Annotated in this window: 56 protein-coding genes (2 of these 56 cut by a window edge); 41 read left to right on the plus strand and 15 right to left on the minus strand. The window is 62.5% G+C overall.

Annotated features, from left to right (window positions below):
* From JNA92_RS12900 to JNA92_RS12980, 17 genes are all read left to right on the plus strand, one after another.
* Positions 1-383: the final stretch of an aspartate aminotransferase family protein gene (locus tag JNA92_RS12900; RefSeq protein WP_241805018.1), read on the plus strand. Its footprint begins 979 nt before the window's first position; the window shows 383 of its 1,362 coding nt (coding positions 980-1,362); its start codon lies beyond the left edge, outside the window; it ends in the stop codon at positions 381-383.
* A gap of 169 nt (positions 384-552) precedes the next feature.
* The gene (locus JNA92_RS12905; protein WP_241805019.1) at positions 553-1,650 is read left to right on the plus strand and encodes a polyamine ABC transporter substrate-binding protein; all 1,098 of its coding nucleotides are present in this window, start codon (positions 553-555) and stop codon (positions 1,648-1,650) included.
* A 161-nt stretch (positions 1,651-1,811) separates the two neighbouring features.
* Positions 1,812-2,906, plus strand: coding sequence for a polyamine ABC transporter substrate-binding protein (locus JNA92_RS12910; RefSeq protein ID WP_241805020.1), 1,095 nt, complete (start codon positions 1,812-1,814; stop codon positions 2,904-2,906).
* A gap of 60 nt (positions 2,907-2,966) precedes the next feature.
* Positions 2,967-4,109: a polyamine ABC transporter ATP-binding protein gene (gene potA / locus JNA92_RS12915; protein ID WP_241805021.1), complete on the plus strand. Its 1,143-nt coding sequence runs from the start codon at positions 2,967-2,969 to the stop codon at positions 4,107-4,109.
* A 35-nt stretch (positions 4,110-4,144) separates the two neighbouring features.
* The gene (locus tag JNA92_RS12920; protein ID WP_241805185.1) at positions 4,145-5,026 is read left to right on the plus strand and encodes an ABC transporter permease subunit; all 882 of its coding nucleotides are present in this window, start codon (positions 4,145-4,147) and stop codon (positions 5,024-5,026) included.
* Positions 5,023-5,916: an ABC transporter permease subunit gene (locus JNA92_RS12925; RefSeq protein ID WP_241805022.1), complete on the plus strand. Its 894-nt coding sequence runs from the start codon at positions 5,023-5,025 to the stop codon at positions 5,914-5,916. The genes JNA92_RS12920 and JNA92_RS12925 overlap by 4 nt, the downstream gene beginning before the upstream one ends.
* 202 nt (positions 5,917-6,118) lie before the next feature.
* A complete protein-coding gene (locus tag JNA92_RS12930; protein WP_241805023.1) occupies positions 6,119-7,207 on the plus strand; it encodes an efflux RND transporter periplasmic adaptor subunit in 1,089 nt (362 codons plus the stop codon).
* Positions 7,204-8,271, plus strand: coding sequence for an efflux RND transporter periplasmic adaptor subunit (locus JNA92_RS12935; RefSeq protein WP_241805024.1), 1,068 nt, complete (start codon positions 7,204-7,206; stop codon positions 8,269-8,271). Before JNA92_RS12930 ends, JNA92_RS12935 begins: the two co-directional genes overlap by 4 nt.
* On the plus strand, positions 8,268-11,333 hold the full coding sequence (locus tag JNA92_RS12940) for an efflux RND transporter permease subunit (protein ID WP_241805025.1): 3,066 nt from the start codon (positions 8,268-8,270) through the stop codon (positions 11,331-11,333). Before JNA92_RS12935 ends, JNA92_RS12940 begins: the two co-directional genes overlap by 4 nt.
* Before the next feature lie 184 nt (positions 11,334-11,517).
* Entirely contained in the window at positions 11,518-11,700 is a 183-nt protein-coding gene (oscA, locus tag JNA92_RS12945; RefSeq protein ID WP_119688096.1) for a sulfur starvation response protein OscA, read from the plus strand.
* Positions 11,701-11,748: 48 nt separating this feature from the next.
* Positions 11,749-12,756, plus strand: a complete 1,008-nt coding sequence (locus JNA92_RS12950) for a sulfate ABC transporter substrate-binding protein (protein WP_241805026.1) — start codon at positions 11,749-11,751, stop codon at positions 12,754-12,756.
* Between the two features lie 100 nt (positions 12,757-12,856).
* Entirely contained in the window at positions 12,857-13,675 is an 819-nt protein-coding gene (cysT, locus tag JNA92_RS12955; protein ID WP_161871732.1) for a sulfate ABC transporter permease subunit CysT, read from the plus strand.
* Between the two features lie 11 nt (positions 13,676-13,686).
* Positions 13,687-14,556 (plus strand): sulfate ABC transporter permease subunit CysW, encoded by an 870-nt coding sequence (gene cysW / locus JNA92_RS12960; RefSeq protein WP_241805027.1) that lies wholly within the window; start codon positions 13,687-13,689, stop codon positions 14,554-14,556.
* A 3-nt stretch (positions 14,557-14,559) separates the two neighbouring features.
* Positions 14,560-15,549 (plus strand): sulfate/molybdate ABC transporter ATP-binding protein, encoded by a 990-nt coding sequence (locus JNA92_RS12965; protein ID WP_012312241.1) that lies wholly within the window; start codon positions 14,560-14,562, stop codon positions 15,547-15,549.
* A 165-nt stretch (positions 15,550-15,714) separates the two neighbouring features.
* The gene (locus tag JNA92_RS12970) at positions 15,715-16,296 is read left to right on the plus strand and encodes an alpha/beta hydrolase (RefSeq protein WP_241805028.1); all 582 of its coding nucleotides are present in this window, start codon (positions 15,715-15,717) and stop codon (positions 16,294-16,296) included.
* 63 nt (positions 16,297-16,359) lie between these two features.
* A complete protein-coding gene (locus JNA92_RS12975; protein ID WP_241805029.1) occupies positions 16,360-17,190 on the plus strand; it encodes a sigma 54-interacting transcriptional regulator in 831 nt (276 codons plus the stop codon).
* Between the two features lie 176 nt (positions 17,191-17,366).
* Positions 17,367-18,152 carry a MetQ/NlpA family ABC transporter substrate-binding protein gene (locus tag JNA92_RS12980; protein ID WP_241805030.1) on the plus strand — a complete coding sequence of 262 codons (786 nt, stop codon included), beginning with the start codon at positions 17,367-17,369 and terminating at the stop codon, positions 18,150-18,152.
* Between the two features lie 240 nt (positions 18,153-18,392).
* On the opposite strand, the gene JNA92_RS12985 is transcribed toward JNA92_RS12980, so the two are convergent.
* Positions 18,393-20,756, minus strand: coding sequence for a penicillin acylase family protein (locus tag JNA92_RS12985; RefSeq protein WP_241805031.1), 2,364 nt, complete (start codon positions 20,754-20,756; stop codon positions 18,393-18,395).
* An 87-nt stretch (positions 20,757-20,843) separates the two neighbouring features.
* Between JNA92_RS12985 and JNA92_RS12990 the strand changes: the two genes are divergently transcribed.
* Positions 20,844-21,395, plus strand: coding sequence for a sugar O-acetyltransferase (locus JNA92_RS12990; RefSeq protein ID WP_241805032.1), 552 nt, complete (start codon positions 20,844-20,846; stop codon positions 21,393-21,395).
* A gap of 37 nt (positions 21,396-21,432) precedes the next feature.
* On the opposite strand, the gene JNA92_RS12995 is transcribed toward JNA92_RS12990, so the two are convergent.
* On the minus strand, positions 21,433-21,708 hold the full coding sequence (locus tag JNA92_RS12995) for a bacteriocin immunity protein (RefSeq protein ID WP_241805033.1): 276 nt from the start codon (positions 21,706-21,708) through the stop codon (positions 21,433-21,435).
* A gap of 357 nt (positions 21,709-22,065) precedes the next feature.
* Here JNA92_RS12995 and JNA92_RS25835 point away from each other — a divergent pair, with 357 nt between their 5' ends.
* The gene (locus tag JNA92_RS25835) at positions 22,066-22,272 is read left to right on the plus strand and encodes a DapH/DapD/GlmU-related protein (protein ID WP_277818151.1); all 207 of its coding nucleotides are present in this window, start codon (positions 22,066-22,068) and stop codon (positions 22,270-22,272) included.
* Between the two features lie 38 nt (positions 22,273-22,310).
* On the opposite strand, the gene JNA92_RS13005 is transcribed toward JNA92_RS25835, so the two are convergent.
* From JNA92_RS13005 to JNA92_RS13015, 3 genes are read right to left on the minus strand one after another with little or no spacing between them, the layout of a single operon-like run.
* Positions 22,311-22,586: a bacteriocin immunity protein gene (locus tag JNA92_RS13005; protein WP_241805034.1), complete on the minus strand. Its 276-nt coding sequence runs from the start codon at positions 22,584-22,586 to the stop codon at positions 22,311-22,313.
* The gene (locus JNA92_RS13010; RefSeq protein ID WP_347269620.1) at positions 22,583-22,756 is read right to left on the minus strand and encodes a hypothetical protein; all 174 of its coding nucleotides are present in this window, start codon (positions 22,754-22,756) and stop codon (positions 22,583-22,585) included. The genes JNA92_RS13005 and JNA92_RS13010 overlap by 4 nt, the downstream gene beginning before the upstream one ends.
* Positions 22,757-22,763: 7 nt before the next feature.
* Complete coding sequence (locus JNA92_RS13015) at positions 22,764-23,327, minus strand: DUF6436 domain-containing protein (protein ID WP_241805035.1); 564 nt, start codon at positions 23,325-23,327, stop codon at positions 22,764-22,766.
* 145 nt (positions 23,328-23,472) lie between these two features.
* Between JNA92_RS13015 and JNA92_RS13020 the strand changes: the two genes are divergently transcribed.
* Positions 23,473-24,399 (plus strand): alpha/beta hydrolase, encoded by a 927-nt coding sequence (locus tag JNA92_RS13020; RefSeq protein ID WP_241805036.1) that lies wholly within the window; start codon positions 23,473-23,475, stop codon positions 24,397-24,399.
* On the opposite strand, the gene JNA92_RS13025 is transcribed toward JNA92_RS13020, so the two are convergent.
* Positions 24,400-25,152 (minus strand): DUF2059 domain-containing protein, encoded by a 753-nt coding sequence (locus tag JNA92_RS13025; protein ID WP_241805037.1) that lies wholly within the window; start codon positions 25,150-25,152, stop codon positions 24,400-24,402.
* Between the two features lie 113 nt (positions 25,153-25,265).
* On the opposite strand from JNA92_RS13025, the gene JNA92_RS13030 reads away from it, so the two are divergent.
* Positions 25,266-25,898, plus strand: a complete 633-nt coding sequence (locus JNA92_RS13030) for a 2OG-Fe(II) oxygenase (RefSeq protein ID WP_241805186.1) — start codon at positions 25,266-25,268, stop codon at positions 25,896-25,898.
* A complete protein-coding gene (locus JNA92_RS13035) occupies positions 25,885-26,388 on the plus strand; it encodes a DUF523 domain-containing protein (protein ID WP_241805038.1) in 504 nt (167 codons plus the stop codon). The genes JNA92_RS13030 and JNA92_RS13035 overlap by 14 nt, the downstream gene beginning before the upstream one ends.
* A 59-nt stretch (positions 26,389-26,447) precedes the next feature.
* Here JNA92_RS13035 and JNA92_RS13040 read toward each other — a convergent pair whose 3' ends face one another.
* Complete coding sequence (locus tag JNA92_RS13040) at positions 26,448-26,936, minus strand: substrate-binding periplasmic protein (protein WP_241805039.1); 489 nt, start codon at positions 26,934-26,936, stop codon at positions 26,448-26,450.
* A gap of 197 nt (positions 26,937-27,133) precedes the next feature.
* Here JNA92_RS13040 and JNA92_RS13045 point away from each other — a divergent pair, with 197 nt between their 5' ends.
* Positions 27,134-27,610 carry a DUF4399 domain-containing protein gene (locus tag JNA92_RS13045; RefSeq protein WP_241805040.1) on the plus strand — a complete coding sequence of 159 codons (477 nt, stop codon included), beginning with the start codon at positions 27,134-27,136 and terminating at the stop codon, positions 27,608-27,610.
* 313 nt (positions 27,611-27,923) lie between these two features.
* Here the strand turns inward: JNA92_RS13045 and serA are convergent, their stop codons facing one another.
* Positions 27,924-29,153 carry a phosphoglycerate dehydrogenase gene (serA, locus tag JNA92_RS13050; RefSeq protein ID WP_039602651.1) on the minus strand — a complete coding sequence of 410 codons (1,230 nt, stop codon included), beginning with the start codon at positions 29,151-29,153 and terminating at the stop codon, positions 27,924-27,926.
* 171 nt (positions 29,154-29,324) lie between these two features.
* Here serA and JNA92_RS13055 point away from each other — a divergent pair, with 171 nt between their 5' ends.
* The 4 genes from JNA92_RS13055 to JNA92_RS13070 all read left to right on the plus strand — a co-directional run bounded on the left by JNA92_RS13055 (position 29,325) and on the right by JNA92_RS13070 (position 33,439).
* A complete protein-coding gene (locus JNA92_RS13055) occupies positions 29,325-30,722 on the plus strand; it encodes an FAD-binding oxidoreductase (RefSeq protein WP_241805041.1) in 1,398 nt (465 codons plus the stop codon).
* A 24-nt stretch (positions 30,723-30,746) separates the two neighbouring features.
* Entirely contained in the window at positions 30,747-31,412 is a 666-nt protein-coding gene (locus tag JNA92_RS13060) for a fumarylacetoacetate hydrolase family protein (RefSeq protein ID WP_241805042.1), read from the plus strand.
* 106 nt (positions 31,413-31,518) lie between these two features.
* On the plus strand, positions 31,519-32,442 hold the full coding sequence (locus JNA92_RS13065) for an SdiA-regulated domain-containing protein (RefSeq protein WP_241805043.1): 924 nt from the start codon (positions 31,519-31,521) through the stop codon (positions 32,440-32,442).
* A gap of 85 nt (positions 32,443-32,527) precedes the next feature.
* Complete coding sequence (locus JNA92_RS13070) at positions 32,528-33,439, plus strand: SdiA-regulated domain-containing protein (protein WP_241805044.1); 912 nt, start codon at positions 32,528-32,530, stop codon at positions 33,437-33,439.
* A 39-nt stretch (positions 33,440-33,478) separates the two neighbouring features.
* Here the strand turns inward: JNA92_RS13070 and rpiA are convergent, their stop codons facing one another.
* Entirely contained in the window at positions 33,479-34,153 is a 675-nt protein-coding gene (gene rpiA, locus JNA92_RS13075) for a ribose-5-phosphate isomerase RpiA (RefSeq protein WP_241805045.1), read from the minus strand.
* Between the two features lie 134 nt (positions 34,154-34,287).
* Here rpiA and ilvA point away from each other — a divergent pair, with 134 nt between their 5' ends.
* Positions 34,288-35,802 (plus strand): threonine ammonia-lyase, biosynthetic, encoded by a 1,515-nt coding sequence (ilvA, locus tag JNA92_RS13080; RefSeq protein ID WP_241805046.1) that lies wholly within the window; start codon positions 34,288-34,290, stop codon positions 35,800-35,802.
* Between the two features lie 38 nt (positions 35,803-35,840).
* Entirely contained in the window at positions 35,841-36,266 is a 426-nt protein-coding gene (locus JNA92_RS13085) for a DUF2269 family protein (RefSeq protein WP_241805047.1), read from the plus strand.
* A 32-nt stretch (positions 36,267-36,298) separates the two neighbouring features.
* On the opposite strand, the gene JNA92_RS13090 is transcribed toward JNA92_RS13085, so the two are convergent.
* Complete coding sequence (locus JNA92_RS13090; RefSeq protein ID WP_241805048.1) at positions 36,299-36,955, minus strand: HAD family hydrolase; 657 nt, start codon at positions 36,953-36,955, stop codon at positions 36,299-36,301.
* A gap of 141 nt (positions 36,956-37,096) precedes the next feature.
* On the opposite strand from JNA92_RS13090, the gene JNA92_RS13095 reads away from it, so the two are divergent.
* Positions 37,097-37,576, plus strand: a complete 480-nt coding sequence (locus tag JNA92_RS13095) for an RNA pyrophosphohydrolase (protein WP_003249017.1) — start codon at positions 37,097-37,099, stop codon at positions 37,574-37,576.
* Between the two features lie 22 nt (positions 37,577-37,598).
* Positions 37,599-39,878 carry a phosphoenolpyruvate--protein phosphotransferase gene (ptsP, locus tag JNA92_RS13100; RefSeq protein WP_241805049.1) on the plus strand — a complete coding sequence of 760 codons (2,280 nt, stop codon included), beginning with the start codon at positions 37,599-37,601 and terminating at the stop codon, positions 39,876-39,878.
* Between the two features lie 30 nt (positions 39,879-39,908).
* Here the strand turns inward: ptsP and JNA92_RS13105 are convergent, their stop codons facing one another.
* Positions 39,909-40,655, minus strand: coding sequence for an NRDE family protein (locus JNA92_RS13105; protein WP_241805050.1), 747 nt, complete (start codon positions 40,653-40,655; stop codon positions 39,909-39,911).
* 129 nt (positions 40,656-40,784) lie between these two features.
* Here JNA92_RS13105 and JNA92_RS13110 point away from each other — a divergent pair, with 129 nt between their 5' ends.
* The 3 genes from JNA92_RS13110 to JNA92_RS13120 are packed head-to-tail and all read left to right on the plus strand — an operon-like array spanning position 40,785 to position 43,414.
* Positions 40,785-41,567 (plus strand): sulfite exporter TauE/SafE family protein, encoded by a 783-nt coding sequence (locus tag JNA92_RS13110; RefSeq protein WP_241805051.1) that lies wholly within the window; start codon positions 40,785-40,787, stop codon positions 41,565-41,567.
* A gap of 16 nt (positions 41,568-41,583) precedes the next feature.
* Complete coding sequence (lgt, locus tag JNA92_RS13115; protein WP_241805052.1) at positions 41,584-42,393, plus strand: prolipoprotein diacylglyceryl transferase; 810 nt, start codon at positions 41,584-41,586, stop codon at positions 42,391-42,393.
* 49 nt (positions 42,394-42,442) lie between these two features.
* On the plus strand, positions 42,443-43,414 hold the full coding sequence (locus JNA92_RS13120; RefSeq protein ID WP_241805053.1) for a thymidylate synthase: 972 nt from the start codon (positions 42,443-42,445) through the stop codon (positions 43,412-43,414).
* Positions 43,415-43,454: 40 nt separating this feature from the next.
* Here the strand turns inward: JNA92_RS13120 and cadR are convergent, their stop codons facing one another.
* On the minus strand, positions 43,455-43,898 hold the full coding sequence (gene cadR, locus JNA92_RS13125) for a cadmium resistance transcriptional regulator CadR (protein ID WP_241805054.1): 444 nt from the start codon (positions 43,896-43,898) through the stop codon (positions 43,455-43,457).
* A gap of 82 nt (positions 43,899-43,980) precedes the next feature.
* On the opposite strand from cadR, the gene JNA92_RS13130 reads away from it, so the two are divergent.
* The 6 genes from JNA92_RS13130 to JNA92_RS13155 all read left to right on the plus strand — a co-directional run bounded on the left by JNA92_RS13130 (position 43,981) and on the right by JNA92_RS13155 (position 51,770).
* A complete protein-coding gene (locus JNA92_RS13130; RefSeq protein ID WP_241805055.1) occupies positions 43,981-46,233 on the plus strand; it encodes a heavy metal translocating P-type ATPase in 2,253 nt (750 codons plus the stop codon).
* Positions 46,234-46,371: 138 nt separating this feature from the next.
* Positions 46,372-47,241, plus strand: coding sequence for a LysR family transcriptional regulator (locus JNA92_RS13135; RefSeq protein WP_241805056.1), 870 nt, complete (start codon positions 46,372-46,374; stop codon positions 47,239-47,241).
* Positions 47,242-47,357: 116 nt separating this feature from the next.
* A complete protein-coding gene (locus JNA92_RS13140; protein ID WP_241805057.1) occupies positions 47,358-48,416 on the plus strand; it encodes a putative 2-aminoethylphosphonate ABC transporter ATP-binding protein in 1,059 nt (352 codons plus the stop codon).
* A 1-nt stretch (position 48,417) separates the two neighbouring features.
* On the plus strand, positions 48,418-50,133 hold the full coding sequence (locus JNA92_RS13145; RefSeq protein ID WP_241805058.1) for a putative 2-aminoethylphosphonate ABC transporter permease subunit: 1,716 nt from the start codon (positions 48,418-48,420) through the stop codon (positions 50,131-50,133).
* Between the two features lie 30 nt (positions 50,134-50,163).
* The gene (locus JNA92_RS13150) at positions 50,164-51,189 is read left to right on the plus strand and encodes a putative 2-aminoethylphosphonate ABC transporter substrate-binding protein (RefSeq protein WP_241805059.1); all 1,026 of its coding nucleotides are present in this window, start codon (positions 50,164-50,166) and stop codon (positions 51,187-51,189) included.
* Positions 51,190-51,206: 17 nt separating this feature from the next.
* Positions 51,207-51,770 carry a phosphonate degradation HD-domain oxygenase gene (locus tag JNA92_RS13155; protein ID WP_241805060.1) on the plus strand — a complete coding sequence of 188 codons (564 nt, stop codon included), beginning with the start codon at positions 51,207-51,209 and terminating at the stop codon, positions 51,768-51,770.
* A gap of 49 nt (positions 51,771-51,819) precedes the next feature.
* On the opposite strand, the gene JNA92_RS13160 is transcribed toward JNA92_RS13155, so the two are convergent.
* Both JNA92_RS13160 and JNA92_RS13165 read right to left on the minus strand, forming a co-directional pair.
* On the minus strand, positions 51,820-53,184 hold the full coding sequence (locus JNA92_RS13160; RefSeq protein ID WP_241805061.1) for a GTPase/DUF3482 domain-containing protein: 1,365 nt from the start codon (positions 53,182-53,184) through the stop codon (positions 51,820-51,822).
* Positions 53,177-54,568, minus strand: a complete 1,392-nt coding sequence (locus tag JNA92_RS13165; protein WP_241805062.1) for a DUF2868 domain-containing protein — start codon at positions 54,566-54,568, stop codon at positions 53,177-53,179. Before JNA92_RS13165 ends, JNA92_RS13160 begins: the two co-directional genes overlap by 8 nt.
* A 54-nt stretch (positions 54,569-54,622) precedes the next feature.
* Here JNA92_RS13165 and JNA92_RS13170 point away from each other — a divergent pair, with 54 nt between their 5' ends.
* Positions 54,623-55,141, plus strand: a complete 519-nt coding sequence (locus JNA92_RS13170) for a dihydrofolate reductase (RefSeq protein WP_241805063.1) — start codon at positions 54,623-54,625, stop codon at positions 55,139-55,141.
* A 32-nt stretch (positions 55,142-55,173) separates the two neighbouring features.
* On the opposite strand, the gene JNA92_RS13175 is transcribed toward JNA92_RS13170, so the two are convergent.
* Positions 55,174-55,677 carry the 3' end of an L-cystine transporter gene (locus tag JNA92_RS13175; protein WP_241805064.1) on the minus strand. The gene runs 888 nt beyond the window's last position, so only the last 504 of its 1,392 coding nucleotides appear in the window; the start codon falls outside the window, past its right edge; its stop codon occupies positions 55,174-55,176.

The following is a 55,677-nucleotide window of genomic DNA, read 5'->3' on the forward strand; positions in this document are numbered from 1 at the left end:
CGGTGGCCGCTGCGGTTGGCCTGGAAAACCTGCGCATCCTGCGCGACGAGAAGATCGTCGAGAAGGTCCGTACGGAAGTGGCACCCTACTTGCAAAAACGTCTGCGTGAGCTGCAGGACCACCCGCTGGTGGGCGAGGTACGCGGCCTGGGCCTGCTCGGCGCGATCGAGCTGGTCAAGGACAAGGCCTCCCGCAGCCGTTACGAAGGCAAGGGGGTGGGCATGATCTGCCGCAACTTCTGCTTCGACAACGGCCTGATCATGCGCGCGGTGGGTGACACCATGATCATCGCACCACCGCTGGTGATCAGCCATGCAGAGGTAGACGAGCTGGTGGAAAAGGCACGCAAGTGCCTGGACCTGACCCTCGAAGCGATCCGTTGAGCGCCTGCTAGGCTAGCGATGTGACATTAAGTCGTTACAAGGGGCTGGTTTCCTTGAAACAGCGCCTTGTAACTTGCCAGACTAGTGGCTGTTTCAGTCGCCCGGCGCTCTGCACGGTAGGTTCTGGCTGCTGAACAGATGGCTAAATAAAAATTCTGGAGCATGACGCATGAAGAAAATGGGCAAGACGTTGTTGGCCGCCGCCCTGATGGGAGCCATGGCCACCGCTGTACAGGCTGAAGACAAGGTGCTGAACGTCTACAACTGGTCGGACTACATTGCTCCGGACACCATCGCGAAGTTCGAGAAACAGACTGGCATCAAGGTCAAGTACGACGTTTTCGACAGCAACGAAACCCTGGAAGCCAAGCTGCTGGCGGGCAAGTCCGGCTATGACGTGGTCGTACCGTCCAACAACTTCCTGGCCAAGCAGATCAAGGCAGGGGTCTACGAAGAGCTCGACCGCTCGAAGCTGCCAAACTGGAAGAACCTCGACGAAGACCTGCTCAAGGCCGTGGGTGACGCCAGCGACAAAGGCAACAAGCACGCGTTCCCATACATGTGGGGCTCGATCGGTATCGGCTACAACCCGGAGAAGGTCAAGGCTGCTTTGGGCGTCGACAAGATCGATTCGTGGGACGCCGTATTCAAGCCGGAGAACATCGCCAAGCTCAAGAGCTGCGGCGTGAGCTTCCTCGACGCACCGACCGAGATGCTGCCGGCCGCGCTGCACTACCTGGGGCTGCCTAGCGACAGCACCAAGAAAGAAGACCTGAAGAAGGCCGAGGACCTGTTCCTGAAGATCCGTCCTTCGATCACCTACTTCCACTCGTCCAAATACATCGGCGACATGGCCAACGGCAACATCTGCGTGGCCGTCGGTTACTCGGGTGACCTGGAGCAATCCAAGGCGCGCGCCCATGAAGCCGGCGACAAGGTCAAGGTCGACTACATCATTCCGAAAGAAGGCGCCGGTACCTTCTACGACATGGTCGCCATGCCCAAGGATGCCGAGCACAAGGAAGCCGCCTACAAGTTCATGGACTTCCTGATGCAACCGGAAATCATGGCCGAGATCACCAACGCCGTACGCTTCCCGAACGGCAACGCTGCTGCGACCCCGTTGGTGGACAAGGACATCACCAGCGACCCGAGCATCTATCCGCCTGCCGACGTGAAAAAGCACCTGTACGCGATCGCCGCGCCAGAAGCTGCTGCCCAGCGCCTGATCACTCGCAGCTGGACCAAGATCAAGTCGGGCAAATAAGCCTGACTGCAACAGCTCTGGGCCGGGGTTTTCCGGCCCAGAGCCGGTGAATGGCAATTGATGATTGCGGCATCGTGGCTGCGAAGGTAAGTTGCGCGCCGGTTTTGCGTGCGTGGCAGCGCTGCGCCGTTACCAAGGCACTGATTGTGAGGACCATCCACTTGTCTATTTCTGTATTACGCAAAGCCTTGATGGCTGGAGCGGGCCTGACGCTGGCATGCAGCGTCCAAGCGGCGCCTACGGTGCACTTCTACAACTGGTCCGACTACATCGGCCCGACCACGCTCGAAGACTTCGAGAAAACCACGGGTATCAAACCTGTGCAGGACGTGTTCGACTCCAACGAAACCCTGGAAGGCAAGCTACTGGCCGGCAACACCGGTTATGACGTGGTAGTGCCGTCCAACCATTTCCTCGGCAAGCAGATCAAGGCGGGCGCGTTCCAGACGCTCGACAAGAAACTGCTGCCCAATTATTCCAACCTGGACCCGGCGTTGATGAAGCGCCTGGAAAAGAACGACCCAGGTAACCAGTACGCCGTGCCTTACCTGTGGGGTACCAATGGCATCGGCTACAACGTCGACAAGGTCAAGGCGGCTCTGGGCGTGGAGACTATCGATTCCTGGGCCGTGCTGTTCGAGCCCGAGAACATGAAGAAGCTGTCCAAGTGCGGCGTGGCGTTCCTCGACTCGGCGGATGAAATGCTGCCAGCGGTGCTCAACTACATGGGGCTGGACCCCAACAGCACCAACCCCAAGGACTACGCCAAGGCCGAGCAGAAGCTGCTGGCCGTACGCCCGTACGTGACCTACTTCCACTCCTCCAAGTACATCACGGACCTCGCCAACGGCAACATCTGCGTCGCAGCAGGTTTCTCCGGTGATGTGTTCCAGGCCAAGGCCCGCGCTGAAGAAGCGAAGAAGGGCGTGAACCTGGCCTACTCGATTCCCAAGGAAGGCGGCAACCTCTGGTTCGATGTGCTGGCGATCCCCAAGGACGCCAGGAACGTCAAAGAGGCCCACGCCTTCATCAACTATTTGCTGAAACCTGAGGTTATCGCCCAGGTCAGTGATTACGTCGGTTACGCCAACCCGAACCCCAAGGCTGGCGCCCTGATGGACCAGGCCGTGAGGACTGACGCCGCGGTTTACCCACCGCAGGAAGTGCTGGACAAGATGTTCGTCAACAGTGAGTTGCCACCCAAGGTGCAACGTTTGATGACCCGCAGCTGGACCAAGGTCAAGTCGGGCAAGTAAAAATCCAGGCCCGCCGCCAAAGCAGGGGCGGGCACACAAATCTTGTTGGGAGTTTCACTCATGGCAGTTGCCTCCGGTGCCTATAAGAAAGCCCTCGAGGGTGGCCAGCAACCCAAGCAGGTGTTGGTCAAGATCGACCGGGTCACAAAAAAATTCGACGAAACGGTAGCGGTGGACGATGTGTCGCTGGAGATCCGCAAAGGCGAAATCTTCGCCCTGCTCGGTGGCTCCGGTTCGGGCAAGTCGACCTTGCTGCGCATGCTGGCCGGTTTCGAGCGCCCGACTGACGGGCGCATTTTCCTCGATGGCGTAGACATCACCGACATGCCGCCCTACGAGCGGCCGATCAACATGATGTTCCAGTCCTACGCGCTGTTCCCGCACATGACCGTGGCGCAGAACATCGCCTTCGGCTTGCAGCAGGACCGGATGCCCAAGGCCGAGATCGACGCCCGCGTGGCCGAGATGCTCAAGCTGGTGCACATGACCCAGTACGCCAAGCGCAAGCCGCACCAGCTCTCCGGTGGTCAGCGTCAGCGTGTGGCCTTGGCCCGCTCGCTGGCCAAGCGCCCCAAGCTGTTGCTGCTCGATGAGCCCATGGGTGCGCTGGACAAGAAACTGCGCTCGCAGATGCAGCTGGAACTGGTCGAGATCATCGAGCGCGTGGGCGTGACCTGCGTGATGGTGACCCACGATCAGGAAGAGGCCATGACCATGGCCCAGCGCATCGCCATCATGCACCTGGGCTGGATTGCCCAGATCGGTTCGCCTGTGGATATCTATGAAACGCCCACCAGCCGCCTGGTGTGCGAGTTCATCGGTAACGTCAACCTGTTCGAGGCCGAAGTGATCGACGATGCCGAAGGCCATGCGCTGATCGCCTCGCCGGAACTCGAGCGCAAGATCTACGTTGGCCACGGTGTGTCCACTTCGGTCGAAGACAAGCACATTACCTACGCCCTGCGCCCGGAAAAAATGCTGGTCACAACCGAACAGCCGGACTTCGAGCACAACTGGTCGCGCGGCAAGGTCCATGACATCGCCTACCTGGGCGGCCACTCGGTGTTCTACGTCGAGCTGCCCAGCGGCAAGGTGGTCCAGTCTTTCGTCGCCAACGCCGAGCGCCAGGGCACCCGCCCGACCTGGGGCGATGAAGTGTACGTGTGGTGGGAAGACGACAGCGGCGTGGTACTGCGGTCATGAAACTGCGCAAGCTCAAGCGAGCCTTCCAGCGCCTTATTCCCGAGGGGCGGCACCTGGTGATCGGCGTGCCGTTCATCTGGCTGTTCCTGTTCTTCATGCTGCCGTTCTTCATCGTGCTGAAGATCAGCTTTGCCGAAGCCGACGTGGCGATCCCGCCGTATACCGAGATCTATAGCTACGTCGAAGACAAGGTGCAGCTGGTAATCAACCTGGCCAACTATGGCCTGCTGACCGACGATGAGCTGTACATCTCGGCTTATCTGGGCTCGTTGAAGATGGCCTTCATCAGCACCGTGCTGTGCCTGCTGATCGGCTATCCGATGGCCTACGCGATCGCCAACGCACGCAAGGAAACCCAGACCGTGCTGTTGCTGCTGATCATGATGCCGACCTGGACCGCGATCCTGATCCGCGTCTATGCCTGGATGGGCATCCTCAGCAACAACGGCCTGCTCAACGGGTTCTTGATGTGGACCGGGCTGATCGACCAGCCGCTGCAGATCCTCAACACCAACCTGGCGGTGTATATCGGCGTGGTCTATTCGTACCTGCCGTTCATGATCCTGCCGCTGTTCGCCAACCTGGTAAAGCACGATCAGAGCCTGCTCGAAGCCGCATCGGACCTGGGTTCGAGCACCTTCAACAGCTTCTGGAAGATCACCGTGCCGCTGTCGAAAAACGGCATTATCGCCGGCTGCATGCTGGTGTTCATCCCGGTGGTGGGCGAGTTCGTCATTCCCGAACTGCTGGGCGGCCCGGAAACCCTGATGATCGGTAAGGTGCTGTGGCAAGAGTTCTTCAACAACCGTGACTGGCCGGTGGCATCTGCCCTGGCGGTGGTGATGCTGTTGATCCTGATCGTACCGATCCTGCTGTTCAACCGCAGCCAGGCCAAAGAGATGGAGGGCAGGGCATGAAGCGCTTCAGTTTCTCCAAGCTGATGCTGGTGCTCGGCTTGTTGTTCATCTACCTGCCGATGCTGATCCTGGTGATCTATTCGTTCAACGCCTCCAAGCTGGTAACGGTGTGGGGTGGCTGGTCGGTCAAGTGGTACGTCGGCCTGCTCGACAACACCCAGCTAATGGGTTCGGTGATGCGCTCACTGGAGATCGCCTGCTACACGGCGGTGGCGGCGGTGGCTTTGGGTACCCTGGCAGCCTTCGTGCTGACCCGGGTCACCCGCTTCAAGGGCCGCACGCTGTTCGGTGGCCTGGTCACTGCACCGCTGGTGATGCCTGAAGTGATCACAGGCCTGTCGCTGTTGCTGCTGTTCGTGGCCATGGCGCAGACGATCGGCTGGCCGCAGGAGCGTGGCGTGGTCACCATCTGGATCGCCCACACCACGTTCTGTGCGGCCTATGTGGCAGTGGTGGTGTCGGCGCGCCTGCGAGAGCTGGACCTGTCGATCGAAGAAGCGGCCATGGACCTGGGTGCCAAGCCGTGGAAGGTGTTCTTCCTGATCACCATCCCGATGATTGCGCCGTCGCTGGCGGCGGGTGGCATGATGTCGTTCGCCCTGTCGCTGGATGACCTGGTACTGGCGAGCTTCGTTTCCGGGCCTGGTTCGACCACCCTGCCGATGGAAGTATTCTCCGCTGTGCGCCTGGGCGTGAAGCCGGAGATCAACGCCGTGGCCAGCCTGATCCTGCTGTCGGTGTCGTTGGTGACCTTCATGGTCTGGTACTTCAGCCGCCGCGCCGAAGAGCACCGCCGCAAGGCGATTCAGCAGGCGATCGAAGAGGGGGCTGCTGCCAACGTTTCGCAGCCGCAGATCAAGCGCCCGACGGCCACCGCTGCGTCGGCCTGAGTGCGCTAGCTACGGCCGGGCCCGCTTCCAAAGGACGTTGCACGCCGCAAGGGCTGCATCAGTCCAGTGGGAGCGGGCTTGCTTCAGGGCCCGCCTCCCCGCCATGGCCGCCCAACTGACCCTGGTCAGTGTTTTTTCTGAACCCTGATCTACGCTAACAGTCGCATCCCACGAATCATTTGCGCGCAAGCTAGGAGCCTGCATGAGGGTGACGCGTTCACTGTTGGTTGTAGGCTTGGGGCTGCTTGGCCTGCTGACAGGTTGCAGCAAGGAAGAGGCTCCCGAGGTTTTGCCACGGGTGGGGGTACTGCAGGTCCAACCCACTGACTTCGCCGCCAGGGTCACCTTGACCGGCGATGTGCAGGCGCGTGTGCAGACCGATCTTTCGTTTCGCGTGGGTGGCAAGATCATCTCGCGCAGCGTTGACGTGGGCGATCACGTGAAGGCCAACCAGGTGCTGGCCCGGCTGGACCCCAAAGACCTGCAGAACAATGTCGATTCGGCCAAGGCCGAGGTGTTCGCCGCTCAGGCGCGCGTCACCCAGACCAGCGCGGCCTTCGTCCGCCAGCAAAAGCTCTTGCCCAAGGGCTACACCAGCCAGAGCGAATACGACGCCGCCGAAGCATCGCTGCGCAGCAACCAGAGCGCGCTCAAGGCGGCCCAGGCGCAACTGGCCAATGCCCAGGAGCAACTGAGCTATACCGCCTTGGTGTCAGAGGCCGATGGGGTGATCACCGAGCGCCAGGCCGAGGTCGGTCAGGTGGTCCAGGCGACCATGCCGATATTCAGCCTTGCGCGTGATGGCGACCGCGATGCTGTCTTCAATGTCTACGAGTCCCTGCTGGTGGCGCCGCCGAGCGATGCCGGTGTCATGGTCAGCCTGCTCGACGACCCCAAGGTCCAGGCACAAGGCTTTGTCCGGGAAATTACCCCGACCGTATCGGCGCAGAGCGGCACGGTCCAGGTCAAGGTGGGCCTGCGTGATGTGCCTGCGGCCATGCTCCTGGGTTCACCGGTTACCGCCACGGCCAACACGCAAGGGCGGCCGAGCATCGAATTGCCCTGGTCGGCACTGACCAAGGCGTTGCATGAGCCTGCGGTGTGGGTGGTTGGCGAAGGCGACAAGGTTGAGTTGCGCAAAGTCCAGGTAGCCCGTTACCTCACCGGCAAGGTTGTCATTGCCCAAGGCATACAAGGCGGGGAGACGGTAGTCGTCAGCGGTGGCCAGTTGCTGCATCCCGGTATGCAGGTCGAGAAGGTCGATGCCAAGGACGGAGGCGCCGCGCCATGAACAAAGTACTGTTGCTGTGTGCGGCAGGCTTGCTGTTGACGGCCTGTGGCAGTGAGGAAGATCAACCTGAAGCCGTGCGCCCTGTGCTGTCGACCGTGGTCGAGGCCCAGGCGCAGTCGCAGCTTGGCCGCTTTGCCGGCACCATCCAGGCACGCTATGAAAGCACCCTGGGCTTCCGGGTGGCCGGGCGCATTGCCCGGCGCTGGCTGGATGTGGGGGCCCAGGTAAAGCCGGGCGACACGCTTGCCACCCTTGACCCCACCGACCAGCAAAACCAGCTGCGCGCTGCCGAAGGCGACCTGGCCAGGGTCCAGGCGCAATGGATCAACGCCCAGGCCAATGCCCGCCGGCAACAGCAGCTGTATGACCGCGGCGTCGGCGCCCAGGCCCAGTTGGACATTGCCCAGACCGACCTGAAAACCACCGGTGCGAGCCTGGAGCAAGCGCGCTCGGCGGTCAGCCAGGCGCGTGACCAGCTCGATTACAGCACCCTGCGCAGCGACCATTCGGCGGTGATCACGGCGTGGCAGGCAGAGGCCGGGCAGACGGTTACCGCCGGCCAGGCGGTGGTCACGCTGGCGCGACCAGACATCAAGGAAGCGGTGATCGACCTGCCCATCGGCATTGCCGAGCAGCTGACCAAGGACCTGACGTTCACGGTCGCCTCGCAACTGGACAACAGCATCAATACCACCGCCACGCTGCGTGAACTGGAACCCCAGGCCGATGCCGCGACGCGCACCCGGCGTGCCCGCCTGACCCTTGCCAGCACTCCCGATGCCTTCCACCTGGGCACCGCGATTAGTGTCACCTTGACCTCGGCGATCACCCCGCGCAGCGAACTGCCGCTGAGCGCGCTGCTCGAGCGTGATGGCAAGACCCAGGTATGGGTCATCGACCCACAGCAAAAAACCGTCGCTACCCGTGACGTCGCCCTGCTGGAACGCTCCGCCGACAGTATCGTGCTGGCCTCTGGAGTGCAGCCTGGTGAGCGGGTGGTCACTGCCGGTGTCAACAGCCTCAAGCCTGGCCAGAAGGTCACCTTCGACGAGGAAGCGCAATGAAAGGAAGCTTCAACCTGTCCGACTGGGCGTTGCGCCATCAATCTTTCGTCTGGTACCTGATGTTCGTCGGCCTGCTGATGGGGATTTTTTCCTACTTCAACCTTGGCCGCGAAGAAGACCCGTCGTTCACCATCAAAACCATGGTGATCCAGACCCGCTGGCCGGGCGCGACCCAGGATGAAACCCTGTACCAGGTCACCGACCGCATCGAGAAAAAGCTCGAGGAGCTGGACTCCCTCGACTACACCAAGAGCTATACCCGCCCGGGTGAGTCGACCGTCTACGTCTACCTGCGAGACACCACCAAAGCCGCCGACATCCCGCAAATCTGGTACCAGGTGCGCAAGAAGATCCAGGACATTCGCGGCGAATTCCCCCAAGGTATCCAGGGCCCAGGGTTCAACGACGAGTTCGGCGATGTCTTCGGCTCGATCTACGCGTTCACCGCAGATGGCTTGACCTTGCGCCAGTTGCGCGATTACGTGGAGCAGGCCCGTGCCGAGGTGCGCGAGGTCCCCAATATCGGCAAGATCGAGCTGGTCGGCACCCAGGATGAGGTGCTCTACCTGAACTTTTCCACGCGCAAACTGGCCGCGCTGGGCATCGACCAGCGCCAGGTCATGCAGGCCCTGCAGCAACAGAACGCGGTAACGCCGGCCGGGGTGATCGAAGCAGGCCCAGAGCGGATCTCGGTGCGCACCACTGGGCAATTCGCCTCAGAGAAAGACCTGCAAACGGTCAACCTGCGCATCAATGACCGCTTCTTCCGCCTGGCCGATATCGCCGATATCGAGCGCGGCTATGTCGACCCGCCGTCACCGATGTTCCGTTACAACGGCCAGACCGCGATTGGCCTGGCCATCGGCATGAAGGCCGGCGGCAACATCCAGGTATTCGGCGCCGCACTCAAGAAGAAGATGGACAGCATCGTCAACGACCTGCCCGTTGGCGTAGGCGTTCATACCGTGTCCGACCAGGCGGTGGTGGTGAAAGAGGCGGTTGGGGGCTTCACCAGCGCACTGTTCGAGGCCGTGGTAATTGTACTGGCAGTGAGTTTCGTCAGCCTTGGCGTGCGAGCAGGGCTGGTGGTGGCCTGCTCGATCCCGTTGGTGCTGGCCATGGTCTTCGTGTTCATGGAGTACAGCGGCATCACCATGCAGCGGATCTCGCTCGGCGCGCTGATCATCGCGCTGGGCCTGCTGGTGGATGATGCAATGATCACCGTCGAGGTCATGGTCACACGCCTTGAGATGGGCGAGAGCAAGGAACAGGCTGCGACCTTCGCCTATACCTCGACCGCGTTCCCGATGCTCACCGGTACCCTTGTGACCGTTGCCGGCTTCGTGCCGATCGGCCTCAATGCCAGTTCAGCAGGCGAGTACACCTATACCCTGTTCGCGGTGATTGCCGTGGCGCTTATCGTGTCCTGGGTGGTGGCGGTGTTCTTCGCGCCCGTGCTTGGCGTGCATATTCTCAAGAGCGACAAGCTCAAGGGCCATGAGGCGGAACCCGGCCGCGTCGGGCGAGCGTTCGAAGGTGGGTTGCTGTGGTGCATGCGTCACCGCTGGCTGACCATCGTCGGCACCATCCTGCTGTTCGCACTGGCGCTGTTCAGCATGCGCTTTGTGCAGAACCAGTTCTTCCCGTCCTCGGACCGTCCGGAAATCCTCGTCGACCTCAACCTGCCGCAGAATGCCTCGATAGAGGAGACGCGCAAGGTGGTCGATCGCCTGGAGGCAAAGATCAAGGATGACCCTGACATGGTGCGCTGGAGCACCTACATCGGCCAGGGCGCCATCCGTTTCTATCTGCCGCTGGATCAGCAACTGCAGAACCCGTACTACGCCCAGCTGGTCATCGTCAGCAAAGGCTTGGAGGAGCGTGCGGGCATGATGGCGCGCCTGCAGAAGCTGTTGCACGAAGAGTTTGTCGGCATCGGCACCAACGTGCAGTCGCTGGAAATGGGCCCGCCGGTAGGGCGGCCGATCCAGTATCGGGTCAGCGGCAAGGACATCGACCAGGTGCGCAAACATGCGATCGACCTCGCCACCCTGCTCAATACCAATGAGCACATCGGCGAGATGATCTACGACTGGAACGAGCCGGGTAAGGTGCTGCGCATAGAAATCGCCCAGGACAAGGCGCGCCAGCTCGGGCTGTCGTCCGAGGACGTGGCCAATGTGATGAACAGCATCGTCAGCGGCGCGCCGGTCACCGAGGTCAACGACAACATCTACCTGGTGGACGTGATCGCCCGTGCGGTGGACAGCGAGAGGGGCTCCCCAGACACCCTGCAGAACCTGCAGATCGTCACGCCCAGCGGCACGTCGATACCCTTGCTGGCGTTCGCCACGGTGCGCTACGAGCTGGAGCAGCCGCTGGTATGGCGCCGCGACCGCAAACCTACCATCACCATCAAGGCATCGGTCAACGGCGACATCCAGCCTACCGACCTGGTCGCGCAGCTCAAGCCGAAGATCGACGAGTTCGCCAGCCAGTTGCCTGTCGGTTACGAGGTGGCCACAGGTGGTACGGTGGAGGAGAGCGGCAAGGCACAAGGGCCGATTGCCAAGGTCATCCCGCTGATGCTGTTCCTCATGGCGACGTTCCTGATGATCCAGCTGCACAGTGTGCAGAAGCTGTTCCTGGTGGTCAGCGTGGCGCCGCTGGGGTTGATCGGTGTGGTCGTGGCACTGGTGCCGACGGGCACGCCCATGGGCTTCGTGGCGATTCTCGGGATACTCGCGCTGGCGGGGATCATCATTCGTAACTCGGTCATTCTGGTGACCCAGATCGATGAGTTCGAAGCGCAGGGCTACTCACCCTGGGATGCGGTGCTCGAAGCCACCAACCACCGTCGCAGGCCGATCTTGCTGACTGCTGCAGCGGCCAGCCTGGGCATGATCCCGATCGCTCGTGAGGTGTTCTGGGGGCCGATGGCCTACGCCATGATTGGCGGCATCATCAGCGCAACGCTGCTGACCCTGCTGTTCCTGCCGGCGCTTTACGTGGCCTGGTACAAGATCCGCGAGCCACAGCACAGCGAAGAACCTGCGGCGTGACTTTTGTGGGGGTTGGGTACGACAGCCCCCATGAACGCTTCGAACTGCTAATCAAAAATGGTTATATAAAAATTCTTAAAGAGTATTTTTAAGAATAACTACGCCTGTCTACTATCGCTCCCAAGCCAGGCGCAAATCCCCTTCAAACATGTCTGCCCGGCACCTCACTCACAGGAGAGCGAGCATGAGTGCATCAGTGCGCAGCATCGACGGTCAGGACGAAGCCACCATTTTGCGTGAGATCCAGAGCGCCTTGCGCGATCTGCGTTTCGGTGCAGTGGAAATCACCGTGCACAACGCCCAGGTCGTGCAGATCGAGCGTAAGGAGAAGTTCCGCCTGCAACAGCCCGGCAACAAACCCAGCTGATCACGCACCACACACAAAATTAGAAAAATGCCAATCGGGAGCTTCACCATGTCCATCCGCCGTTATGCACTCGCCGCTTTGGCCAGTGCTGTTTTTGCCGGTTCCGCCATCGCCAAGGACTACGAACTGCTGAACGTGTCCTACGACCCGACCCGTGAGCTGTATCAGCAATACAATGCTGAATTCATCAAGCATTGGCAGCAGTCGCACCCGGATGACAAAGTGAAGATCCAGCAGTCCCATGGCGGCTCGGGCAAACAGGCCCGCGCGGTAATCGACGGCCTGCGCGCCGACGTCGTGACCCTGGCCCTGGCGGGTGACATCGATGAGATCGCCAAGCTGGGCAAGGCCTTGCCGGAGGACTGGCAGAAGCGCCTGCCGGACGCCAGTACCCCGTACACCTCGACCATCGTGTTCCTGGTGCGCAAGGGCAACCCGAAAGGCATCAAGGACTGGGGTGACCTGATCAAGAAGGACGTTTCGGTCATTACCCCCAACCCTAAAACCTCCGGTGGCGCTCGCTGGAACTTCCTCGCTGCCTGGGCCTACGGCCTGAAGCAAGGTGGCAGCGAAGCCAAAGCCAAGGAGTACGTGCAGGAGCTGTTCAAGCATGTGCCGGTTCTGGATACCGGCGCCCGTGGCTCGACCATCACGTTCGTCAACAACGGCCAGGGTGATGTGCTGCTGGCCTGGGAAAACGAAGCTTTCCTGGCGCTGAAGGAGGACGGCGGGGCCGACACGTTCGAAATCGTCGTGCCTTCGCTGTCGATCCTGGCAGAACCCCCTGTGGCGGTGGTCGACAAGAACGCTCAGAAGAAGGGTAATGAACAGATCGCCGAGGCGTACCTCAAGCACCTGTACAGCCCGGCTGGCCAGAAAATCGCTGCCGAAAACTTCTACCGCCCACGTGACGCGAAGGTCGCAGCCGAATTCGGCAAGCAATTCCCTAAACTGGATCTGGTAACCATCGACAAGGACTTCGGTGGCTGGAAGACGGCACAGCCCAAATTCTTCAATGATGGCGGTGTGTTCGACCAGATCTATCAGGCGCAATAAGCGGCCATGGAACAGCGGGGCCGCCTTGCGGCCCAGGATTCACAAGCCTGCACCCGCCTGGCATGACTGCCGGGCTTGGTGCGTTCAACCAGGGATCTTTATGTCACGTCGCATTTCCCCTGTCATACCCGGCTTCGGGCTGACACTGGGCTACACCTTGGTGTATCTCAGCCTGATTGTGCTGATACCGCTGGCCGCCATGTTCGTGCATGCCGCGCAGCTTACCTGGGAGCAGTTCTGGAACATCATCAGTGCGCCGCGCGTGATCGCCGCGCTCAAGCTGAGTTTCGGCACCGCCCTGTTCGCGGCCATCATCAATGGTGTCATCGGTACCCTGCTGGCTTGGGTGCTGGTGCGCTATACCTTCCCTGGGCGCAAGATCATCGATGCGATGATCGACCTGCCGTTCGCTCTGCCCACGGCCGTTGCGGGTATCGCCCTGACCGCGCTTTATGCCCCGGCAGGCTGGGTCGGTCAGTTCGCCACCGACCTGGGCTTCAAGATCGCCTACACCCCTCTGGGCATCACCCTGGCGCTGACCTTCGTCACCCTGCCGTTCGTGGTGCGTACCGTGCAACCGGTGCTGGCGGACATCCCGCGGGAAGTCGAAGAGGCTGCTGCCTGCCTGGGCGCCAAACCACTGCAGGTGTTCCGCCACGTACTGGCACCGGCCCTGCTGCCGGCCTGGCTCACCGGGTTTGCCCTGGCCTTTGCCCGTGGTGTGGGCGAGTACGGTTCGGTGATCTTCATTGCCGGCAACATGCCGATGAAGACCGAGATTCTGCCGCTGCTGATCATGGTCAAGCTCGACCAATACGACTACACCGGCGCGACTGCCATCGGCGTACTGATGCTGGTGGTTTCCTTCATCCTGCTGCTGCTGATCAACCTGCTGCAGCGCCGCATTGAAACCCCTTGAAGGAGGCCGGCATGTCCAGTTCATCCCTGACTACCGCCGACGCCAATGCCGCACGGCGTGGCAGCGCCACCTCGCGGCGCATCCTGATCGGCCTCGGCTGGCTGGTGTTCGCACTGTTTCTGCTGCTGCCGCTGGTGATCGTGGTGTCGCAGGCGCTGAAGAACGGTTTCGGCACCTTCTTCGAGGCGATCTTCGAGCCTGATGCCTTGTCGGCGCTGAAGCTGACGCTGCTCGCGGTCGTCATCTCGGTGCCGCTGAACCTGGTATTCGGCGTCAGCGCCGCCTGGTGCGTGAGCAAGTACACCTTCCGCGGCAAGAGCATCCTGGTCACCCTGATCGACCTGCCGTTCTCGGTATCGCCGGTCATCGCCGGCCTGGTCTACGTGTTGATGTTCGGCGCCCAAGGCTTGTTCGGGCCTTGGCTGCAGGATCACGACATTCAGATCGTCTTCGCTTTGCCGGGCATCGTGTTGGCGACCATCTTCGTCACCGTGCCCTTCGTTGCCCGTGAGCTGATCCCGCTGATGCAGGAGCAAGGCACCCAGGAAGAGGAGGCTGCGCGCCTGCTCGGCGCCAACGGCTGGCAGATGTTCTGGCACGTGACCCTGCCCAACATCAAGTGGGGCCTGATCTACGGTGTGGTGCTTTGTACCGCGCGGGCCATGGGCGAGTTCGGTGCGGTATCTGTGGTCTCGGGCCATATCCGTGGCGTCACCAATACCTTGCCGCTGCACGTGGAGATCCTCTACAACGAGTACAACCACGTCGCGGCCTTCAGTGTGGCCAGCCTGTTGCTGATCCTGGCGCTCTTCATCCTGCTGCTCAAGCAGTGGAGCGAGAACCGTATTAACCGCCTGCGCCATAGCGCAGCGGAGGAATAAGTCATGTCGATCGAAGTTCGTAACGTCAGCAAGCGCTTCAACAGCTTCCAGGCCCTGGACAACATCAACCTGGATATCCACAGCGGTGAGCTGGTGGCCCTGCTCGGCCCCTCAGGCTGTGGCAAGACCACCCTGCTGCGCATCATCGCCGGCCTGGAAACGCCGGACGACGGCAATATCGTGTTCCATGGCGAAGACGTATCCGGCCACGATGTACGCGATCGCAACGTCGGTTTCGTGTTCCAGCACTACGCGCTGTTCCGCCACATGAGCGTGTTCGACAACGTTGCCTTCGGCCTGCGCATGAAGCCCAAGGGCGAGCGCCCGAGCGAGAGCAAGATTGCCGAGAAGGTGCATGAACTGCTGAACATGGTGCAGCTGGACTGGCTGGCGGACCGCTACCCCGAACAGCTTTCCGGTGGTCAGCGCCAGCGTATCGCCCTGGCCCGCGCTTTGGCGGTGGAGCCCAAGGTGCTGCTGCTCGATGAGCCGTTCGGAGCCCTCGATGCCAAGGTGCGCAAGGAATTGCGCCGCTGGCTGGCGCGTTTGCACGAGGACATCAATCTGACTTCGGTATTCGTGACCCACGACCAGGAAGAGGCCATGGAAGTGGCCGATCGCATCGTGGTGATGAACAAGGGGGTGATCGAGCAGATCGGCTCCCCAGGGGAAGTGTATGAAAAGCCGGCCAACGACTTCGTCTACCACTTCCTCGGCGACTCCAACCGCCTGGCGTTGAGCGAGGGGCATCATGTGCTGTTCCGGCCACACGAGGTGTCGCTGTCGCGCCATGAAACAGAAGGGCACCATGCCGCCGAGGTGCGTGATATCCGGCCATTGGGCGCGACTACCCGGGTGACCTTGAAGGTGGAAGGGCAAAGCGAGCTGATCGAGGCCGAGGTGGTCAAGGATCACGACAGCCTGACCGGCCTGGCGCGAGGTGAAACACTGTTCTTCAGGCCGAAGGTCTGGCAGAAGGTGGCGGATATCTGAGCCGCGTAAACGATTTGGGGCCGCAGAGCGGCCCCAATAACGCTGAAAGGTTGGCATTCTCGTATTGATTTTTGGTTATTAGCAAATGCCTACTTATTCCTTTACCAGTATAAGCGCCTCCCTATACTTTGCCTCTCAGCACACAAATTCACAGGAGGCGCCCCCATGCGCAATGAGTCCATTCGCTACCTGATTGTGCCGGGTTGGCAAGGCTCGCCAGACAACCATTGGCAGAGTCACTGGCAACGCACCTTGCCCAACAGCGCCCGGGTCGAGCAGCAGGACTGGCTCACCCCACAGCGCCAGGACTGGGTGCAGGCGTTGGAGCAGGCAATCGCTGCCGAACCCTCGCCAGTGATACTCGTTGCCCATAGCCTGGGCTGCATCACGGTCGTCCATTGGGCTGCCCAGGCCACGCCGGCCTTGCAGCGGCGCGTGCGCGGCGCGCTGTTGGTTGCCCCGGCGGATGTCGAGCGGCCGACCTGCTCGCCCGCCCTGCGCAACTTCGCGCCGATCCCGCTGCAGGCCCTGCCGTTTGCAAGCCAGGTGATCAGCTCGGACAACGACCCGGCCGTGAGCGTGCCGCGCGCCCTGTACCTGGCCCAGGCTTGGGGCGCAGAAGCGGGGTTGCTGAGCAATGCAGGGCATATCAACGTCAAATCCGGGCATGAGCGCTGGGAGCAGGGTTTTGCCTACCTGTATCGCTTGCAAAGCCGTGTGGAACAGCGCGCGCTGCGCCGCGCCTGACCGGCACCCCTGTCTATCGTTTGCCTGACGCCCTGCCCGCTGAGGCCTGGGCGGGAGTTAGTCATGACTTTTCAAAACCCGTTTGGCCAGCCGCTGCTGACCTTCCCTGAACTGGACAAGAGCCCGCTCAGCATTCGTGCCAAGGCGCTGGTGTTCATCGACCCACGCTCGCAGCAGGTGCGTCAGGCGCTGGAATACCTGGCACCGCAAGCCCTGCCGGTGCTGATCCGCGGTGAAACGGGGACCGGCAAGGAGTTGCTGGCACGGCAAATTCACCGGGCCAGTGATCGTGCCGGGCTCTTCGTCTCGGTAAACTGCGCGGCCATCAGCCCTACCTACGCCGATGCCGAGCTGTTCGGCTACAGTGCCGGCACCCATGGTGGCACCGCCAGCAGCCGGGCGGGCTGGTTCGGCTCGGCCAACGGCGGCACGCTGTACCTGGACGAAATCGCCGACTTGCCGTTGGCGATCCAAGGCAAGCTGCTGGCCGCGCTGGAAAACCGCGAGGTCACCCGTGTCGGTGCGCATCAGCCGCAGCCGGTGGACGTGCGTCTGGTGGCTGCGACCAGCATTGACCTGGCGCGGGTTGTAAAAGCGGGCAGATTCAACGAACGCTTGTACCAGTACTTGCGCGAGGGCGCGCTGGAGCTTCCTCCGTTGCGTGAGCGCTGCGGCGATATCCTGCCATTGGCTGAGTATTTCGTGGGCATCTACTGCGCACGCCTGCAGCGCCCGGTGCCGTTGATCAGCGAAGCGGCGCAGCAGGTGCTCGAAGCCCACGCATGGCCCGGCAATACCCGCGAACTGGAGAACATCATCCACTTCGCCCTGCTGGTCAATGACAGTGGACAGATCCAGCCAGAGGACCTCGACCTGCCGAACACCGCACGCTAGACATGGCTCATAAGCAAATGGGCTAATGGCAATTTGCTTTTGGAATAAGCAGCTAATTAAAAGGTATTGTTGCGGAATAAAAATTCTCGGTATCTTGCGCCCCACGCCCGCTGATGAAACGGTTGGGCACCTGACTTCGCCATCACCGATGGCCCAGAAACAAAACAAGGACCACCATGAAGAAGACCCTGCTGACCACCGCCCTGGCCGCTGCCCTGTCGTTCTCCGGCCTGGCTGCCGCCGCCGAAAAACTGGTGGTTGCCGCTACCCCTGTGCCCCACGCCGAAATTCTGGAGCTGATCAAGCCGACCTTGGCCAAGGAAGGCGTGGACCTGCAGATCAAGGTCTTCACTGACTACGTACAACCCAACGTACAGGTAGATCAGAAGCGTCTGGACGCTAACTACTTCCAGACCCTGCCTTACCTGAAGAGCTTCAACGAAGGTAAAGGTACCCATCTGGAAACCGTGATCGGCGTGCACGTCGAGCCGTTCGGTGGCTACTCGAAGAAGATCAAGAACCTGTCCGAACTCAAGGATGGCGCTACCGTTGCCATTCCTAACGAAGGCAGCAACAGTGGCCGCGCCCTGATCCTGCTGCAGAAGGCTGGCCTGATCACCCTGAAAGATCCTAAAAACGCCCTGGCCACGCCGAAAGACATTGCCGAGAACCCGAAGAACCTGAAGTTCAAGGAACTTGAGTCGGCCATGCTGGCGCGTGTGCTGGACCAGGTGGACCTGGACATGATCAACACCAACTACGCCCTGGAAGCTGGCCTGAACCCGGCCAAAGATGCGTTGGTGATCGAGGGTAGCGATTCGCCGTACGTGAACTTCCTGGTGGCCCGCCCGGACAACAAGAACAGCGAGGCGATGCAGAAGCTGGCCAAGGCCCTGACCAGCCCCGAGGTCAAGGCATTCATCGCCAAGAAGTACAGCGGTGCGGTGCTGCCGGCGTTCTGATACGCCTGCTTACCCCTTGTACGAAAAACGCCGACGCATTTGCGTCGGCGTTTTTTTTTTGCGGTGGCCCAACGCTCAGCGTTGGCTACCCAGTGCCCGGCTCAATGCCAGCAGCCACAGCAGTTGTTCGTTGGCGTCAGTCGGGCAGGGGCTTTTCATCGTTATCGTCCTTGTAGTGTGATGGCCATGCGGATCGCAATCTGAAGCTCTTGGAGAAGCCGACCCGAAGAAAAGTTTCCATCACTCTGTCGGCACCAGACGCAAGGTAGTGTGAGCCGGTATTGCCCCCATCTGGGCGCGCTGATATTGCCCCTCGATATAGCCTTCAGCCTGGTCCGAATAGTGGCGGTCAAACGGCACGCCACTTTGCCCGACCGGGTTGCTGGTCAAGGCCTGGCCAACGTCGGCGAAGTCGATCAGCCGCCGTGTCGAAGGCCCATACGTCACCGGCCACGGCGCAGGCCCGATTTTCGCTGACAGGTTGTTGGGTACCTCATGGGTCCCCGGTGCAGCAAACGGGCCGACGTTGAACAGCAGGTTCAACGGTTTTTTAACACCCAGTGGATGGTTGTGCGTCAGGGTATGCGCCTTGCCCCATTGCCAGCTGGCTGGGTCTTTGCCAAAGGTTTCACGCAAGTGCGCGAGGGTTTGCTGCCAAGCGATGCGCACGATGGCGGTGCGGTCGGTACGCTGGTCGGCACCGCGCGTGTCCCACCACGGTGATTGCGCGTCCGCTGCCAAGCGTGGCAGGGCAGAGTCGATGGTCCGGGTACTGATGAGCACCGGAAACCAGGTGTCGCCCAGCTCGTCATGCAACGCGGCATGGGCCAACTGGTAGAGAAACTGGTTGAACAGTGTGGCGCTGGTCGAGTCCAGCGGGTGATCCCCGCGCCAAGCGGCCAGTTGCTCGACCAGCTCCTTTTCCTCCTCGCCCTGGGCGATGTCGCGCAGGGTCGCAAGCAGGGGCGCCAGGGTGCGTGGGCCGTAGTCGTTGGCGGTGTCCAGCTGCAGCGCCTGGCTGTTCTGGGTATCCCACTTCACCTGCGGGTTGGCCAGGTGGCGCTCCAGCTGACGGCCCCGGTCTGGCAAGTTGTAATAGCCCGGTATCGGTACCGCCGCTGGCGGCTGGTAATTGGCTGAAACGATGTAACCGCTGGCCGGGTTTTCCTGCTGTGGGTTGACGCTGAATGGATAGAAACCCAGCTTGTCGGCCTGGGCGCTCGCGCCATCGAGGATGAACGACGGGTTGACGCCATCCGGGCGGATCGGCAGTTGCGCCGCCGCCCACCAACCAATGTCGCCACCTGCACTGGCCCAGACGAAGTTGAGCCCAGGCGCCTGAACCATGGCCGCCGCCTCGCGCATCTTGGCAAGGGAGTCGGCACGGTTGAGCTGATAGAAGCCTTCGAGGATCGGATTGTCGGTTTCCAGAAAGGCCCACCACATGGCAATTGGCGTCGTGCCGGCGGTCGCGCCCAGCACGTCGTTGACGATCGGCCCGTGGGGTGAGCGGCGCAGGCTGATGACGACCGGCTGCTCGCCTTTGACGGCGATTTTCTCCTCAGTCTTTTCCAGTGTTCGCCATTGGCCGTTGACCATGACCTGATCGCTGTCTGCCGGGTTGGTCTTTTCCGCAATCAGGTCGACGTCGTCGTTCTGGAACATGGTCAGGCTCCAGCCGAAGTCGAGATTGTGACCGAGCAGCGCAAACGGGTTCAGCGCCTGGAAGTAGCCGTACAGGTTGAACCCTGGCGCCGACAGCTCGGCCTCGTACCAGACGGCCGGCACCGCGAAGCTGATGTGCGGATCGCCGGCCAGCAGTGGCTTGCCGCTGCGGGTACGGCCGCCGGCCACTGCCCAGGCATTGCTGCCTTCGAATTGGGGAATGCCGGCATCGCCAAGGGCTTCGTGGCTGAGGCGGGCGAGGGCTTCAAGGCCCTGCCAATCGGCCGTCGCCAGCGGGGTGCCCAACGCGCCGTCAGGTTGCCAGTCGAGGTCGAACATCTTCAGGTACTGCGGCCCGAGCTGGTCGCGGATATAGGTCAAGGCAGGCTCGGTGCGGAACGCGGCGGCAAAACTGTAGGCCAGGTAGCCGGCGATGCTCAGGGTATCCTCAGCGGTGAACGGCCTGGGCGTGATGCCGATCAGGTCGAACTCCATGGGCTTGGGGTGGCTCGCCTGCCAGGCGTTGATGCCATCGAGGTAGGCTTGCAGGGCCTTGTACGCGGGGGACTGGCGGTCCAGCCGCTGCACCATCAGCGCCGCTTGATCACGGATGCGCAGGCTGCGGAACAGGGTATCGGTGGGCAGCAGCTTTTCGCCCAACACCTCGGCCAGCTCTCCGCGGGCCAGGCGGCGCATGATTTCCATCTGGAACAATCGGTCCTGGGCATGCACGTAGCCAAGGGCGCGGTACAGGTCTGCTTCGTTCTGCGCCTGCAGGTGCGGCACGCCGCGGGTGTCATAGCGCACACTGACCGGGGCCTGCAGGCCGGCGATCGCTACCTCGCCGTCACGCTGCGGCAGTTTGCCGTGCACGTACCAGTAACCGGCACCGGTGGCCATGGCCACTACCACGGCTAACAGGGTCAGGCTGCGCTTCATCGAGGCTCCTTGTGCATTCGAGCGGAAATTGTGGTCCGATCTTCGGCAGATTTGCGCAAAGAGCATAGCCCTCTCCAAGGAGTTTCCATGTTTCTCAGCGAAAAACAGAAAATGCTTAGTGGCCAGCTCTACCATGCCGGCTGCCCCGAACTGCAGGCCGAGCAAATCGCCACCAAGCACTGGATGCAGCGCTACAACACCAGCGTCGACCTGCTTAACGAAGCCCGCAACGGCTTGCTTGCCGAGCACTTCGGCCATGTGGGCGAAGGCACGGTCATTCGCCCACCGTTCTATTGCGACTACGGCTACAACATCAGCGTCGGCCGCAATACCTTCATGAATTTCAACTGCGTCATCCTGGACGTGCTGCCGGTACGTATCGGCGATGATTGCCAGATCGGCCCGGCGGTGCAGATCTACACCGCCGATCACCCGCTAGACCCTGAAATTCGGCGTACCGGGCTGGAGAGCGGAAGGCCGGTGACCATCGGCAACAATGTGTGGATTGGTGGCGCGGCGATCATCCTGCCGGGGGTGAGCATTGGCGACAATGCCGTGGTCGGTGCAGGTAGCGTGGTGACCCGCGATGTGCCGGCGGGGGTGACGGTGGTGGGGAACCCGGCGCGGGTGCGAGGGTGATATGAAAAGCCCTGCGGTGTTGCCGCGGGGCTCGGTGTCAGGCAGGTTTGAAGCCGGGTTTGCCGTTGGCGGCGCGCCATTCTTTTACGCGGTTGACGACGCCTTGGGGGCTGTCATCAGATCCTTCCGGGGGGTAGTAAATAACGTCACAGCCGTCAGGGTGCTCGGTCAACTCCTCGAAAAGAAGCGCTGTACTAATACGGTGTTTTTCCAGCTCAGAACCCTTCAGGCCCGTCCGGTCTTCAAATAAATCAGAGACGAATGCGAGAAATTCAGCTTCTGTGTAATCTGGCAAACGCTGTTTCTGCGTCATTGGTTGTTTTCTCGGTGGTGATCAATGTGAACTCGGGCTTCCTCATAGCGTTTAGGATTGCGGACTTAAAGGTTTCATCCGGCACAATCCCCTTCCAGACAGCTTCCTCAAGCTTAGCGAACCGACTAAACCTTCGCCCCCTTCAGCCTTTCCGCAATTCTTGTAGGAATGGGTGCGCCTGCCGACGTACTTGCGGCGTCCAATACCTTGTCAGGCGTTAGCACCCGATTGCCATTGGTAACCCCTGGAATGGCCCGAGGGCTGCGCAAGGCGGGGAAGAGGATGACGTAGTCATCGATCTGCAGGTCGCGCAGTCCGGGGAAGGTTCGAGTATCAGGCCGCGGTGGGACGATACTGTTGCCCGGTAGGACCCGAGCCAGGCCTCGTGGGGATAAGCCTGGGCTCCCAGCGCACGGCCCGCGGCCAGGAACTCGCGAAAGATGCGGTGTTCCTGCCGGGGTGAGCATTGGCGACAATGCCGTGGTGGGTGCCGGTAGCATGCTGACCCGGGATGTGCCCGCAGGCGCGACGGTGGAGGGCAACCCGGCGAAGGCAAGTGGTTAAATGATCGAGCCCTGCGGTATCAGCCGCGGGGCTTGGTGTCAGGCAGGTTTGAAGCCAGGTTTGCCGTTGGCGGCGCGCCATTCTTTTATACGGTTTACGATGCCTCGAGGGCTCTTGTCCGAGTTTGCTGGAGGCCTAGTAAGGACGTCTGCTCCATCTGGGTGCTCTGTGATTTTCCTAAAGTTGAAAACAATCATGTCTCGAAAACTTTCCAACTCAGCGCCGCGACGGCCTGCGCGATTCTCGAATAGCTCTGTTATGAGTGTGAGGAATTCATCTTCTGTGTAATCCTCCAATTTTTCCTTGAGGGTCATTGATTGCTCTCCTTGTGGTGATCAATATGAACTCGAGGCGTCATGAGCAATAGATTGTCCCAATCATACACAGCGCCACCGTTTGCGATTTCATGCTTGTGATGGGTCTCTATTTTTGTCCGTCTTTCAACCCAATGGCTCTCGGGTGCGAATGGATATCTATCGGACACCCGCTATCTACCAGGGGCAATAGCACCCTACGGCCAAGGTATCGGTGGCCTGCACGGGTCGTGATGCGAGCAACGCCTTGATGATCGGTTCGATGAAGCTGTTGCTGGCGTTGCACACTGCGCCTTCGCTGTAAGGGCCGAAATAGGCGAGGTTGCCCTGGTGGTCCCAGATGGCCACGGCGGGGGAGGCGGGCAGGTGTTCGCTGCCTGGCACGTTGGCGATGGGTTGCAGGCTGTTCAGGTTGGCGGGCAACAGGCCGTGGCTGCCGGGCTTTTGCAGCACGTGGAAGGCCACGTCCTGGCTGGCGAACTGGCTGACCAGGTCGCCCAGGTGCTGCTGGTTGCTGACGTTGCACGGGCAGGCAGGGTCCCAGAAATGCACCACGCGGATCGGGCCGGGGCCGGCCAGCTCGGCGGGGAGCTGCAGCTGGCTGCCATTGAACAGCGTGACCTGGTTGCCGAACGGGCGCAGGTAGCGGGCCTGGAAGGTGGTGTAGGCCTGCCAGAGGATGACGGCGCCAACCAGCAAGGCAATTACCGTGCTCAGCGGTTTGATGATTCGGCTATTCATGACCAGTCGGTGGACCTTTGTGGGAGCGGGCCAGCATTCAGGCTTTGTGCAAGACAGGGGTTGCTCAAAGGTGAGCAAGCTTGCCACGACGCCGCCCAGAGCTGAAGATTCCAGATCAATACTTGCATCAATGTGGATGTGCTCGATGCCCGCTGCTTTTCACCCTGACCGCCTGCGCGCCAGCCTCGCGCCCCTTGGCAAACGCCAACCTTTATCCGTTCAGGCGCAGGATTATCAGCGCTTCTACGGCCTGAATCTGTCGACGCAGAGCTGGCTGGGCGGTTTTCAGGCTGCGGGTTTCGAGCTGGTGGGGCAAGTCTGGCTGCCGGCTCAGCCTGTGGCGACAGTGTTTCTGCTGCATGGCTACTACGATCACATGGGCCTCTATCGCCATGTGATCGAATGGGCAGTCAAGCAGGGTTATGCCGTTATCAGCTGCGACCTGCCTGGCCATGGCCTGTCCAGTGGCGAGCGCGCCAGCATCACTGATTTCGCCCTCTACCAACAGGTGCTCGATGCCCTGTTCGAGCAGGCGCGCGGCCTTGGTTTGCCGCACCCGTGGCACCTTTGCGGGCAGAGCACGGGCGGCGCCATCGCCGTCGATCACCTGTTGCATCAGGGGCTACAGAGCCCGGTTGATGGCCAGGTCATTCTGCTTGCGCCGCTCGTGCGCCCACGCGCGTGGCTGTGGTCGAAACTCAGTTATCGAGTGTTGCGCCACTTCGTCAATGGCATTGAGCGGCGCTTCAGCGAGAACAGCAATGACCCGACGTTCCTGCCGTTCCTGGAGGCCGACCCGCTTCAGCCCCGGCGCCTGCCGACAGCCTGGGTCGGCGCGCTGATGGCCTGGGTCAAGCGGATCGAGGCTGCGCCCTGCAGTGCGCGGCGACCATTGATCGTGCAGGGGCAGGCTGACGGCACAGTGGACTGGCCCTACAACCTCGAAGTGCTCAAGGCCAAGTTCGCCGAGCCCCAGATACTGCTGCTGCCCGAAGCCCGTCACCACCTGGCCAACGAACTGCCGGCCATCCGCCAGCGCTATTTCGACTTCATCGACCAGCGCCTGGGCTGATCACTTGAGGTTCGCGCCGCTCTGGCCGACTGCCAGGCCGGCGCGCACAGCTGCCACGGCGGCTTGGTAGTACGCTTTGCCTTCGGGTGACTCGGCGAAGGTGGCGAACTCTTCCAGCTCGGCGTCGGACAGGTCGCGGTACACGTATAGCAACGTGTTGTTGAGGTCTTCGCCAATCTGGTTCATCAGCCGCTGGCGCTGGCCATCGAGCAGGCCTTGGGCCTGGCCACCGCCGAACAGGCCGGGGATCATCGAACTGAGGCTGTCGGCCGCTACGCCGGCGATCGCCAGGCTAACCTCGGCACCGGCTTCGCGGGCCGGGAGCGCCTGAGCCAGGTGCCCGATGATCAGCAGACGATCATCGCTGGCCTGGATTTTCGGCAAGCCCTTGGCGTGCTTGGCCAGTTGGTCCTTGCGCGTGGCCAGCAGTTCGGCAGCTACGATCTTGCGCCCCAGCGGTGACTGGAAAAAGGCCAGCGCCGGCGCAGGGTCGGGCAGCGCGCTGCGCAATTGTGCCTGGGCACGGCGGTCCATGGCCTCAGCCTGGAAGCGCTGATTGCTGTTGCTGACCAGCGCCTGGTAAACCGCAGGCGGCAGGCTGTTGCGGTAGCGCTGCTGGGCGGCGCTCACGGCATCATTGAAATGGGCGCGCTGGTCGGGCCAGCCGGCGGCCTTGTAGAGCTGATCGAGGCTGTCTGCCCAGACAGGCACGGTGCAGATCATCAGCAAAATCAGGAAAAACAGACGGCGCATTCAGGACTCCTGTCGGCAGATGGCTATTGTCCTTGGCTCGGCGCCGGTTTGTCGAGATAGGGGCGTGTTTCTCGGCCAAGTGGCGCTGTGCGAGGGCATGGCTAATGGATATGATGCGCGCCATGCATATCTCCCCTGAAAACCCGATGCTTGCAGCCGTCGTTGACGATCTGGCCACCCGTGGCTGGTCGCAGCAGGCTCTTTTCCTGCCCGCTGAGCTGGTCGGCGCGCTTGCGGCCGAGTGTCGTCGGCGTGATGCCGAAGGCCAGCTCAACCCCGCTGGGGTGGGGCGCGGTGTGGCCCAGGAGGTGCGCGAGGCGATCCGCGGGGACCAGATCCAGTGGATCGACCCGGGTCAGGCCCAGGCCTGCGATCAGTACCTTGAAGCGATGGACCAGCTGCGTCTGGCCATCAACCAGGGCCTGTTCCTGGGCCTTGAAGACTTCGAGTGTCACTTCGCCCTGTACCCGGCAGGTGCGTTCTACCGTCGCCACCTTGACCGTTTTCGCGACGACGACCGGCGCATGGTTTCGGCCGTGCTTTACCTCAATGAAAACTGGCAGCCGCAGGATGGCGGCCAGTTGCGCATGTTCCTGGCTGACGCTGTCGAGCATGATGTGCTGCCCGTGGCCGGTTGCCTGGTGGTGTTTCTATCGGGTGAAGTGCCTCATGAAGTCTTGCCTGCGGGGCGTGAGAGGCTTTCGTTGACGGGGTGGTTCCGGCGCCGTGGCAATGACCCGTTCTGACCCGCCCAAGGTGCTGGTCAGCGCCTGCCTGCTGGGGCAACCGGTGCGCTATGACGGGCGCGCCAGCGGCCATCCTGATCTGTTGCAGCGCTGGCAGGCTGAAGGGCGTGTGGTGCCGTTGTGCCCGGAGGTGGCGGGTGGCCTGCCCACACCGCGCCCGCCCGCGGAGATACCGGGCGGGCAGGGCGGCGAGGTGCTCGATGGCGCCACGCAGGTGCTGACGATCGATGGCGAGGACGTAAGCGCGGCCTTTCTTGCCGGTGCCCGGCAGGCGCTGGCGCTGGTGCGTCGGCATGGCATCCGGGTGGCGGTGCTCAAGGCGGGCAGCCCTTCGTGTGGCAACCGCTTGACCTACGATGGCACGTTCGCTGGGGTGAAAGTGCCAGGGCAGGGGGTGACCACCGCACTGCTGCGGCGGGAGGGCGTGCTGGTGTTCAGCGAGCTGGAGCTGGAAGAGGCCCAGCGAGCGCTGGCTGGGCTGACAGCGTAGTTGGGTGCTGGCCCGTTCGCGAGGGTTACCCGCGACTGGCTGTGCAGGCAATAACTGACTTACTCTCCGGTAGCCGTCTGCTGCACACCCTTGAACCACTTCTGCTCAAGCTCCGCTGTTCGGCCGCTGTCCTTGAGGCGCTGCAGCGCGTTGTTCACCGCGCTCTCGAACGCCGGGTTGTCTTTCTGGAACGGGATGACCAGTTTCCTCTCGCCAAAAGGCTGGCTCAGGTCGAACGGTGTGTCGGCCTTGGGGGCATTTTCCGCTGGGGTCAGGGTGATGTCGTATTTGCCCGTTTCAACACCGGGGAGGATCTCGTCCTCAGGTGTTTCAATGAACTCGACACGCAGGTCCAGTTGTTTGGCCAGCTCTTGGCCGAACTCGATCTCAAAGCCCGTCAGGTGCTCGTTTTCCTTGAAGGCATACGGCGAGTTGTCGGCCTGTACGGCAATGCGCAGTTCGCCCCGGTCGGCGATTTCGTCTATCAGCTCGGCTTGAGCCGATGGCGTGATCAGTACTGCCAGCAGTACACCCAGCGTCGAACGCATCTAATGCCCCTTTTTTTTGGCAAATGAATAACTTTCGCCACGACTTTCTTCCTCGTCGTGGTCGAGCGCAGCCTATGACCTTGAAGCCTTGGCGATGTTTAACCCTAACTGAAATTTTTCTCTTTGTGGGCTATGGTGGACTTCCGCCGCCGTTCGTTTGCAGGTGGCGGTCAATGAGTGAATCACAGGAGAAGTGAATGAACAGCCTATTTTCGCGTGCTGCCGTAGCCGGTCTGCTGATGGGGGCCTCGGTACTGGCCAGCGCTGCGGATGCGCTGAAGAGCCAGGAGCCGCCCAAGGATGCCAAGGTCTTCATCGTTTCCCCCGCTGATGGTGCAACGGTCGACAAGACCTTCACCGTCAAGTTTGGCATCGAAGGCATGGGGCTCAAACCTGCGGGTGACCAGACCCCGCACACCGGCCACCACCACCTGCTGGTGGATGTGGACAAGGAGCCTGCAGCCGATCAGCCACTGCCGACCAGCTTGATGCCTGAAGGCGGTGCAGCGCTGCCAGCCGGCCCACAGGTGCTGCACTTCGGCAAGGCCCAGACCGAGACCACCCTTACCCTGACGCCGGGCAAGCACACCCTGCAGTTGGTACTGGGTGACCGGTATCACGTACCGTTCAAGCCAAGCGTTGAGTCGAAGAAGATCACGGTCGAAGTGAAGTAAGCCGACGCCGCTGGCATCGCTAAGGGGGGCGGGCTTGTTGGCCGAACTATAAAGGAGGCCATCAAGTTCGAGGCCCCTCGGCTAAGCGGTTTTGGGGCCGCTTTGCGGCCCATCGCCGGCAAGCCGACTCCCACAGAATGGACTGCCCCAGGCCGTTGGATTGGTGTCCAGCTTGCTTGGGGCAGTTCAGAGACCGCGCAGCGCTTGAGGCCTGCGCGCAGCCTGTGGGAGCCGGCTTGCCGGCGATGGGCTGCGTAGCAGCCCTGATAACGCTGTCTGACTGGCAGCCGCTACCAGGGCTTGGCAATCAAGCTCAGAACAGTACGCGCGAGCGGATGGTGCCCTTGACGTGCTGCAGCTTCTCTTGCGCCAGGTCGGAGTACTCGGCGTCAACGTCGATTACCACGTAACCCACTTTCTCGTTGGTCTGCAGGAACTGACCGGAGATGTTGATACCGTTCTCGGCGAAGACTTTGTTGATCTCGCTGAGCACGCCCGGGATGTTTTCGTGGATGTGCAGCAGGCGGTGCTTGCCCGGGTGCGCTGGCAGGGCGACTTCCGGGAAGTTGACCGACGATACAGAGGTACCGTTGTCGCTGTACTTGACCAGTTTCTCGGCCACTTCCAGGCCGATGTTGGCCTGGGCCTCGGCGGTGGAGCCACCGATGTGCGGGGTCAGGATCACGTTGTCCAGGCCGCGCAGCGGGCTTTCGAACTCTTCATCGTTGGAGCGCGGCTCGACCGGGAACACGTCGATGGCGGCGCCGATCAGGTGCTTGTCTTTGATGGCCGCGGCCAGGTGGTCCAGCTCTACCACGGTGCCACGGGCGGCGTTGATCAGGATCGAGCCCTTCTTCATCGCGCGGATTTCTTTTTCACCGATCATCCACTGGGTGGATGGCAGCTCAGGCACATGCAGCGAGACGATGTCGGCCAGGCCCAGCAGTTCGTGCAGGCTGGTGACCTGCACGGCGTTGCCCAGCGGCAGCTTGGTCAGCGGGTCGTAGAAGTAGACCTGCATGCCCAGGCTCTCGGCCAGTACCGACAGTTGGGTACCGATCGAGCCGTAGCCGACGATGCCCAGCTTCTTGCCGCGGATTTCGAACGAGTTGGCAGCGCTCTTGATCCAGCCGCCACGGTGGCAGGAGGCGTTTTTCTCGGGGATGCCTCGCAGCAGCAGGATGGCTTCGGCCAGCACCAGCTCGGCCACCGAGCGGGTGTTGGAGTATGGCGCGTTGAACACGGCAATGCCGCGCTCGCGGGCAGCGTCCAGATCGACCTGGTTGGTGCCGATGCAGAAGCAACCGACGGCGACCAGTTTCTTGGCGCAGTCGAAGATCTCTTCGGTCAGCTGGGTACGCGAACGGATGCCGATGAAGTGGGCATCGGCGATCTTTTCCTTGAGTTCCGCTTCCGGCAGCGAGCCAGTGAGGTACTCGATGTTGGTGTACCCGGCGGCCTTGAGGGTATCCACCGCGTTCTGGTGCACACCTTCAAGGAGAAGGAACCTGATCTTGCTCTTGTCGAGAGAAGTCTTGCTCATCTGCGTAAACCTGTATCCCGGAGAAAAAATGGCGAGAAGTGATGCTAGGCGCGGCGTCGGCCTTAGCATGAACAGCGGGAGCGCTATGCTAGCATACGCGACACAATCTGAGCTTATCCCGACAGGTGAAGAGTACTCAGGGTGACTATGAATAAGTCGAGAGTTCCGGCGATGACGCAGCCCGCGGTAATTGATGAACTGATGACCTTGGTAGACCCTGGCAAGGTCCTGACCGATGCCGTTTCCCTGGAAACGTACGGCAAGGACTGGACCAAGCATTTCCCGCCCGCGCCGACTGCCATCGTGTTCCCCAAAAGCGTGGAACAGGTTCAGGCCATCGTTGGCTGGGCCAATCGCCATCAGGTTGCCCTGGTGCCTTCCGGCGGTCGGACCGGGCTCTCCGCCGGTGCCGTGGCAGCCAATGGTGAAGTGGTGGTCGCCTTCGACTACATGAACCAGATTCTCGATTTCAATGCATTCGATCGCACGGTGGTCTGCCAGCCTGGGGTCATCACCCGCCAGTTGCAGGCATTCGCCGAAGAACAGGGGCTTTATTACCCGGTGGATTTCGCCTCGAGCGGCTCCAGCCAGATTGGCGGTAACATCGGCACAAACGCGGGTGGCATCAAGGTCATTCGCTATGGCATGACCCGTAACTGGGTCGCTGGCCTCAAAGTTGTCACGGGCAAGGGCGAACTGCTCGAGCTGAACAAGGACCTCATCAAGAACGCCACGGGCTATGACCTGCGCCAGTTGTTCATCGGCGCCGAAGGCACCCTGGGGTTCGTAGTCGAGGCGACCATGCGCCTGGACCGCGCCCCACGCAACCTCACCGCGATGGTGCTGGGCACGCCGGACTTCGATTCGATCATGCCGGTGTTGCATGCCTTCCAGGGCAAGCTTGACCTCACGGCATTCGAGTTCTTTTCCGACAAGGGCCTGGCCAAGATCATGGCCCGTGGCGACGTTCCTGCGCCGTTCGCCACCGACTGCCCGTTCTATGCCTTGCTGGAGTTCGAGGCCAGTACCGAGGAGGTGGCCAATGAAGCGCTGGCCACCTTCGAGCACTGCGTCGAGCAAGGCTGGGTACTGGACGGGGTGATGAGCCAGAGCGAAGCCCAGTTGCGAAACCTCTGGAAGCTGCGCGAATACTTGTCCGAAACCATCTCCCACTGGACGCCGTACAAGAACGACATTTCGGTCACGGTTTCCAAGGTGCCGGCCTTCCTGCGCGACATCGATGCCATCGTCAGCGAGCACTATCCCGACTATGAGGTGGTGTGGTACGGGCACATTGGTGACGGCAACCTGCACCTGAACATCCTCAAGCCCGAGACCATGAGCAAAGACGATTTCTTCGCTTCATGCGCCAAGGTCAACAAGTGGGTGTTCGACATCGTCCAGCGCTATGACGGCTCGATCTCCGCTGAGCACGGTGTGGGCATGACAAAGCGCGATTACCTTGGCTACAGCCGCTCACCGCAGGAAATCGCCTGCATGAAGGCGATAAAGGCCGTCTTCGACCCTAACGGCATCATGAATCCGGGTAAGATCTTCGCTCCTGAATAAAAGCAGTAATCAAAGGAGTCGGCCATGAGTTACCAGCACCAGTACGTAGACGGCACCCGTATCCACTTCCCGTTGGGCAAGGTTGTTTGCGTTGGCCGCAACTATGCCGAGCACGCCAAGGAATTGGGCAACCCCATTCCGAGCGAGCCGTTGCTGTTCATCAAGCCGGGCAGTTGCGTGGTGCCGCTGGAGGGTGGCTTCAAGATTCCTAGCGACCGTGGGTCGGTGCATTACGAAGCCGAAATCGCAGTGTTGCTGGGCAAGCCGCTGTCGGCGCACCCGTCCGAAGAAGAAGTGCTGGATGCCATCTCAGGCTTCGCCCCAGCGCTGGACCTGACCCTGCGTGACGTGCAAGCCAAGCTCAAAGAGAAGGGCATGCCGTGGGAGACCGCCAAGAGTTTCGACGGTGCCTGTGTACTGCCGCCTTTCGTTGCTGCCGGTACGTTCGAAGACCTGGCCGACATTCCCGTGCGCCTGACCATCAATGGTGAGGTTCGCCAGGACGGCAACAGCGCGATGATGCTCAACCCGATCGTGCCGATCATCCAGCACATGGCCTCGCACTTTTCGCTGTTGCCGGGGGATGTGATCCTGACCGGGACCCCGGCAGGCGTCGGGCCCTTCGAGGTGGGTGATGAACTGGTGCTGGAGTTGCCGGGCGTGAGCCGCTTCGAAAGCCGGGTGCTCTGACCAAGGGCCGCGCCGCCCGCGAAGCGGGCGACGCGATTTACCGTTTTTTTCACAACCCATCTGGATAATGCGCGAATCTCCGCCTATTTACCCAGGAACACTCTGTATGGCCCCGTCTTCCAGCGCTTCCGTATCCCCCAAGCGTCGCTTCTACCTGCGCTGGCCATTCGGCCTGGCCGTGGCGGCGGTGATTGGCTATGGCGTGGCCGTGGCAATGCACTGGGATGACCGGGGCCGGCTGTGGTTGCAGGAAGGCTTCGAGAGCAGCGCAGAGCGCGGCGAAAGCGTCTGGTTGCCGGACTACCAGGTCGATATCGATGCCAAGCCCCTGCCGGGCATGGACGACGATGAAGCGTCGGACGTGGCGTTCAATCCGCATACGCGTACGTTATTTGTGGTCATGGGCAAGAACCCGTTCCTGGTCGAGTTGAGCCTCGAGGGTGATGTGCTGAGGCAGATCCCATTGCAGGGCTGGAACAACCCTGAAGGGGTTGCCGTGCTGGAGGATGGCCGCTTGGCCATTACCGATGAGCGTCTGCACGACCTGACCGTGGTCAAGGTGGATGCGCAAACCAAGTCGCTGAACCATGCAGATTTTCAGAGCCACGACTTGGGCGAGTCGGTGCAAAGCAACAAGGGCTTCGAAGGCGTGGCATGGGACCCGATGCGCCAGCGCCTGGTGATCGGTGAGGAGCGGCCGCCGAAGCTGTATACCTGGAGCACCGATGGTCGTAGCCCGCTGCAGGGTGACAAGCAGCCGCTGCCCAGCGACGAACTCGACCTGCGCAACCTCTCAGCCCTGGGCGTCGACCCGCGTACGGGCCACCTTCTGGTGCTGTCGTCGGACTCCAACATGCTGCTGGAGCTCGACGAGCAAGGTCAGCAGGTCAGCTTCATGACCTTGCTGGGCGGGTTCAACGGCCTCAAGGACACCATTCCGCGTGCTGAAGGGGTGGCAATGGATGACCAGGACAACCTGTACATGGTCAGTGAGCCGGCGCTGTTCTATCGATTCAAGAAAACTGACTGAAAAATCCGATATTTCGGATGCTGGCATTAAGCTTTACTTCAGTTGGTCGTGGTTAGATTCGTCGTCCTCAAACCGAGTCTGCCCTATGCGTCGTTATGTTCGTCTGCCCCTGATCCTGGCCGTCACTGGTCTGCTCGCCTTGCTCTTGCTGGGCGTGGCGCAGCAGCAGTTCCGTTTGCTCGAGCGTGGCTGGTTCAACGTCAAGTCCTGGTGGCAGCCCGCTGAACGAAGCATGGGCCTGGATCGCTATCAGGTGGTGATCCAGGCGCAGTCCATCGACGGGCTGGACGATGATGTTTCGGCGCTGACGTACGACCCCGACCGCAAGACGCTGTTCACCGTGACCAACAAGCGGTCCGAACTGATCGAATTGTCCCTCGACGGCCGTATCCTGCGGCGGGTGCCATTGACCGGTTTCGGCGACCCCGAGGCGGTGGAATACGTTGGGCCCAACAGTTACGTGATCACCGATGAGCGCCAGCAACGGCTGATTCGCGTGCGCCTGGAGGATGACACGCTGTTCCTGGATGCCAACGATGCCGAGCAATTGAGCCTGGGTATCGGCCTGAACGGTAACAAGGGCTTCGAGGGCCTGGCCTACGACTCGGCGGGCAAACGCCTGTTCGTGGCCAAGGAGCGGGACCCGATAGTGATCTATGAAATTCACGGGTTCCCCCATGAAAATCCGGAGCAGCCCTATGCAGTGCATGTAGCGCAGGACCGCAAGCGCGATGAGGGGCTGTTCGTGAGGGATCTGTCGAGCCTGCAATTCGACGAGCGCAGCGGGCATCTGCTGGCGTTGTCGGATGAATCACGGCTGGTGCTGGAGCTGGATGTGAAGGGCAAACCGTTGAGCACACTGTCGCTGCGCAAGGGTTACCAGGGGCTGAAGCAGACGGTGCCGCAGGCGGAAGGGATTGCGATGGATGAAGCGGGGACCATTTATCTGGTCAGTGAGCCGAACCTGTTCTACGTGTTCAAGCAGCCGGTCGATTGAGTGTGTTGTTGCCCCAACCGCCGGCTTGCCGCCGAGGCGTTACTCGGCAGTGAGGCGCTTGACGCCTTCAGCGGTGCCCAGCAGCAGCAGGTCGGCCGGGCGCGCGGCGAACAGGCCGTTGGTGACCACGCCGACGATTGCATTGATCTGCGCTTCCAGCTCCACCGGGTTGGTGATCTGCAGGTTGTGAACGTCCAGGATGACGTTGCCGTTATCGGTCACCACCCCCTCACGGTACACCGGATCGCCCCCCAGCTTGACCAGTTGACGCGCCACGTGGCTGCGGGCCATCGGGATGACCTCGACCGGCAGCGGGAAGGCGCCCAGCACCGGCACCAGCTTGCTGCCATCGGCGATGCAAATGAAGGTCTTGGCCACGGCCGCGACGATTTTTTCGCGCGTCAGTGCCGCGCCACCCCCTTTGATCAGGTTCAGGTGTGCGTCGCTTTCGTCGGCGCCGTCGACGTAGAACTCCAGGTCGCTGACGCTGTTGAGCTCATACACCGGGATGCCGTGGCCCTTCAGGCGCTGTGCCGTGGCCTCGGAGCTGGCGACCGCGCCGTCGAACGCGGTCTTGTGCTGGGCCAGGGCGTCAATGAAGAAATTGGCAGTCGAACCGGTGCCGACGCCGATGACGCTCTTTTCATCCAGCTTGGGCAGAATGAAGTCGACAGCGGCCTGGGCGACGGCCTGTTTGAGTTGGTCCTGGGTCATGCGGGCTCCGGAAAGGGGCAGGGCGGTAATGAAAGGAGGCTAGTATAACGGCTCGGACGGCTTTGCTGTGGTCGCCCGACGTGGCGCTGGGGTAGACTCGCAGCCCTTGTCCCGCGGCCAGTGATGCTTTCCCGATGCTTGAACAGTACGTCAAGAAGATCCTCACCTCGCGCGTCTACGACGTCGCTGTCGAAACCCCGCTGCACAGCGCCGGGCAACTGAGCAAGCGCCTGGGCAACCATATCTGGCTCAAGCGTGAAGACCTGCAGCCGGTGTTCTCCTTCAAGATCCGTGGGGCGTACAACAAGCTGGCGCAACTGAGCCCGGAAGAACTGGCACGCGGCGTGGTTACCGCTTCGGCCGGCAACCATGCTCAGGGCCTGGCGTTGGCCGCGCGTGAGATGGGCATCAAGGCCACCATCGTGATGCCCAAAACCACGCCGGAGATCAAGGTCGAAGGCGTGCGTTCGCGGGGCGGCAAGGTTGTCTTGCATGGCGACTCGTTCCCAGAGGCGCTGGCCTACTCGCTGAAGCTGGTCGATGAGAAGGGCTTGGTCTATGTCCACCCTTACGACGACCCGCACACCATCGCCGGCCAAGGCACCGTGGCCATGGAGATCCTGCGCCAGCACCCGGGCCAGTTGGACGCGATCTTCGTGCCGGTGGGTGGTGGCGGCCTGATCGCCGGTATCGCGGCCTACGTGAAATACCTGCGCCCGGAAATCAAGGTCATCGGCGTCGAACCTGACGACTCCAACTGCCTGCAGGCCGCCATGGCCGCTGGCGAGCGCGTGGTCCTGCCGCAGGTCGGGCTGTTTGCCGATGGTGTGGCGGTGGCGCAGATTGGCCAGCATACCTTCGATATCTGCCGGCTGTACGTGGATGACGTGATTACCGTCAGCACTGACGAGATCTGTGCGGCGATCAAGGATATCTACGACGATACCCGCTCGATCACCGAACCTGCTGGCGCGTTGGGCGTTGCCGGTATCAAGAAGTACGTGGAGCTCACCGGTGTGAGCGGCCAAACCCTGGTCGCTATCGATTCCGGCGCCAACGTCAACTTCGACCGCCTGCGCCATGTCGCCGAGCGCGCCGAGCTGGGCGAGAAGCGCGAAGCGATCATCGCGGTGACCATCCCCGAGCGCCCCGGTAGCTTCAAGGCCTTCTGCGAGGCCATCGGCAAGCGCCAGATCACCGAATTCAACTACCGCAAGCATACCTCCGACGAAGCCCATATCTTCGTTGGTGTGCAGACCCACCCAGAGAACGATCCGCGCGCTGCGCTGGTGCAACAGCTGACCGACCAGGGCTTCCCGGTCACCGACCTGACCGACAACGAACTCGCCAAGCTGCACATCCGCCATATGGTCGGCGGCCATTCGGCCGGTGCCAGTGACGAGATCGTGCTGCGCTTCGAATTCCCTGAGCGGCCGGGGGCGTTGTTCAACTTCCTCAACAAGCTGGGCGGGCGCTGGAACATCTCGATGTTCCACTACCGCAACCATGGCGCGGCTGACGGCCGTGTCGTCGCTGGGCTGCAGGTGCCGGAGGACGAGCGCCACCTGGTGCCGGCAGCGCTGGCCAAGATCGGTTACCCGTACTGGGATGAAACCGAAAACCCGGCTTACCGGCTATTCCTGGGTTGAGCGGCTAAGCTTGGCTAACCACCCAAGGACGTGACGACATGGAACACCTGACCACCCTCAAGGCTCTGCACATCGTCGCCACCGCGCTCCTGATTCTGGGCGCGCTGGGCCTGGCGATCTGGACTGTACGCGCCAGGCGCCAGGGCGATGCCGATGCCTACGGCAAGCTGCTGCGACGGCCGCTGGTGTTCGTCTGGGTGTTGATGGGCGTGTGCCTGTTGAGCATGCCGTTCACCGGCTGGTGGCTGGTGCACCTGGTGGGCTGGCCGTTGGGGCAGACCTGGGTGCTGGCTTCCAGCGTCCTCTATACGGTAGGTGCGTTTTCCGCATGGTGGCTGCTGGTGCGCCTGAATCGGCTGCGCAAGGCGGAGGTGGTGGGGTTGCGGTTTACCCTGGCCCTGGCGGTGTTCAGCGGGGTCTGCTTATTGTCCATTGCCGGCCTGATGGGCGCCAAACCGGTCTGAGCCGATGGGGCTGCGCGGCAGCCCCAACCCTTTCAATCCCGCAGGGATATCACCGGCCAGCCGCGTCGTTCTGCCTCGGCCTGCAGGTTAGGGTCCGGGTCCACCGCCACCGCGTGCGTTACCCGCTCCAGCAATGGCAGGTCATTCATCGAGTCGCTGTAGAAATAGCTGTCTTCCAGGTCGAAGCCGTTCTCCAGCATCCAGCGCTCCAGCCGCGTCACCTTGCCTTCACGGAAACACGGTATATCGGTACTGCGCCCTGTGTAGCGGCCATCCTGCATCTCACATTCGGTCGCCAGCAGCACCCGCACGCCCAGGCGGCGGGCAATCGGTGCGGTGACGAAGCGGTTGGTGGCCGTGATGATCGCCAGCTGGTCGCCGGCATCGCGGTGCTGCTGCAGCAAGGCCAGTGCCTTGGGCAGGATGATCGGCTCGATGCAGTCGCGCATGAAGTCGCGGTGCCATTGGTCAAGCTGCGCCGGCTCGGTCGCCGCGAGGATTTCCATGGAGAAGGCCAGGTAGGCCTGCAGGTCCAGGGTGCCGTTCAGGTAATCCTGGTAGAAGGCGTCGTTGCGGCGTTTATAGGCGATGGGGTCCAGAATGCCCCGTTCGCACAAATAATCACCCCAGGCGTGGTCACTGTCGCCACCAAGGAGGGTATTGTCCAGGTCGAATAAAGCCAGGCGCATTGCGGTTACTCGCGTCAGCCATAGGGAAGGCCCGCAGAATACGGAGTTTTCACCTCACTGCACATAAGCGTGGCGGGCGCGTTGCTGCCCTCGCAAGCTTTGTGGAACAATGCGGTGACATGCGTTTGCGAGGTTGCTGCCGTGATCGACCCGGATGGTTTTCGCCCAAATGTCGGGATCATTCTCACGAATGATGCCGGGCAGGTGCTATGGGCTCGGCGGATCAACCAGGATGCCTGGCAATTCCCTCAGGGTGGCATCAACCCTGACGAGACGCCGGAAGATGCCCTGTACCGCGAGCTGAACGAAGAAGTTGGCCTTGAACGCGATGATGTGGAAATTCTTGCCTGCACCCGCGGCTGGTTGCGTTATCGTTTACCCCAGCGTCTGGTACGCACCCACAGCCAACCGCTGTGTATCGGCCAGAAGCAGAAATGGTTTTTACTGCGCCTGGTGAGCAATGAGCAACGGGTGCGGATGGACCTGACCGGCAAGCCCGAATTCGATGGCTGGCGCTGGGTCAGCTATTGGTACCCGCTGGGCCAGGTGGTGACCTTCAAGCGTGAAGTGTATCGCCGCGCCCTGAAAGAGCTAGCACCGCGTCTTTTGACGCGCGACTGACGACGGAGTTCGACCCCGAGCCATGCTCAATACGCTGCGCAAGATCGTCCAGGAAGTGAACTCCGCCAAAGATCTCAAGACGGCGTTGGGTATCATTGTCTTGCGCGTCAAGGAGGCCATGGGCAGCCAGGTCTGCTCGGTCTACCTGCTCGACCCGGAAACCAACCGCTTCGTGCTGATGGCCAGCGAAGGCCTCAACAAGCGTTCCATCGGCAAGGTCAGCATGGCCCCCAACGAAGGCCTGGTGGGTCTGGTCGGTACCCGGGAAGAGCCGCTGAACCTGGAAAACGCTGCCGATCACCCACGTTACCGCTACTTCGCTGAAACGGGCGAGGAGCGTTTCGCATCCTTCCTCGGTGCACCGATCATCCACCACCGTCGTGTGGTCGGCGTACTGGTCATTCAGCAGAAAGAACGCCGCCAGTTCGATGAGGGTGAAGAAGCGTTCCTGGTCACCATGAGTGCCCAGCTCGCCGGGGTCATCGCCCACGCCGAGGCCACCGGCTCGATTCGCGGCTTGGGCCGCCAGGGCAAGGGCATCCAGGAAGCGCGCTTCGTCGGCGTGCCAGGCTCGCCGGGTGCTGCCGTCGGGCGTGCCGTGGTCATGCTGCCGCCGGCCGACCTTGAGGTGGTGCCAGACAAGACGGTCGAAGACATCGACGCTGAACTCAAGCTGTTCAACAACGCCCTCGAAGGCGTGCGTGCCGATATGCGCAAGCTGTCGGCGAAGCTGGCCACCCAGCTGCGCCCTGAAGAACGCGCGCTGTTCGACGTGTACCTGATGATGCTGGAGGATGCAGCCCTTGGCGGTGAGGTGACGGATGTCATCAAGACCGGCCAGTGGGCCCAGGGTGCCCTGCGCCAGGTGGTAGGCGAGCACGTCAACCGCTTCGAACTGATGGACGACGACTACCTGCGCGAGCGCGCCTCGGACGTCAAAGACCTCGGCCGCCGTCTGCTGGCCTACCTCCAGCAAGCCCGTTCGCAATCGCTGGTGTATGCCGACAACACCATTCTGGTCAGCGAGGAGCTGACCCCGGCGATGCTCGGTGAGGTGCCCGAAGGCAAGCTCGTGGGCCTGGTCTCGGTGCTGGGCTCGGGCAACTCCCACGTCGCCATCCTGGCCCGTGCCATGGGTATCCCGACGGTGATGGGCCTGGTCGACCTGCCGTATTCCAAGGTCGACGGTATCGAGCTGATCGTCGATGGCTACAAGGGCGAGGTGTTCACCAACCCCAGCGATGTGCTGCGCAAGCAATACAGCGAGGTGGTCGAAGAAGAGCGTCAGCTGGCCCAGGGCCTGGATGCGCTGCGCGAACTGCCTTGCGTCACCCCGGACGGTCATCGCATGCCGCTGTGGGTCAACACCGGCCTGCTTGCCGACGTGGCCCGTGCCCAGCAGCGGGGCGCCGAAGGGGTGGGGCTGTACCGCACAGAAGTGCCGTTCATGATCAACCAGCGCTTCCCCAGCGAAAAAGAGCAGCTGGCCATCTATCGCGAGCAGTTGGCGGCGTTTCACCCGCTGCCGGTGACCATGCGTACCCTCGACATCGGCGGGGACAAGGCGCTGTCGTACTTCCCGATCAAGGAAGAAAACCCGTTCCTGGGCTGGCGCGGCATACGCGTGACGCTCGACCACCCGGAAATCTTCCTGGTGCAGACCCGCGCCATGCTCAAGGCCAGTGAAGGCCTGAACAACCTGCGCATTCTGCTGCCGATGATTTCCGGCATTCACGAACTCGAAGAAGCGCTGCACTTGATTCACCGCGCCTGGGGCGAGGTACGTGACGAAGGCACGGACGTGCCCATGCCACCTGTTGGCGTGATGGTCGAGATCCCGGCTGCGGTTTACCAGACCAAGGAGCTGGCGCGTCAGGTGGATTTCCTTTCGGTAGGCTCCAACGACCTGACCCAGTACCTGCTGGCAGTGGACCGCAACAACCCGCGGGTTGCCGACTTGTACGACTACTTGCACCCGGCAGTGCTGCAAGCCTTGAACACCGTGGTGCGTGATGCTCACGGCGAAGGCAAGCCCGTCAGTATCTGCGGCGAGATGGCCGGTGATCCGGCAGCTGCGGTGCTGTTGATGGCCATGGGCTTCGACAGCTTGTCGATGAACGCTACCAACCTGCCCAAGGTCAAGTGGATGCTGCGTCAGATCAACATGAGCAAGGCCAAGGAGCTGCTGGCCGATGCCCTGAGCCATGACAACCCGCAGGTTATCCACAGCTCGTTGCAATTGGCCCTGAAAAACCTGGGGCTGGCGCGGATGATCGGGCCAGAGGCCAACAAGACCCTCTGAATTTCAGGGCCGCTTTGCGGCCCCAGGGTCTCAGACCGAAAGCTCAACCTCCCCCAGATGCCCACCAAACGGGCCGAAGCTGCGTTCTATCAGCCGTCTATTACCCTGATCATCCACGATCAGCACCGTACTGGCGCGTGTCCCATAGTTTTGGCTGGCAATGAACACACTCGACAGCAGCTTCTCGGTCGCCACGCCCACGCCAGTTTCCGGCAGGTCTGCTTCAGGCGCCGTCTCACCATCGGCCAGCAACCCCATCAAACCCTGCGGGTCCGCTGAATCCAGTACCCGTGCCAGCCCCTCGCGCGCCTTGATCAGCTTAGGCCATGGCGTGTCCAGCCCGGCATTGGAAAGCCCATAGACCCCAGCCGCCAGCAAGCGCGGCGCCGCGTCTCGGGCGTGCAGAAACCCCAGGCGCGCCCCATCGCCTACCAGCAGGTTGAACCCCGAGTACTGTTGGCTGCGGCTGGCGACCTGGTCCAGGTATGCCTCGACCCCACGTTCACCTTGCAGGTAGGCCGCCACCAGCTCGCCGCGCGAGCGGGGGCCCAATGGCTGCCCGGGGTCGCGAATATTGGTCAGCGCAGCGAACCGCCCCTGCGGCCCCACGCCCAGCCAGGTACCACCGGCCTCCAGGTCACGCCCGGCATATACGCCGGGCGCATCTTCCCAGGGCGCCAGCGCCTGAGTGGGGCGGGCATAGAACTCGTCGCGGTTGGCCGCCACGATCAGCGGCAAGGCATGCCCTGGCCGCCAGGCGAATACGATCAGGCACATAGGTTGGGCCTCTGTGTTTTTTGCCACTGTACCCACAGCGGCGGTGCCGATCCATCCTGTAGCAGAGTTCACTAGAGCCCCGAGCCCGCCTTCCGTTACCATGCCGGATTGTTTTTTCGGGGACGACGAATGGAGTTCGCACTCTATCTGCTTCTGGGCGCCTGTGCCGGTGTGCTGGCCGGGCTGTTCGGCGTGGGCGGTGGCATCATCATCGTGCCGGTGCTCGTGTTCAGCTTCACCTTGCAGGGTTTCGACGCTTCGGTGCTCACTCACCTGGCAGTCGGTACCTCGCTGGCCACCATCGTCTTCACCTCGGTTAACGCCGTGCTCGAGCACCATCGCCGGGGGGCGGTGCAGTGGCCGGTCTTCGCCTGGATGACCGTGGGTATCTTGCTGGGCGCCGGGGTGGGCGCCAAGACGGCTTCGCTTATCCAGGGCCCGCTGTTGCAGAAGATCATCGGCGTATTCGCCCTGATCATTGCCGCGCAGATGGCACTGGAGCTCAAGCCCAAGGCCAGCCGCGGCATTCCCGGCAAGCCCGCGCTCATCGGCGCCGGTGGCGTGATCGGTTGGGCCTCGGCAATCTTCGGGATCGGCGGTGGTTCGTTGACCGTGCCATTCCTGACCTGGCGCAGCCTGCCGATGCAGCAGGCGGTCGCCACGTCTTCGGCCTGTGGCCTGCCGATTGCCGTGGCCAGCGCCCTGAGTTTCATGTGGCTGGGTTGGCACGATGAGCATCTGCCCGCCCATAGCGTGGGCTTCGTGTACTTGCCAGCGCTGGTCGGCATTGCCGTGACCAGCATGTTTTTCGCCCGCTTCGGCGCGCGGCTGGCGCACAAGTTGTCGCCCCGTCTGCTCAAGCGTTTGTTCGCCGCGCTGCTGTTTTGCGTAGGTCTGAGCTTTTTGATTTGAAACCAGAGGAATATCCATGCTGCCTTACCCGCAGATAGACCCCGTGGCCGTTGCGCTCGGGCCGCTGAAAATCCATTGGTACGGCCTGATGTACCTGATCGGCATTGGTGGCGCCTGGCTGCTCGCCTCGCGCCGGCTCAACCGTTTCGACCCCACTTGGTCGCGTGAAAAGCTCTCGGACCTGGTGTTCTGGTTGTCGATGGGGGTCATCGTCGGCGGGCGCTTGGGTTATGTGCTGTTCTACGACCTGCACGCCTACCTGGCCAACCCGACGTTGATCTTCGAGGTATGGAAGGGTGGCATGTCGTTCCACGGCGGCTTCATCGGTGTGATGCTGGCCGCCTTGTGGTTCGGCAAGCGCAACAACAAGTCGTTCTTCGAGCTGATGGACTTCGTCGCACCACTGGTGCCGATTGGCCTGGGCGCAGGGCGTATCGGCAACTTCATCAACGCCGAACTGTGGGGCAAACCGACCGATGTGCCGTGGGCGATGATCTTCCCGCCGTTCAGCGACCCGGCCCAGCTGCCGCGCCACCCATCGCAGCTGTACCAGTTCGCCCTGGAAGGCGTGGCGTTGTTCGCCATCCTCTGGCTGTTCTCACGCAAGCCACGCCCAACCATGGCGGTGTCTGGGATGTTCGCGCTGTTCTACGGCATCTTCCGCTTCGTCGTCGAATTCGTCCGCGTGCCGGATGCCCAGCTGGGCTACATTGCCTGGGGCTGGCTGACCATGGGTCAGATACTCTGCATCCCGATGATTCTGGCCGGCCTCGGATTGATCTGGTGGGCTTATAATCGCAAACCTACGGCGAAACCCGCCATCTGATTCCCAACGGCAGGGGCGATCCCCCTGCCGTTATCGCTACAGGTAAGCCATGAAACAGTATCTGGACCTGGTCCGTGACGTCATCGAAAACGGCACTCTGCAGGAAAACCGCACGGGCATCCGTACCATCAGCCTACCGGGCGCCATGCTGCGCTTCGATCTGCAAAAGGGCTTTCCTGCCATCACCACGCGCAAGCTGGCATTCAAGTCTGCCATCGGCGAGATGGTCGGCTTCCTGCGTGGCGTGAAGAACGCGGGTGAATTCCGTGAGCTGGGCTGCAAGGTGTGGGATCAGAACGCCAACGAGAACGCCCAGTGGCTGGCCAACCCGTTCCGCCAGGGCCATGACGACCTCGGCGAGATCTACGGTGTGCAGTGGCGCCAGTGGCCGGGTTACAAGCGCATCCCGCTGAGCAATCCGGCTGCGATCGAAATGGCCGAACAAGCCGGCTTTCGCAGGATTGCCCAGGACGAAGAAGATGGCCAGGCGTTCGTCGTCCTGTACAAGGCCATCGACCAGGTGCGTCAGTGCCTGGACACCATCGCCAACGACCCGGGCAGCCGCCGCATCCTGTTCCACGGCTGGAACTGCGCGCAGCTGGACGAAATGGCGCTGCCGCCCTGCCATCTGCTGTACCAGTTCCACCCGAACGTGCAGACCAGGGAAATCTCACTGACGCTGTACATCCGCTCCAACGACTTGGGCCTGGGCACGCCGTTCAACCTCACCGAAGGTGCGGCGCTGCTGTCGCTGTTCGGCCGCCTGACCGGTTACACGCCGCGCTGGTTCACGTACTTCATTGGCGATGCCCATGTATACGAAAACCATCTGGACATGCTCAATGAGCAACTCAAGCGTGAACCGCTGCAAGCGCCGAAGCTGGTGATCAGCGATCGCGTACCTGCCTTTGCCGAGACGGGCAAGTATGAGCCTGAGTGGCTGGAGAAGATCGAACCGAGCGATTTCAGCCTGGAAGGCTATGAGCACCATGCAGCGATGACGGCGCCGATGGCGGTCTGATTCACGCGACTCCCGAGGGCTGCACAGCAGCCCCACGGCGTCAATGCCCGTGGCTGCGCCCTACGTGCGAATGCTCTGAATCCGGCACGGATACAGCCCCGTTCACTTCCAAACGCTGCAAGATCGCGCATTCCTCTCCCTGCTCACTGCACCGCCTGCGTAATTCCACCAGTTGCTCCTGCAATGCCACCAGTCCATCGATCCGCGCCTGCACGTGTTCGATATGTTCATCGATCAACGCATTCACGCTGCCACATGAACCCGTCGGGCTGTCACGCAGGCGCAAAAGGCTGCGGATCTCGTCCAGGGTCATGTCCAAGGTGCGGCAGTTGCGGATGAAGGTCAGCCGCTCGACATGGGCTTGGGTATACAGCCGGTAATTACCGTCGGTACGTGCAGGCTCCGGCAGCAGCTGTTCACGCTCGTAATAACGGATGGTCTCCACTGCACAGTCGGTGGCTTTGGCCAGTTCTCCGATTTTCATGGCGAATCTCCAACAGGTGGCTTGACCCTATAGTGGCTACAGGGTGTTCACTTGGCAACAGGTGCTCACTAAGGATGACCCCATGAACCAGCCTGTCAGCCACGAACACGTGCATGACCATGACCATGACCACGTCAACGCCAATAAAAGCCATTGCCACGACGCCCATGCACACAGTTGCTGCGGGTCCCGTGCGGCACCTGCGTTCGTGCAACTGAGCGAAAAGGCCAGTGGTCAGGCCCGCCTCAGCCGTTTTCGCATACAAGCCATGGACTGCCCGACAGAACAGACCCTGATCCAGGACAAGCTCGGCAAGCTGGCCGGCATCGAGCAGCTGGAGTTCAACCTGATCAACCGCGTACTGGGCGTGCGCCATACCCTGGAGGGCACTACTGAGATCGAGCGGGCCATCGAAAGCCTGGGTATGAAGGCAGAACCGCTGGCTGCAGAGGATGAGGGTGGCGCCTTTGCGCCAGCCAAGACTCGCTGGTGGCCATTGGCATTGTCCGGCGTCGCGGCGATCGCCGCCGAAATAATCCATTTCAGCGCCTTAGCGCCTGAGTGGGTGGTAGCCGCGCTGGCGCTGGCCGCGATCCTTGGCTGTGGCCTGGGCACCTACAAGAAGGGCTGGATTGCCCTGAAGAACCGCAACCTGAACATCAACGCGCTGATGAGCATTGCCGTGACCGGTGCCGTGCTGATCGGCCAATGGCCTGAGGCGGCCATGGTCATGGTGCTGTTCACCATCGCCGAACTGATCGAGGCGCGTTCACTTGACCGTGCGCGCCATGCCATCAGTGGCCTGATGCAGCTTACGCCGGACATGGCCACGGTGCAGCAGGCTGACGGCCAATGGCGTGAGGCCCCGGTGCGCGATGTGGCGATCGGTGCCCTCGTGCGCGTGCGCCCCGGTGAGCGTATCGGCCTGGACGGGGAGGTGGTCAGTGGGCAATCCAGCGTCGATCAGGCGCCGATCACCGGCGAGAGCCTGCCTGTGGAAAAGGCCCCTGGCGACAAGTTGTTCGCCGGTACCATCAACCAGGCCGGCGCGCTCGAGTACCGGGTAACGGCCGTGGCGGGGCATTCCACATTGGCCCGTATCGTCAAGGCCGTGGAGGAGGCGCAGGGCGCCCGCGCGCCTACCCAACGTTTCGTCGATACCTTCTCGCGCATCTACACCCCTGTGGTTTTCGCCCTGGCTTTGGCCGTAGCGCTCATCCCGCCGCTGCTGATGGCCGGCGCCTGGTTCGACTGGGTCTACCGCGCTTTGGTGCTGCTGGTGGTGGCCTGCCCCTGTGCCTTGGTGATTTCCACGCCGGTGACCATTGTAAGTGGCCTGGCGGCTGCGGCGCGCAAGGGGATCCTGATCAAAGGTGGCGTGTACCTGGAAGGGGGCCGCAAGCTGGATTTCCTGGCCCTGGACAAAACCGGCACCCTTACCCACGGCAAACCGGTGCAGACCGATACCAAGGTGCTCGACCCCTTGTTCGAAGGCCGCGCCCAGGCACTGGCGGCAAGCCTGGCCGAGCGCTCAGACCACCCGGTATCGGCTGCCATCGCCCAGTTCGCCAGGGCGCAGGGGCTTCAACTGAGTGAGGTCAGCGGGTTCGCTGCCTTGGCCGGGCGGGGTGTGCGCGGTGATATCGATGGCGAAACCTATCACCTGGGCAACCATCGCCTGGTCGAAGAGCTTGGCTTGTGCTCACCGCAGCTCGAAGCGCAGCTGGACCAACTCGAGCGTCAAGGCAAGACGGTGGTGCTGTTGCTCGACCGCTCTGGCCCGTTGGCGCTGTTCGCCGTTGCCGACACGGTCAAGGACAGCAGCCGCGAGGCCATCGCCGATTTGCACGCGCTTGGCATCAAGACTGTCATGCTGACCGGCGACAATCCTCACACTGCCCAGGCCATCGCTGCCCAGGTCGGTATCGACCGCGCCGAAGGCAACCTGCTCCCTGCCGACAAACTGAGCACGATCGAGCAGCTCTACGCCCAGGGGCACCGGGTTGGCATGGTCGGTGATGGCATCAACGATGCGCCGGCGCTGGCCCGCGCCGAGATCGGTTTCGCCATGGCGGCTGCCGGTACCGACACCGCCATCGAGACCGCCGATGTGGCACTGATGGATGACGACTTGCGCAAAATCCCGGCCTTCGTCAGGCTGTCGCGGCAAAGTGCGGCGATACTGAAACAGAACATCGTTCTGGCGTTAGGTATCAAGGCCATCTTCCTGGCGTTCACCTTTGCCGGCATGGCCACGTTGTGGATGGCAGTGTTCGCCGACATGGGCGTAAGCCTGCTGGTGGTGTTCAACGGTCTGCGCCTGTTGCGCAAGTAGCAGCGGCAAGCTGCAAGCTTCAAGCGGCAAGCTGATCGAGGTGGAATCGAGATTTATGAAACTACACAGGACTGCCTCAGCTTGCGGCTTGCAGCTTGGCGCTTGCCGCTGCCGAGCCCGCAGCTGCGGAGCCCGCAAATGCTGAGTGCCGAGCTCAAAGCCTTCTACATGGTGGCCCGCCTGGGCAGCATCACCCTGGCGGCGAAGAAGCTTGGCCTGAGCCAGCCGACGGTGACAACCCAGATCCGCAATCTCGAAAGCCAGTACGCGGTGGAGCTGTTCTACCGCGGCGGGCGGCGCCTGGTGCTGAGCGAAGAGGGCGTGCGCCTGCTGCCGATGGTCAAGGCGCTGCTGCAACAGGAAGCCGACATCGAGTTCGAACTGCGCAACAGCGGCCATGCCCAAGGCAACCTGCGCATCGCTGCCACCGCGCCGTATTACATCCTCGATCTGGTGAAGATTTTCCGTGAGCGCTTGCCACAGGTGGGCGTGGCCGTGGAGATCGGTAATTCGCAGCAAGTGCTGGAGATGCTGGAAGACTACCGCGTCGATCTCGCCGCCTCCTCACAGTTGCTAGAGGATGCGCGCCTGGTCAGGCGGGTGCTGGGTACCGATCCGCTGGTAGTGGCGGTGCACCGCAATCACCCGCTGGCGCACCGTCAGGTGGTCTCGATCGAGGTGGTGGCAGGGCAATGCCTGCTGATGCGCGAAAAAGGCTCGACCACGCGCAAGCTCACCGAAGAAATGATGCAAGGCGCTGGGGTGAAGGCCGAAGCGGTGCTGGAAATCGGCAGCCGCGAGTCGATCCGTGAGGCGGTGCTGCGTAATATCGGCATCAGCGTGATTGCCCGGCACGAGGTGCCGCACAATCCGGAGCTGCGGGTGCTGACCCTGGAAGACGCGCCGGTGATGCACGAGTACCTGTATTGCCTGAAAGAAAGACGCCAGGCCCGCTTGCCGGCAGCCTTCCTCGGGGTAGCGCAGGAAGTGGTGGGGTCGCAGTTCTAGCCAGCAACGCCACTACAAAATCTGCCTATACCACTATCGCCCGCTTTTGCCTCACCGCCACAGAACCTTCGCACAGCCTTCCTAGCATGGCCACATCTGCTCGATGAGGCTTTGCCATGAACCACGCCACCCCAGGCGCACACATGAAAGTGCGCGGTATTCACAAGCGCTTCGGCGCCTTCACGGCGCTGAACGATGTCTCCCTGGATATCGCTGCGGGCGAACTGGTCTGCCTGCTCGGCCCCTCGGGCTGTGGCAAGACCACGCTGCTGCGCTGCATCGCCGGCCTCGAGCGCCAGGACCGTGGTGAGCTGTTCATTGGCGAGCGTGACATCTCCGAACTGCCGCCACAGGCGCGTGATTACGGCATTCTGTTCCAGTCCTACGCGCTGTTCCCCAACCTCACCGTCGAAGCCAACATCGCCTACGGGCTGACCGGCAGCGGCCGGGATGCAAGCCGCCAGCGTGTGGGCCAGATGCTCGAACTGGTCGGCCTGACCGGCAGCGAAAAGAAATACCCCGGCCAGCTATCCGGCGGCCAGCAGCAGCGCGTGGCCCTGGCCCGTGCGTTGGCGCCGTCGCCTTCGCTGTTGTTGCTCGATGAGCCGATGTCGGCTCTGGATGCGCGAGTGCGTGAGCACCTGTGCACCGAATTGCGCCAGCTGCAGCGCCAATTGGGCATCACCACCCTGATGGTCACCCACAACCAGGACGAAGCCATGCTGATGGCTGACCGCATTGCGGTGATGAACAACGGCCAGGTCGAGCAGTACGCCACGCCGCAGGAAATCTACGATCAGCCCGCCACACCCTTCGTCGCGGAATTCGTCGGCCAGGGCAACTGGCTGCCGTTCCAACGCACGGGCGACAGCTCCGCCCAGGTCGGCGGCATCAGCATGCGTCTGGCATCGGGGGCGCCGCGAGCCAGCAGTGGCCGGTTGTTCTGCCGCCCGGAGGCGATCACCGTCAACCCGGTGGTGCAGGAGGAAAACCTGTTCCCGGCCAAGGTCCGCGAGATCACCTTCCTCGGCAACCGCTGCCGCATGAGCTTCGAGCTCCAGGCCCTGCCGGGCCACGCCCTGCTCGCCGAGCTGGCGCCAGAAGCCATGCCGCGTCTGGGCTCGCAGGACATCTGGGTGGCGCTGCCGCCGCAGAGCCTGCAGGTGTTTGCCTGAGATGGGCGCGTCAATGTCGCTGCCGCTCACCCAGGCCAAGCGCGGTGATGTCGCCTTGGGGGACCGCCTGTTCGTCGTCGGTGGCAAAAGCCTGCTGCTGTTCATGCTGCTGCTTGCGGTGCTGATGCCATTGCTGGCGATCTTCTGGCGTGGCTTCAGTGGCGATGCCGGCCAGGGCGGTGGCCTGCACGCGGCCCGTGAGCTGTTCGCCAGCGCGAATTTCCACTGGCTGCTCGGTAACAGCCTGTCGGTGGCCCTGACCGTTGCCGCGATCGTGATCCCGCTGGCCTACCTGTTCGCCTACGCCCTGCAACGCACGCTGATCCCGGCCAAGGGCCTGTGGCGGGGGATTTCGCTGTTGCCGTTACTGGCGCCGTCGATGCTGCCGGCCATTGCCCTGGTGTATCTGTTCGGCAACCAGGGCCTGCTGCGTGGGCTGCTCAGCGACAATATCTATGGCTTCTGGGGCATCGTCCTGGGTGAGGCCATCTACACCTTCCCGCATGCGCTGATGATTCTGCTGTCGGCCTTGTCGCTGGCCGATGCGCGGCTGTTCGACGCTGCCTCCAGCATGGGCGCCGGGTCATGGCGGGCGTTTTGCAGCATCACCTGGCCGGCCACGCGCCAGGCCGTGTTCGCGGCCTTCTGCCTGGTGTTCACCCTGACCATCACCGATTTCGGTGTGCCGGTGGTTGTCGGTGGCGACTACCAGGTGCTGGCTCTGGAGGCTTACAAAGCGGTCGTAGGCCAGCAGCAATTTGGCCGGGGTGCATTGATCGGCATGGTGCTGCTGGTGCCGGCATTGCTCAGCTTCGCGGTGGACGCCTGGCTGCGTCGTCGCCAGGGCGAGTCCATGAACGGCCGCGCCCAGGTGTTCGAGCCCAAGCCGTCGCGCGGCCGCGATGCCTGCTACCTGGCCATCGTCGTGCTGGTGTGCGTGGCGCTGGTGGGGGTGATCGGCATGGCGGTGTACTCGTCGCTGGTGACCTTCTGGCCCTACAACATGACCCTGTCGTTCAAGCATTACATGTTCGAGGACACCGCAGGGGGCGGCTGGCTGGCGTATCGCAACAGCGTGACCATGGCCCTGGGCACCGCCCTGATCGGCAGCATCGTGATCTTCGCCGGTGCCTACCTGATGGAGAAAACCCCGGGGCAGCGCCTGCTCAATCAGGCACTGCGCCTGCTCAGCTTCATCCCCATGGCGGTGCCGGGGCTGGTGCTGGGCCTGGGTTATGTCTTCTTCTTCAACCTCAATGGCAACCCACTGCATGTGTTCTACGGCGGCATGGGGCTGCTGGTGGTATGCACCATCGCCCATTACCTGACCACCGCGCAGATGACCGCCACTACCGCGCTACGCCAGCTCGATGGCGAGTTCGAGGCCGCCGCGCTGTCGCTCAAGGCGCCGCTGTACAAGCACTTCGTGCGGGTCACCGTGCCGATCTGCCTGCCTGCGCTGCTGGACATCATCCGCTACCTGTTCGTCTCGGCGATGACCACCGTTTCGGCGGCGATCTTCCTGTATAGCCCGGACACCATCCTCGCCGCCGTCGCCGTGCTGAACATGGACGATGCCGGCAACGTGGGTGGCGCTGCCGCCATGTCGACCTTGATCCTGCTGACCAGCGCCGCTGCATCCCTGCTGCTGGCCGGTGCTTCTCGCGGCCTGCTGCGCCGCTCCCAGGCCTGGCGCCAGCGCGCGCCTGGCCATTGACCGACTGCCCACTCTGATAGGAACCGCATCATGTTCAAGCCCCTTGCACTTGCCGCTGCCGTATCCGCTGTATTCAGCCTGCAGGCCTCGGCCGCCAGCACGCAGCTGACCGTCTACACCGCCCTGGAAGCCGAGCAGCTCAGGAGCTACAAGCAGGCCTTCGAAAAGGCCAACCCGGACATCGAGATCAAGTGGGTGCGTGACTCCACCGGCATCATCACCGCCAAGCTGCTGGCCGAGAAAGACCGTCCGCAGGCCGATGCGGTGTGGGGGCTGGCGGCTTCCAGCCTGGCCATCCTCGACCAGAACGGCATGCTTGAAGCCTATGCACCGAAAGATCTGGGCACGATCTCCGCGAACTACCGTGACGCCGCCAACCCGCCAGCCTGGGTCGGCATGGACGTCTGGGCCGCGACGATCTGCTTCAACACCATCGAGGCTCAGAAGCAGGGCCTGAGCAAGCCGGTGAGCTGGCAGGACCTGACCAAGCCGGAGTACAAGGGCAAGATCGTGATGCCGAACCCGGCGTCGTCCGGTACCGGCTTCCTGGATGTGAGCGCGTGGCTGCAGACCTTTGGCGAGCCGCAAGGCTGGGCTTACATGGACGCGCTGCACCAGAACATCGGCCAGTACGTCCATTCCGGCTCCAAGCCGTGCAAGCTGGCAGCGGCGGGCGAGTTCCCGATCGGTATATCGTTCGAATACCCGGCCGTGCAGCTCAAGCGCCAGGGCGCACCTCTGGACATCGTCCTGCCGAAAGAAGGGCTAGGCTGGGAAATCGAGGCGACCGCGCTGATCAAAGGCTCGCCAAAGGTTGAAGCCGCCAAGCGTCTGGCCGACTTCTCGGCAAGCCCGGCGGCGATGGAGCTGTACAAGGAGAACTTCGCCGTGCTCGCTGCACCAGGCATTGCCAAACCGCAGACCGAACTCCCGGCCGACTATGAACAGCGCCTGATCAAGAACGACTTTGCCTGGGCCTCGAAGAACCGTGACCAGATCCTGGCCGAGTGGCGCAAGCGCTACGATGGCAAGTCGGAGAAAGTAGCGCAGCAGTAACCCGAGGAAGCCATTGGATGACCACGCCAGTCCAGATTATCGACAACACGTTCGCCCTGTATGACCGCCACGGCAGCGACGACTACATCGGCGAAGCCATCACCCAGCTGGAGCACATGTCCCAGGCTGCGCAATTGGCCATGGAAGAAGGCTTCGACGACGACGTGGTGCTGGCCGCGTTCTTCCACGATATTGGCCACCTGTGTGGCGGTGAAGGCGACATGGGCGGTTATGGCGTGGTCAGCCACGAGCGCATCGGCGCTGAATACCTGCGTCGCTGCGGTTTTGGCGAGCGCATGGCGCGGCTGGTGGAGTATCACGTCGAGGCCAAACGGTATCTGACGCTGCGCAAGCCGGGTTATTACACACTGCTGAGCGAGGCCAGTCGGCGGACGCTTGAGTATCAGGGTGGCGTGATGACTGAAGCGCAGGCGGATGCCTTTGAGCGGGATCCGCTGTTCAGCGTGAGTTTGCGCATGCGGGAGTGGGATGAGCGGGCCAAGGAGGTTGGCGTGCCAGTGGTTGATCTGGCGGCATTGAAACGCAAGGCGTTGGCGTTGCTTCAAAAGGATGCTGCCTGAGCGGGCCTCTTTGCGGGGCGAGCCTGCGAATAGGGCCTGCCAGGCAGCATCAAATCTGCAAAACCAGCGCCTCCAACTGCTCCTGCCGCTCTGGCTGATTCAGCCGCGCCCCAGGGTTGAGCGTGGACCACTGCGGATGTGCCCTGGCCTTGCTCAAGGCCTCGGGCAGCTTGCCTTCGCGCCAAGCCTTTTCATCCAGCTCACCGAGGCGAATGCTGTTCTGCGCCGCATGCCCGCGGCTGTCCAGCGCAACCATCAGCTGCTGCTGACGCAACGCCAGCAAGCGCAGCACGGTATCGTCCACGGTCAGTTCGCGCTGGCCCTTCAATTTCCCCAGCAATCTAGCGCCATAATTGCGCGCAGTCTGCAGCGCGCCCCCGGCAATGGCGCCGGCCAGTGCTGCAGCACCTAGCGTGATACCACCGACCAGCAAATCAACGCCTGCACCGGCCGCGGCGCCCGCCGCCACGCCGCTGCCCAGGCGCACGCCGAGCAACTTCAGCGTTTCGGGGTTGAACAAGTCATCGCCCCAGCGCCCATCCAGCAACGGCAGGTCCCCGGCATTGGCATCCTCGCGGCGGAACGCATAGAGCTTGAGCAACGCCTCTACACAACGCTGCTCACGTTGGCGTACGTCCTGGCGCAGCGTTTCGATAGCCTTGGCCTCGGCTGCCGGCTCGGCTGCAACGCTGCGCCGGCAAGCGGCGCAGTCCAGCAGCAACTCGGCGATCAGCCGCTTGCCGCTTTGCTGGCGAGCGAGGCGCTGCGCCTGTTGGTCGTCGATCAACCGCTGCAGCGCAGGGCGGGCGTCCTCCAGCAGCAAGGCCAGGCTTTCGTAAAGGCGACGTTCGCCGTCCTCCGGGGGCGCCACGCTGTCGAACCGCACCAGCGCATGCAGGCCCAGGCGGGCCAGGGCATCACGCCATTCGGGTTCACGATGCTGGCTGCTGGCGACGAAGTTGAGCACCGGCAACAGCGGTTTGCCGCAACTGGCCAGTACTTCCAGTTCATCGCGGTATTTGGCCAGCACCGGCTCGCGGGCGTCGATCACATACAGGCCGGCGTTGCTGGCCAGCAACTGGCGCAGCACCTTGGCCTCCTGCTCGAAGCGCTGGCGCGCCTCGCTGCCTTGCAGAAAGCGCTCCAGGCGTGCCGGGCCGTCGAGGCGCTCGCCCGGGCGCTCCAGGCGCTCCAGGTAATCGAGCAGGGCGATGGCATCTTCCAGGCCCGGGGTGTCGTACAGTTCGAGCAGCGCTTGGCCGTCCACCGACAGGCGTGCGCCTTCGACGTGGCGGGTAGTGCTTGGGCGATGGGACACCTCGCCGAAGCCTACATCGCGGGTAAGCGTGCGCAGCAACGAGGTCTTGCCGACATTGGTGTGGCCGACCACGGCCAGTTTCAGCGGCTCAGTCATGGCCATGCTCCAGCCAGGTCAGCGGTGAGGTGTCAGCGTGAGGCAGGCCGAGGCGCTCCAGTGCTTCGTGCCAGTCGCCCAGGCGCTCGGCGTCCAGGGCCTGGCCGGGTGCCGCCTGCAGCAACCAGATGCGCGTGGCGCCGGCATTGCGTGCCAGTTCGGCCAGCAGCGCGAGGCTGCCACGGTCCGGCGAACGGCGCGGGTCGCAGGCGATCGCCAGGCGCGCCGGGGGGAAGCGGCTGAGCTGTTCGAGCAGGCGGTTGCGCGACTCGCGGCTGTCGAGCACCCCGGCGTCGGTCACGCCCTTGCTCAGGGCAGGGGGCCACGGGCGCTGGTCGTCCAGTTCCAGCCCGACCAACAGGGCGCCGCTGCTGCCGGAATCCAATTGGCCAGCCTGGAATTGGGGCAGGGAGTGGGGCGCCGTATCTTGCACGCCGATACGTTCGCTGCGCGGCATCAACGCTTCACGCAGTTGCGCATAGCCGGGCAGGCTGAGGTCCAGGGCCAGGCGTTGGCGGCCCTGGCGCCAGCGCCACAGGCACAGCCCGGCCAGCAGCACACGGGGCAGCAGGCCATACACCAGCACCACGCCGAGCAGCCAGCTGGCCCACGCCTGGCGGGCGATGTCGAGGGCGGGCAGGGTGTCGCCGCTGAGGCGGATCATGCTCTCGTCCGGCACGGCGAAGCCGAGCAGCGAGGGCAGGGCGCCGAGGGCTTGGGTCAGGTTGACGAAGGGGTCGGCAGCGAGCAGCGTGGTCTCCCAGACGAAGCCATAGCGCCGTGTGGCGAGCAGTGCCAGCAACAGCGCCAGCGCGCTGAGCATGGCCAGCGCCCACAAGCTGTGGACCAGCAGGCCAAGCAGCCAGCGGTTCAGGCGCTGGCGTTGCAGCAGCACCAGCAGCGCCGGGGCCAGGTGCGCGGCCTTGGCATCGCGGGCGAAGCGTTCGCTCAGCCACAACCACAGCCGCCCGAGGTTGGCGCCGTGTTCGCCGCTTAGCACCAGGCCTGCAGCCCATCCCAGCAGCATCAGCAGGTTCAGCCCGAGCAGACTGCCCAGGGCCCAGAATACGTTGACCGGGCGTTGCCCGTCGCCCAAGGCGGCAAAGGCCATGCCGGCGCCACTGACGACGGCCAGCAGCGTCAACGCCAGCAGCGCCAGGCGTGCGCCTTGCTTCCAGCGCTGCAAGGCGGTGCTGATGCCATCGCGTTCCGCCAGGAACATTGCCCGTGCTTCGATGCGCGCGGCCAGGTCGCCCCCGTGCTGGCGGGCGTGGCGGTTGGCTTCCTGGTCTTCCAGGGGGCCGGCGTGTTCCTCGCGCAGGCGTATCGCTTCGGTGAGCCAGCGCTTGTCCAGTGGAGTCGGTCCAGTCACAAGGTCTTCCATTGCACGGTTCAGGGCGCAAGCATAACCCACTGCGGGTTTGCTATCCTCGCCGGCATGACTACCTCACTCCCTCTCAGCCTGATTGCGGCGCTCGCCGAGAACCGCGTGATCGGCATCGACAACTCCATGCCCTGGCACTTGCCGGGGGACTTCAAGTACTTCAAGGCCACCACCTTGGGCAAGCCGATCATCATGGGCCGCAAGACCTGGGATTCGCTCGGCCGGCCGTTGCCAGGGCGCCTGAACCTGGTGGTCAGCCGTCAGCCGGGCCTGGTGCTGGCCGGCGCCGAAGTGTTCGCCTCGCTGGAAGATGCGCTGCTGCGCGCCGAACAATGGGCGCGTGAGCAAGGCGTCGATGAGCTGATGCTGATCGGCGGCGCGCAGTTGTATGCCCAGGCGTTGGACAAAGGCCTGGTCAGCCGCATGTACCTGACCCGGGTGGAACTGGAGCCGCAAGGCGATGCCTGGTTCCCTGAGTTCGACAAGGGGCAATGGCGGCTGGCTTCAAGTGAGCCGCAGGCCGGACCGGACACGCCTGCTTATCACTTCGAGGTGTGGAACAAGCGTGGTTGAAAGGGGGGCTGCAGCAGCGGCCCCCCTTCATTTCAGGAGTGGCTCAGCTCGGCATGCTCATCGCCGGCCAGCACATCCTTGTCGGTTTCTTTGAGCAGTTGGCTGGTCACCACGCCCGCCGTCATCGACCCGTTCACGTTCAGCGCCGTGCGGCCCATGTCGATCAGCGGCTCGACTGAAATCAGCAGCGCCACCAGTTCCACTGGCAGGCCCATGGCCGGCAGTACGATCAGCGCCGCGAAGGTCGCACCACCGCCCACACCGGCAACGCCCGCTGAGCTCAGGGTGACGATCGCCACCAGGGTCGCGACCCACAGCGGGTCGAACGTATCGATGCCTACGGCCGGGGCTACCATTACCGCCAACATGGCCGGGTACAGGCCGGCGCAGCCGTTCTGGCCGATGGTGGTGCCGAACGATGCGCTGAAGCTGGCGATCGACTGCGGCACGCCCAGGCGGCGGGTTTGCGCTTCGATGTTCAGCGGGATGCTGGCGGCGCTGGAGCGGCTGGTGAAGGCGAAGGTCAGCACTGGCCA

Origin of the sequence: Pseudomonas putida (genome assembly GCF_022627325.1) — a bacterium.
Taxonomy (GTDB): Bacteria; Pseudomonadota; Gammaproteobacteria; order Pseudomonadales; family Pseudomonadaceae; genus Aquipseudomonas; species Aquipseudomonas putida_X.

Bases quoted from the DNA above. Each gene is read 5' to 3' on its own strand.
- JNA92_RS12905 (WP_241805019.1), top strand. From the start codon at position 553: ATGAAGAAAATGGGCAAGACGTTGTTGGCCGCCGCCCTGATGGGAGCC.
- potA (WP_241805021.1), top strand. From the start codon at position 2,967: ATGGCAGTTGCCTCCGGTGCCTATAAGAAAGCCCTCGAGGGTGGCCAG.
- JNA92_RS12925 (WP_241805022.1), top strand. From the start codon at position 5,023: ATGAAGCGCTTCAGTTTCTCCAAGCTGATGCTGGTGCTCGGCTTGTTG.
- JNA92_RS12930 (WP_241805023.1), top strand. From the start codon at position 6,119: ATGAGGGTGACGCGTTCACTGTTGGTTGTAGGCTTGGGGCTGCTTGGC.
- JNA92_RS12935 (WP_241805024.1), top strand. From the start codon at position 7,204: ATGAACAAAGTACTGTTGCTGTGTGCGGCAGGCTTGCTGTTGACGGCC.
- JNA92_RS12940 (WP_241805025.1), top strand. From the start codon at position 8,268: ATGAAAGGAAGCTTCAACCTGTCCGACTGGGCGTTGCGCCATCAATCT.
- oscA (WP_119688096.1), top strand. From the start codon at position 11,518: ATGAGTGCATCAGTGCGCAGCATCGACGGTCAGGACGAAGCCACCATT.
- JNA92_RS12950 (WP_241805026.1), top strand. From the start codon at position 11,749: ATGTCCATCCGCCGTTATGCACTCGCCGCTTTGGCCAGTGCTGTTTTT.
- cysT (WP_161871732.1), top strand. From the start codon at position 12,857: ATGTCACGTCGCATTTCCCCTGTCATACCCGGCTTCGGGCTGACACTG.
- cysW (WP_241805027.1), top strand. From the start codon at position 13,687: ATGTCCAGTTCATCCCTGACTACCGCCGACGCCAATGCCGCACGGCGT.
- JNA92_RS12965 (WP_012312241.1), top strand. From the start codon at position 14,560: ATGTCGATCGAAGTTCGTAACGTCAGCAAGCGCTTCAACAGCTTCCAG.
- JNA92_RS12970 (WP_241805028.1), top strand. From the start codon at position 15,715: ATGCGCAATGAGTCCATTCGCTACCTGATTGTGCCGGGTTGGCAAGGC.
- JNA92_RS12975 (WP_241805029.1), top strand. From the start codon at position 16,360: ATGACTTTTCAAAACCCGTTTGGCCAGCCGCTGCTGACCTTCCCTGAA.
- JNA92_RS12980 (WP_241805030.1), top strand. From the start codon at position 17,367: ATGAAGAAGACCCTGCTGACCACCGCCCTGGCCGCTGCCCTGTCGTTC.
- JNA92_RS12985 (WP_241805031.1), bottom strand. From the start codon at position 20,756: ATGAAGCGCAGCCTGACCCTGTTAGCCGTGGTAGTGGCCATGGCCACC.
- JNA92_RS12990 (WP_241805032.1), top strand. From the start codon at position 20,844: ATGTTTCTCAGCGAAAAACAGAAAATGCTTAGTGGCCAGCTCTACCAT.
- JNA92_RS12995 (WP_241805033.1), bottom strand. From the start codon at position 21,708: ATGACGCAGAAACAGCGTTTGCCAGATTACACAGAAGCTGAATTTCTC.
- JNA92_RS13005 (WP_241805034.1), bottom strand. From the start codon at position 22,586: ATGACCCTCAAGGAAAAATTGGAGGATTACACAGAAGATGAATTCCTC.
- JNA92_RS13015 (WP_241805035.1), bottom strand. From the start codon at position 23,327: ATGAATAGCCGAATCATCAAACCGCTGAGCACGGTAATTGCCTTGCTG.
- JNA92_RS13020 (WP_241805036.1), top strand. From the start codon at position 23,473: ATGCCCGCTGCTTTTCACCCTGACCGCCTGCGCGCCAGCCTCGCGCCC.
- JNA92_RS13025 (WP_241805037.1), bottom strand. From the start codon at position 25,152: ATGCGCCGTCTGTTTTTCCTGATTTTGCTGATGATCTGCACCGTGCCT.
- JNA92_RS13030 (WP_241805186.1), top strand. From the start codon at position 25,266: ATGCGCGCCATGCATATCTCCCCTGAAAACCCGATGCTTGCAGCCGTC.
- JNA92_RS13035 (WP_241805038.1), top strand. From the start codon at position 25,885: ATGACCCGTTCTGACCCGCCCAAGGTGCTGGTCAGCGCCTGCCTGCTG.
- JNA92_RS13040 (WP_241805039.1), bottom strand. From the start codon at position 26,936: ATGCGTTCGACGCTGGGTGTACTGCTGGCAGTACTGATCACGCCATCG.
- JNA92_RS13045 (WP_241805040.1), top strand. From the start codon at position 27,134: ATGAACAGCCTATTTTCGCGTGCTGCCGTAGCCGGTCTGCTGATGGGG.
- serA (WP_039602651.1), bottom strand. From the start codon at position 29,153: ATGAGCAAGACTTCTCTCGACAAGAGCAAGATCAGGTTCCTTCTCCTT.
- JNA92_RS13055 (WP_241805041.1), top strand. From the start codon at position 29,325: ATGACGCAGCCCGCGGTAATTGATGAACTGATGACCTTGGTAGACCCT.
- JNA92_RS13060 (WP_241805042.1), top strand. From the start codon at position 30,747: ATGAGTTACCAGCACCAGTACGTAGACGGCACCCGTATCCACTTCCCG.
- JNA92_RS13065 (WP_241805043.1), top strand. From the start codon at position 31,519: ATGGCCCCGTCTTCCAGCGCTTCCGTATCCCCCAAGCGTCGCTTCTAC.
- JNA92_RS13070 (WP_241805044.1), top strand. From the start codon at position 32,528: ATGCGTCGTTATGTTCGTCTGCCCCTGATCCTGGCCGTCACTGGTCTG.
- rpiA (WP_241805045.1), bottom strand. From the start codon at position 34,153: ATGACCCAGGACCAACTCAAACAGGCCGTCGCCCAGGCCGCTGTCGAC.
- ilvA (WP_241805046.1), top strand. From the start codon at position 34,288: ATGCTTGAACAGTACGTCAAGAAGATCCTCACCTCGCGCGTCTACGAC.
- JNA92_RS13085 (WP_241805047.1), top strand. From the start codon at position 35,841: ATGGAACACCTGACCACCCTCAAGGCTCTGCACATCGTCGCCACCGCG.
- JNA92_RS13090 (WP_241805048.1), bottom strand. From the start codon at position 36,955: ATGCGCCTGGCTTTATTCGACCTGGACAATACCCTCCTTGGTGGCGAC.
- ptsP (WP_241805049.1), top strand. From the start codon at position 37,599: ATGCTCAATACGCTGCGCAAGATCGTCCAGGAAGTGAACTCCGCCAAA.
- JNA92_RS13105 (WP_241805050.1), bottom strand. From the start codon at position 40,655: ATGTGCCTGATCGTATTCGCCTGGCGGCCAGGGCATGCCTTGCCGCTG.
- JNA92_RS13110 (WP_241805051.1), top strand. From the start codon at position 40,785: ATGGAGTTCGCACTCTATCTGCTTCTGGGCGCCTGTGCCGGTGTGCTG.
- lgt (WP_241805052.1), top strand. From the start codon at position 41,584: ATGCTGCCTTACCCGCAGATAGACCCCGTGGCCGTTGCGCTCGGGCCG.
- JNA92_RS13120 (WP_241805053.1), top strand. From the start codon at position 42,443: ATGAAACAGTATCTGGACCTGGTCCGTGACGTCATCGAAAACGGCACT.
- cadR (WP_241805054.1), bottom strand. From the start codon at position 43,898: ATGAAAATCGGAGAACTGGCCAAAGCCACCGACTGTGCAGTGGAGACC.
- JNA92_RS13130 (WP_241805055.1), top strand. From the start codon at position 43,981: ATGAACCAGCCTGTCAGCCACGAACACGTGCATGACCATGACCATGAC.
- JNA92_RS13135 (WP_241805056.1), top strand. From the start codon at position 46,372: ATGCTGAGTGCCGAGCTCAAAGCCTTCTACATGGTGGCCCGCCTGGGC.
- JNA92_RS13140 (WP_241805057.1), top strand. From the start codon at position 47,358: ATGAACCACGCCACCCCAGGCGCACACATGAAAGTGCGCGGTATTCAC.
- JNA92_RS13145 (WP_241805058.1), top strand. From the start codon at position 48,418: ATGGGCGCGTCAATGTCGCTGCCGCTCACCCAGGCCAAGCGCGGTGAT.
- JNA92_RS13150 (WP_241805059.1), top strand. From the start codon at position 50,164: ATGTTCAAGCCCCTTGCACTTGCCGCTGCCGTATCCGCTGTATTCAGC.
- JNA92_RS13155 (WP_241805060.1), top strand. From the start codon at position 51,207: ATGACCACGCCAGTCCAGATTATCGACAACACGTTCGCCCTGTATGAC.
- JNA92_RS13160 (WP_241805061.1), bottom strand. From the start codon at position 53,184: ATGACTGAGCCGCTGAAACTGGCCGTGGTCGGCCACACCAATGTCGGC.
- JNA92_RS13165 (WP_241805062.1), bottom strand. From the start codon at position 54,568: ATGGAAGACCTTGTGACTGGACCGACTCCACTGGACAAGCGCTGGCTC.
- JNA92_RS13170 (WP_241805063.1), top strand. From the start codon at position 54,623: ATGACTACCTCACTCCCTCTCAGCCTGATTGCGGCGCTCGCCGAGAAC.